Genomic DNA, 57,671 nt, shown 5'->3' on the forward strand with positions numbered 1-57,671 from the left:
ACTTCTTCTAGTGGGCGTCCTTGTTTTTCAATCTTACGTGGTGTGATGCCCGTTAACTCAGCGCAGAACAGAGACACTTCATCGTGTTCTGGTTTCACGTAGTATTGAGCACGCTTGACTATCTCACCTTTAGACAAATCTATTTCAGCTAACCCCACTTCGATAATTTCACCCGTGCTGCCGACGCCATTTTCGTTCCAGCAACACATTTCTAAATCGAAGCATACAATACGGTTATGGTTCATAGTTTGCCTTGGTTCCTAACATAAAAATTTAAAGCGTGCGATTCTATCGTAACACGGCGTAAAACTCGAATTTGTGCGCCCATTTAATCGCCGATCGACACATTATTACGGCCGTTTTTTTTACTCAAATAGAGTTGACTATCCATTTTGTGATACAAGCTCTCAGGATCTTCTTCTTTATGGATAACCGCACCGATACTCAACGTACAGATGATTGACGCATCACCATAATCAAAAGCCGTACTTGCCACAACACTCCGTAATTTTTCTAGGTAAGCTTCTAGCACTGCTCTATCAATGACTTTAGAAATAATACAAAACTCGTCACCACCAGCTCGGTAAAACTTATCTCCCGGTTTTAAATTAGCACTGACCAGCTTAGTGACATGTTGTAACGCTTCATCTCCACCTAAATGGCCGTGTTTGTCATTAATCACTTTGAAGTGGTCGATATCAAAACCAACCAAGGCGAAGTTAACACCTTTGTTTATCTGATTAAGCAAATGATCGTTGAATGCTCGGCGATTCAGTAGTTGAGTTAGAGGGTCTCGCTCTGCCATTCTTTTTAATTCAACGGTTTTGAGCTCCAACATGACCGCTAAGCGCTCTTTTTCTCGAGACTGTAAATTCACAATCCAACTGATCAAAAAGGCGATTACCAATCCGGCTAGCGTCGTGCCCGCTAAAATAGAACGCTCCCAAGCTGAGACTGCGTCAGAAAGCTTAAAGTCAATACGCCATTCACGGTTAGGCAGTTGAATGGTTCGGCTTATAACGGTTCCTCGAATGTTATCCCAGCTAGCACTTTGAAAGAGAACAGGGTCATCTGCTGCGTCGAATCCCAAGTCTTCTACGCGCACCGACATATCGAGCTCCGTCGCGGTTTTCGTAATCAAATCCTCAAAGTAAACCGTACTTCGGATAACGCCGGTCACTACTCCTAATAAATATTTGTTCTCGAAGTCGAACACTGGATGGAACACCAGCAACCCAGTCTTAGGTATGGACTTGTCATAACCATCTTGCAGTAAGCGAACTTTATCCGAGACATTCGCTCGCCCATTTTCGGAAATATCATCCAAGATTAAATCGAAGCGTTTGCGCGAAAAATAGAAACCCAATAGAGAAAGGTTTTCCGGTGTTCTTGGGTAGATATCCGACGCGATAAAAATTGGCTCATTGTGTTCAAAAATGTACCCGTAGGTTTTGGGACCATCTTTAGGAACGGTAAACGGTTGGAAGTTTGGAAATTTTTGACGGGTCTTTAAAATATGTTCATCAAGATCTTCAAATTCGACCTTTTGCATCCATTGAAGTCCAATGAGACTTCGCGAGCTGTTAATCACTTGTTCCGCATACATCGGAAACGATGGCCAATAGCTTCGCTCAATCGAATGGAAAAAGTTTGCGCCCGCACCAATGAACTTTAGATCATTCTCGACGTTTGCTTTAAGTGATTCTGCTTGTCGGTCGGCTAAAGTATCAAACGTCGTCTGTGTATACCGTTGCTGCATTGTATAAGCAGCACCTACTACACCAGCAGTGACACATAAAGTCGCCAAAAAAGCTAAAATAGAGTCTGAATGTCGTTTTATAAAGCTCTTATGAGCGGTGCTTTGTGTCATATCGTAATTTTTGATACTTCCGTAAGTTAAACTTCGGGATCTATTGAAATACTGCGTTAGCAATGCACAAACATCAAGCAACAACCTATATTGGGGAGTCTGATCGTCGATTTTTCACGCTGTTCGTACGGTATAGTCACGAATTATTACAGCCTTAAGCCTTGAATATGCTACCATCCGTCATCATTTTAATGTCTAAACTTGGTGCAAGATCGCAAAGACGATCGTTTTAGTGAACAAATATGAGCCAATACTGAGCACCAATAAATCAATAGAAAGAGAAAAAACGTCATGAACATTGATTTGAACCTAATTCCTCAAACGTTCGATATGCTTCACGCTGGCCTAACCGCATCGAGCGTTTTGCTTCTTCTAGTTGCAGTGTCGCGCAAATCAAAAGTGGTCGAGAAAGTGGTAGAAAAACCAGTCGAGAAAATCGTCGAGGTTGAGAAACCAGTTGAGAAGATCGTTGAAGTAGAAAAAGTAGTGGAAGTAGAGAAAGTCGTCGAAAAAGTGGTGGAAGTTGAATCAAAACTTGCAACCGCATCAACGGACTCTGCAATGCAGCTGCTTTCTATCATGCAACAAGAAGCTCGCCTGATTGACTTCCTAAAAGAAGACCTAACGTCATTCTCTGATGAAGAAGTAGGCGCAGCCGCTCGCGTAATCCACACTGGCGGTCAGAAAGTACTGAACGACTACGTGACGCTAGCGCACGTTCGTAACGAAGACGAAGAAACTCGCATTACGGTTGAAGAAGGCTTCAACCCACAAGAAATCCGCCTAACTGGCAACGTAACAGGCAGCGCGCCATTCAACGGCACGCTAGTTCACAAAGGCTGGAAAGCAACATCAATGACGTTGCCTAAACTGGCTGAGAACTACGATGCTTCTGTGATCGCTCCAGCTGAGGTTGAGCTGTAATGGAACACATGAACCAAGAAAACCATTCTCAAGAAGCGTCTGTTGAAACTCAACAGACGCCTAAATTCAGTGTTGGTATCGACTTAGGTACAACACACTGTGTGATGTCTTTTGTTGATACTCACGACGAAGACGCTCGCGTTGAAGTGATGCCTATCCCGCAGTTGACTGCGCCGGGTACGGTAGAGACTCGCAGCCAATTAGGCTCTTTCCTTTACCAGCCGCACGAACACGAAATGAACCCGCAATCACGCGTTCTTCCGTGGTCGAGCGAGCCAAAAGCTCTGGTTGGTGCAATTGCACGTAACCTAGGTTCAAAAACACCGATTCGTCTTGTTGCAAGTGCGAAATCTTGGCTTTGCCACGCTGGTGTAAACCGTCGTGATGCTTTCCTGCCAGCAGGTAGCCCAGAAGAAGTGGAAAAAGTCTCCCCTCTTCGTGCGACAGAGCTTTACCTAGAGCATCTAAAAGACGCTTGGAATCACGCGAACCCAAATCACAACCTTGCCGATCAAGACGTGACTATTACGGTTCCTGCTTCTTTTGATCCTGCTGCTCGCGATCTAACTGCAGAAGCAGCACGTAACGTTGGCTTTGTGCACCTAACGCTTCTAGAAGAGCCACAAGCTGCGCTTTACAACTGGATCGATAACAGCAACGACAAATGGCGCGACGAAGTTGAAGTTGGCGACATCGTGCTTGTGGTCGATATCGGTGGTGGTACAACCGACCTTTCTTTGGTTGAAGTAACTGAAGACGACGGCAACCTAACTCTGAACCGTATCGCGGTAGGTGAACACATCCTACTTGGCGGTGACAACATGGATCTTGCACTTGCGTACCGCTTGAAGATTAAGCTAGCGCAAGAAGGCAAAGAGCTACAGCCATGGCAAGTTCAGGCAATGACACACGCATGTCGTGATGCGAAAGAAGCGTTATTGAACGACAGCGAACTTCAGTCAGTGCCAATCGTAGTACCAAGCCGTGGTTCTAAACTGCTTGGCGCAACGCTGAAAACAGAACTGACTCAAGAAGAAGTACAACAAACACTGGTTGATGGCTTCTTCCCTCAAGTTGCAATTACTGACCACCCTGTTCAACGTAACCGTGGTGCACTAACGCAAATGGGTCTGCCTTACGCACAAGATGCAGGCATTACTCGTCACATTGCAGCGTTCTTGTCTAAGCAAGCCAATGCTCTTTCTGCTTCAGGAAATGGCGCAGAAGCAGCAGCTCAAGATTTCAACCCATTCGCTAACATGCCTGGTATGCCAGGTTCGGATGCAGCCCAATCAGCTGACTTCATCAAGCCAACCGCAATCCTATTCAACGGTGGTGTTCTGAAATCGAAACTTCTAGCAACTCGTCTAGAAGACACGATCAACGAATGGCTAATTGAAGCAGATGCTGAAATGGCAAAACGCCTGACAGGTGTGGATCTCGACCTTGCGGTTGCTAGCGGTGCGGCTTACTACGGCTCGGTACGTCGTGGTCAAGGCGTTCGTATCCGTGGTGGTATTGCTTCGGCGTACTACGTGGGTATCGAAAGTGCGATGCCAGCGATTCCGGGCATGGCGCCTCCAATGGAAGCACTGTGTGTGGCACCATTTGGTATGGAAGAAGGTTCAAGCGTTGACGTACCAAGCCAAGAGTTTGGTTTGATCATCGGTCAGCCGGTTAACTTCCAATTCTTCGGCTCAACGGTTCGTCGTGATGACCTAGCAGGTACTCACCTAGACTACTGGGCACCAGAAGAGCTTGAAGAGCTTCCAGAAATCCAAGTAACGCTGCCTGTATCTGAAGGTCGTCGTGAAGGTGAAGTGGTTCCAGTAACCCTAGCCTCTCGCGTGACAGAGCTTGGTACGCTTTACTTAGAAGCCATTGCCGCTGATAACGGTCAAAAATGGCATGTTGAGTTCGATGTACGCGAAGACGCGAAAAGCGACTCAAACGAAGAAGAATAAATAGAAATCAAACGGCATCCAATCGGGTGCCGTTTTTAAATACACGAAGGTTTGTATGGCATCTCCTCGTTTTCTTGTTGGTATTGACCTTGGCACCACAAACACTGTTGTGGCGTACTGTGAAATCACCGACAACCTTGAACAATCCGAAGTATCCCTATTCGACATCGACCAATTGATTGGTCCGGGTGAAGTGGTTCGTAAGCCACTGCTGCCCTCTTTCCGCTATCACCCTGCGGTTGGTCAAATCTCCCCTTCTGACCTAACACTCCCTTGGGAAAACGAACCTGTATCTGGCGACATTAGTAATGTGATCGTGGGTGAATGGGCTCGTGAACTAGGCGCTAAGGTGGAAGGACGTCAGGTATCCAGTGCTAAAAGCTGGCTATCACACCAAGCAGTGGATCGTAGTTCAGACATTCTTCCTTGGGCTGGCGCGCAAGACGTAGATAAAGTCTCTCCCGTTATTGCCAGCGCAAGCTACCTCAACCACATTCGCCAAGCGTGGAACTACCGTCATCCTAGCAATAAGCTAGAAGACCAAGATGTGGTTGTGACCGTTCCAGCGTCGTTCGATGAAACCGCTCGTAAGCTCACGCTTGAAGCTGCGCAGCTAGCTGGTTTGAGAAAAATCGTCCTGCTCGAAGAACCACAAGCCGTATGTTACGACTGGTACGCACGCCACCAGCAAACCGCAGCTGATGAACTCAAAGAGTTACCGCTGATTCTGGTGTGCGATGTGGGCGGTGGTACTACCGACTTGAGCTTGATTGAAGCCAGTTTCTCCTCTCAAGATGAACTAGCCCTTGATCGTATTGGCGTTGGCGAGCACTTGATGCTGGGTGGTGACAACCTCGACTTAGCACTCGCGCACCTTGCGGAAAGCCGCTTCAATCAAAGTAAGAAGCTCACTGCTGCAAGCCTGACTAAGCTGATTCAGCAAACTCGTAAGGCGAAAGAAAACCTACTTTCAGCGAGTGCACCTGAAGAAGTGAAGATCACCATGCTGGGCAGCGGCTCTAAACTTCTTGGCGGAACAAAGAGTATTGGGCTGAGTAAACAAGAAGTGCACCAAATCGCTTTGGATGGCTTCTTCCCGCTTTCTGATTTCAGTGAAGTACCAGACAAACGCCGCAGCGCCGTTGTCGAGTTTGGTCTTCCATACGTTGCTGACCCAGCAGTGAGCAAACACGTTGCCGAGTTCTTAACGACGCATCAGCAAGTCTCTCGTGCCGCTCTTGGCATTGAAGACGACAAACAAAATGCCATTCCAGTCGGTTTGCTACTCAATGGTGGTGTGTTCAACAGTGAACTTGTGACTGAGCGTGTCACTACCCTACTGTCCGATTGGCGCGGCGCACCAGTTACGGTATTAGACAACCCACATCCAGATTGGTCGGTGGCACTAGGTGCCGTTGCATTTGGTAAAGCACGTCGTGGTGCGCAGCTTAAAATTGGTGGTGGTGCAGCGCGTTCTTACTTCTTGCATCTTCAAGAAAAGAACAAGATGGGCAAAGCGCTCTGTTTGCTTGCAAAAGGCACAGAAGAAGGGCACGAGATTCGCTTAAGTGGTCGTCGCTTCTCGCTTACCCTAGGTGAACCCGTTCGCTTTAACCTGCTGACCTCTACCCACGACACCTTAACCAATAACACTGCCATTCAAAACGGCGTAATGGTGGACGTTGATCCGGACTTGTTTACCCCTCTGCCGCCTTATATCACCGCTCTTGAGGGGGAAGGTGCCGAACTGCAAGCCAACCAGAAAGAGCGTGTAGAAGTACAACTGGCGTGTCAGTTGACAGAAGTCGGCACGCTTAAGATGGAATGTGTCAGCGCAGAAGACGACAACAAACGTTGGGAGCTGGAATTCGAAGTTCGCAACAAGCAAACCGAGGAAGGCGATCAGGTTGAACTGCACCCTCGCCTCAATGAGTGTAAAGAACTGATCGGTCGCATCTACAGCGGCAATAAAAAAAGCGCTGATGGTAAAGAGATCAAAACCTTAGCCAAAGATCTTGAGAAGAAACTTGGCAAGCGCGATGAATGGGATTTCACAACCTTACGTCAACTATTTGATGCGTTTGCGCAAGGTCGCAAGCGTCGGCGTCGCTCCGAACCACACGAGAAAAACTGGCTGCGTTTGGCTGGCTTCTCTTTAAGACCGGGATTTGGTGATGCCACGGATTCATGGCGTATCGAGCAGGTATGGGGGCTTTATCAGCAAGGTATTCAGTTTAAAAACCACCAAGGCTGGACAGATTGGTGGGTATTCTGGCGTCGTATCGCAGGTGGCTTGAGCCAAGAGCAACAAGAGACCATCTTGGCGGACATCGCAAAATACCTCCACCCTGGTGCGATGAAGAATCCTCAATCGGCCAAAGCGGCGCAAGACATGGGTTACGAATCAATGGTGCGCTTATCTGCCTCTCTAGAGCATCTAGAAGTCGAAGACAAGGTTCTATTGGCAACGTGGTTCTTGAGCAAAGCCATCAACCATAACCAGTTCGAACAAGCGCACTGGTGGGCAATGGGTCGCTTGGCATCGCGTACGCCTTTGTATGGCAGCCAGCATAACGTCATTCCTCGTGAACAAGCGGAACAGTGGTTGCCTAAGCTGTTAGAGCAAAACTGGCAGAAAGAGCCAATGATCGCTTTCGCAGCCGTAATGATTTGTCGTAAGACGGGTGACCGCCTATTCGATATCTCAGACGACTACCGTGAACAGGTACTGGCTAAGTTGAAGCAAAGCAAGGTGCCAGAATCTTGGATATCATTGGTTGAAGAAGTCACAGAGCTATCTGAGAGCGAATCGAAACGTATCTTCGGTGATGCACTGCCAAGTGGTCTGACGCTGGTAAACAACTAAGCTCCCATGCTTATAAACGCAACAAAGCCCTTCGAGTGAAGGGCTTTGTTTTATCTGATTCTGCTTGCTGACGATAGTCGACTCGTTAGTTCATTTCCGTATTGATTACCACATCACGCGTTTCATTATCCATATCACTGATGCCGACAACTGAGATTTCACGGTCAGATAAATTCTCAATCATGCTGTCTTCTAACCCACCATCCGTCATCCACGCATAGAATTTTTCTGCAATACGATCCGAACCTTCTCCGACAAACGTTAATGTGACCTTCTTCATTTGTGACACTCCATCAATTTACGATTCAGCCACTTAAGCGTAGTATGTTTCGCAAATATCGACATAAACTAGGACTAACTTCTTTTATGAGTATCGAAAAATTTGACGCGATTTATCAGCGCGCTGCCGAGCGTAAAGGTGGTGAAGATCAACTTGAAGCGCTTTTATCTCATCCACTAAGCAAAGAAGAGCTGGCAGCGATTCCCGACGACCGTTGGCTGGCTGCTTTTTCAATGAAGGTATTCCAAAGTGGGATTTCGTGGAGCGTGGTTCGCAACAAGTGGCCGAACTTCGAAGAAGTGTTCTTCGGATTTAAGATTGAGCCGCTGTTGATGCTGTCAGACGAGCAATGGGAAACCAAAGCAACCGACAAACGCATCATTCGCCATCTCACTAAAGTCATGTCGATTCCTGCTAATGCTCGTATGATCCACGAAGCAAAAATCGAATACGGATCGTTTGGTAAAATGGTTGCCGATTGGCCGCAAGAGAAAATCACCGACCTATGGGCGTATTTGAAGAAAAGCGGCAATCGCCTAGGCGGAAATACTGGCCCTTACACACTGCGTCAAATGGGCGTTGATACCTTCATCTTGTCTAGCGACGTTGAAGCTTACCTGCGTAATTGCAAGATCATTGAAGGTGGCAAAGATACGAAAAAATCGCTCGATGCAACCAACAAAGCGTTTGTTCAATGGCAGCAAGAAAGTGGCAGAAGCCTGTCTGAAATCAGCCAAATCATTGCGTTCAGCACCGGCGATAATCGCATTTAACAGAGACTGAACCCAAAACAAAACGGCGCACCAAATATTGTATTTAGTGCGTCGTTTTTATGTTCATAGGTTCAAGTACACACTTACTTTGAAGCCAGTGATTCCCACTCAGTCAGTAGCTGCATAATACGATGAGAATCGTCCCATGTTGCACAAGGGTTTTCTAACGAGGTACGCCCTGCTTCAACCGCTTGGCGAATATTGCGCACTTGATAGAAGAAAGCGTCCCCAGCGGCCGAAACAGACACTTCACGCTTCGACGTCTCGTAAATTTCCACGCTAAACTGGTTTTCTTGCGTTGGTAGCCATGGGTTTGAATCTAACGTAATACAGCCTTTGCTACCCAGAATGGTGAATTGGTGTTTCAATCCATGATCTTCGGCGGTGTGTACGCTCGCCGTTTGTTGCTCACCGAATTGCATCATCAAACTCGATTCACAGATATTCCCATCGTTACCTCGTCGACCAATCGCCGTCATAGAGCGGTTTCCAAAGGCTTGTTCACCCAACATGGTTTTCACCACCAAATGCACCAATGACATTGGGTAGCAACCTAAGTTGTACAAAGCACCTTTACTGTCTGGATTAACAAACTGCGCAATCGACGCAATATAAGACGTGTGGATGGAGCGAAGTTCACCAATCTCTCCCGATTTAAGCACAGAAACCAACTCGCTAATCAACGGGTGATGTAAGTACATCAAACCCTCAGCAAAGAATACCTTGTGCGTTTCGACTGCTTTTAGTGCCAACTCGGTTTTTTCCATATCTACCGACAGTGACTTTTCACACAGGATCGCTTTTCCCTGCTCTGCCGCTTTAACGATAAAGTCATGATGAAGGTGATTTGGCAATGGGATGTAAATAATGTCGACTTGCTCATCGGCAATCAACGCATCGTAATCGTTGAACGTATTCTCGATGCCATATTGCTCAGCGAATGTCTTTAAGTTCTGCTCCGAACGCCCAGCAACCGCGTACAGTTCACTCTTGTCATCGCCTTGGATTGCCTCAGCCATGACACCTGAGATAAAGCTTGTGCCTAAAATACCCCATTTCATGTTCGCCTCTCCTATTGAGCTTGGGTTTCGAATGCTTGAACTAACTCTGCCATTTCAGACGTAATAAACGCTTGTGTATGCGGCATAGCAAAATGCGCTTCAATCGCGGTGCGGTTTTCATATCGCTCCCAAAGAATCACACGTTGTGGATCTTTAGAATCGTAGGTCGCATTCGCTTGCAAGCACCCCGCTTCGCTTTGCATATCAAGGCAAAATTGTTCAATGGCTTCAACCACTTGTTGTCTTGGCTTATCGGCATTCATTTTCAGTTCGGCGGTAACAAAAATCGTCTCGCTCATGATGGATCTCTTTCTCCATTCTTAATCATACGCCCACTGTAATTAACCTCATTTGATTGATAAACTCTGCTTTAGTTATTTCTTTATCAACTCTGGGTGTGCAATGGATAAATTAACAAGCATGAAAGTTTTCGCTTACGTGGTCGAACACGGCAGCTTTCGTAATGCAGCACACCACTTTGATATTTCACCGACCATGGTTGGCAAGCACGTGAACTTTCTTGAGCAAAGCTTAGGTACACAGCTGATTCATCGCACCACGCGCAAACAGTCCCTGACCGAAGCTGGCAGACTCTACTACCAAGAGTGCCACCGCATTATTGAAGACATCACCAACGCAGAGAACCTGATCCAGACGCTGATCAACCGTCCAACCGGAACTGTAAAAGTTAACTGCCCTGTCACGTATGGCAAAAAGGTCATTGCTCCTATCGTGGCTGACTTCTTAGCTGAATTTCCCGATTTGAACGTTGAGCTGATGTTGGACAACAATTTGATTGACCCATATCGAAGCGAAGCTGACGTGATTATTCGAATCGGTGAATTGGTCGATTCGTCGTTAGTCGCGAGAAAATTGGGTGAATACCACATGACTTACTGCGCCTCGCCCTCTTACCTTGAGCAACATACCCCTATCCAATCGCTTGATGACCTTGAACATCATCATTGTTTGGGGTTTCAGTATCACCAAGGAGAAAGCCAACAAGTGGTGAACATGCCATCTAATACCTTTGGAAACAGTAACACCCGATTAACGTCTAACAATGGTGATGTGCTTAAGTTTGCTGCGTTAAAAGGCTCTGGTGTTCTTCTGCAACCAAAGATCTTAGTTGAGCAGGAAATCCAATCTGGTGCCTTGGTAGAAATTCTCCAGCAACATGCTCCCAAGCCAAAATCGATCCACCTGCTTTACCGTTCAAAACAGCTTTCCCTTAAAAACCGTACCTTGGTCGATTTTATTCTTTCTCATGTGAATCCATAACGTCACCCCATAAATCGGCGACAATTTAACCATTTAATTAACTTTTATTGTCGATATGACAAATATTATTGCTTGTTAATTGTCTTTATTTTTCATGTTGTTAGTCAGAGACACCCATTAACTAGGCATAATTTATTGATTCACACCAATTGCATTGCTCTGACAAAGTGACTAGGATTGCCGCCTTTCCTGAGTGAACTATCAAAAAATATCGAGAAATTTAATCTAATTTCTCTTCCTGTTCGTGTGCAATCACAACATTTACACTCATCTCAAATTGCATAAGCACATTCCTTTGCTTATGAAAACGACATTGATTTCTCAACGCTTTTAGTCACGTATGTGGCTTTTTGGCTTGAGAGAGATTTTTATTCAAGGTAGGTCACAAGGACGCTACCCCTTGACTGCATTTACTGGAGGATAAGATGCCTAAAGGTCTAATGCTGACTGACTTAGCCATCGCTGGCTTACTATTGATTTTGGCAAAAGTCATTCGCGTTCACGCGCCATTACTACAGCGTATGTACATTCCATCGGCGGTTCTCGCAGGATTATTCGGTCTATTTTTTGGACCAGCCCTGTTAGACGTACTGCCTTGGACCGATACGTTTACCGCTAACGCAAGCCTATTAACTGCTGCACTTTTTTCTGCGTTAGGTCTGGCAACGGATGTTCCATCACCTAAAACCGTCGCACAGCGTGCTGGCTCATTGTGGGCGTTTAACCAAATCGCTTCTGTTTCTCAGTGGTTGTTTGCGGCAATGTTTGGTCTAGTTCTCACAACCTTCTTCTGGCCAGAGATTAATCCCGGCTTTGGTGTGACAATGTCTGCGGGCTTTATGGGTGGTCACGGGTCTGCCTCTGTTGTTGGTGAAATCTTCACGGGGCTTGGCTGGGAAGATGGCTTCACACTTGGCTTAACGTTCGCAACCGTGGGTATTTTCATTTCAATTTCTGTCGGCATGCTCATGCTGCAATTCGCATTGAAGATGGGTTGGATTCGTAGCTTTACGACATTCGACAGCATGGACGAACACGAACGCAAGGGGCTCGTTAAGCCTGATGATCAAGAGCCGGTAATGAAAGACACCATGTCTTCCCTGTCGGTTGATTCTTTTGCGATTCACGCGGCGTTGGTTGTAGTGGTAACAGCTTTCTCGTATGTAGCGGCTAACTACTTATCTTCTTTCCACGATAAGGTACAAATCCCTACGTTCGTAACTGGCTTCCTTGGCGGCATGCTCGTGCGAATCGTCGCGAAACAAACGAAAGCTTCACGCTATCTTTGTGACGGTGCATTCAAACACGCTGCGGGCATCAGTACCGATTATTTGATTATCTTTGGTATCTCAGCCATCAAGATTACCGTCCTAGCCCAGTATTTAATGCCGATGGTAGTGCTTGCAATCGGCGGTATCGCCTTCACACTATGGCTAATCTTCTGGGTTGCCCCACGTATCATGGGAGAAGATTGGTTCGAGAAAGGCATTTTCTCTTGGGGTTGGTTAACCGGTACAGTTGCCATGGGTATTGCGTTGCTTCGTATTGTTGATCCAAAAATGCGTAGCAAGGTGCTTGATGATTACGCCATCGCTTATGTCCCTGGCTCAATCACTGACATCTTCATCATCTCTTTGATGCCAATCGCGATGTATAACGGCATGCACTGGCAAGCGCTTGGTGTAGGATTAGGTTACATCGCAATTGTCTTATTTATTTGGCGATTCATTTTTAAACGTAACAGCAGTGCTCTGACACACGAATCTTAGTCGCTTTACTCGGGAGGATTTTATCCTCTCGAGTTCATTCCTTGGTTTTTATCAAAATCACTCCTCATCTCGAAAATAAGCAACTTGTTTTATATTTGAGATTTGCAATCCCGATCTCTTATTATCATTCTTTTTTAATACTTGACCTGAACGTTTCTATATCAGAATAGCCGCCTATTCGTTTCTAAAACATGGAGAAAGGCTGTGCGTCGCTCTCAAGGATTTACTCTTATTGAACTCATTGTGTGCATCATCATTCTTGGTATTGTAAGCGTCGTTGCATTTCCTAAATTTCTTGGCTTACAAAAAGATGCCAGAGTGGCGGTTCTATATGGAGCCAGAGAAGCACTCATGACCGCCAACAACTTTGTCTACACCAAAGCAGTGATTCAATCTCAAGAGACAGTAGATGGCGGCATACAATATAACATTGATCTAGATAATGACGGCCATAACGACCTAATTGGTTACTTTGGATTTATCAAAAATGTTATTCCAGCAAAAGAGCTAGCAGGCTTTGATCCGCAACTCACTATCAACACTTGGTATGGGGTAGACAGCCCAGACGAGCCCTACTTCCTTATTGGTTTTGCAAACAAGCCTGTTGGTCCAGAACATATGTGTTATGTCGAAGTTTACTACCCAGAAACTCCTGGTGGCCAAGTGAAATACAAAATACAAACTGACGATTGCTAATTCCCATATAGAGTGGCAGTAACACTTTTACTTTTGGTGTCTTCATCGTTATTGCAAGGTAATGGCTCCAAAACAACCATTAACAACTATTTCACATAATGTCGTCGCACAGTTAGCTCATAGAGATAAAACCAGTAATTTGCGCCGACACATGGCTATAATTGAAACAATCTATCGTTTTTAAACCCGCCTATAACTTGTGCTTGTAAACTCATCATTTCGCTCAATAATAGTTCTATAACAAATTCAATAATTTAAAGCGGGAGGCGTAATGAGAATATTCTGGCAGCTACGTTGGTATTTCCAACAAAAGTGGAGGCACTATGTCGGATCCATTCTGCTTTTCGCTGTGATATCAGCACTACAGCTTGTTCCGCCCAAAGCAGTTGGCATCATCGTTGATGGCGTCGTAGACAACACTTTAGATACAAATACGCTGATTCTATGGCTCTCAGGGTTAACTGTACTGATCTTTACTATTTATGGGTGTCGCATCTTATGGCGAATTTGGCTTTTCGGCGCAAGCTGGGAGCTCGGGACCATTCTACGTAACCGTCTATATAGGCATTTATCGACACAGCCACCTCGTTTTTTTGAACGTTACAAGACGGGGGATCTGATGGCTCGTGGCACTAATGATGTGCGTAATATCGTTATGACAGCCGGCGAAGGGGTTTTAACCGCCGCAGACTCTTTGATCACTGGTATTGCGGTTTTAATCATTATGCTAACGCAAGTAAGCTGGAAGCTCACCGTAATGGCGCTTCTTCCAATGCCATTTCTTGCCATCATCATCTTCTTTATTGTGCGTATCCTACATCAACGCTTTCGTGTCGCTCAGGAAGCCTTTTCTACCATGTCAGACATGACACAAGAGTCACTTAATGGCGTGCGAATGCTGCGTGCTTTCGGATTAGAAAACCAAGAACAGCAACGTTTTGAAGAGGTTGTGGATGATACTGGCGAGAAGAACATCGCTGTCGCAAGAGTCGATGCTAGATTTGACCCGGCAATTCAGTTAACCATCGGTCTTTCTTTCCTTCTTAGTGTCGCTGCTGGTGCTTACCTTGTTGATAAAGGTGAGATCACGCTTGGTGATCTGACCGCATTTACGATGTATTTAGGGTTGATGATATGGCCGATGCTGGCATTCGCATTCCTATTTAACATTTTAGAAAGAGGCTCTGCCGCATGGAACCGACTACAAGAGATCTTTGATGAAAAGCCAGAAATTATCAGTGGTAATAAGCCAATAGAAAATAAACCACTTCCGTTAAAAATTGATATCGACGATTTCCACTGGTCTAGTGATTTACCGCCCGCTTTGACGGAAGTAAACATCGAACTTGAACCCGGAAAAATGTTGGGAGTTGCAGGGCCTGTAGGAAGCGGAAAATCGACCCTGTTAACACTACTTTTGCGTCAACATGATTTAGAAAACGGCTCAATTAAATTCGGTGATGTCGAGATCAAGGATGCCCTACTTCCACAGTGGCGAAACCGCTTTGCTGTCGTTAACCAAAGTCCGTTTCTATTCTCCAAATCTATCTTCGACAATATTGCCTTAGGCAACCCTAATGCAGAGAAAGAAGAAGTCTATAGAGCAGCAAAGTTAGCCTGTATACATGACGATATTGAGAAGTTTCCTGAAGGCTACCAAACAGAAGTTGGTGAAAAAGGCATTACACTCTCCGGCGGGCAAAAACAACGTATTGCGATAGCACGCGCTATGCTGCTGAATGCCCAAGTGTTGGTTTTGGACGATGCACTTTCCGCTGTTGATGGACGGACCGAACATCAAATCCTTAAGAATTTGGAAACACACTACCGTGATCAAGCCCTAATCGTTATTGCACACCGCCTCACCGCATTGGAAGCAGCAGACGAGATCATTGTCTTGAATCACGGCCACATTACTGAACGTGGGCAACATAGCGCTTTATTAGCGCATCAGGGATGGTACGCCGAAATGTTCGAATACCAAAAACTAGAACAGGCGATGGAGGAATAATGCATGAACCAGACCAGCACGTTTAAACGGTTAATGTCTTACCCATTATCTCAACCAAAGCCAATGATTAAAGGACTCGCCTTGCTGTTTATTGCAGCGTTAGCTAGCGCCGGCGGCCCTTGGTTGATTCAATATTTCATTGATGAGCACATCGCTAAAGGTGACTATTCACAAAATGTTCTGATTTCGCTAGCAGTAGGTTATATCGCTCTTCAGATCGTATCGGCAACATTCCAGTATTTTCAGTCATTGCAATTTAGCATTGTCGCGGCTAACACGATCAAAGCGATTCGTAAGCAAGTATTTTCTGGCGTGATTAAGCAGCCGTTATCTGCGTTTGATTACACTCCTGCTGGAAAATTGGTGTCGCGAATCACCAACGATACGGAATCTTTACAGCAATTTTATGAGCTTTTGATCGCGACCGTGGTGAAAAACGTGGTCATGATTGTCGTAATGCTTGGCGTTATGTTTTTCATGAGCTGGAAGCTCACACTCGTTGTGCTTGTATTGCTGCCGATCGTCATCGGCTTTATGTACTTGTTTAAGCAGCTAAGTACAGAAAGCTACCGAAAGATGCGTGACCTATTGACCGATATAAATGCGAATCTGAGTGAATCCATTCAAGGGATGAGTGTCATTCAATTAATGCAACAAGAAGAGCGTTTTAATAAACAGTTCAACGAGCTAACCGCAGAGCATCTGGTGGCATCTAAACGAGTGATTCGGCTAAACGGCTATCTGCTAAGACCATTAATGGACTTACTCGCTGGTCTTGCGTTGCTTTGCTTGGTTGCGATCTTTGGTTTTAATGGTATTGAGTTGATTGGTGTGGGGGTACTGTATGCATTTATCAGTTATCTTGCGCGAGTTACTGAACCACTAATTGAGATGACTCAGCAACTTGCTCTACTTCAGCAGGCGTTAGTATCAAGCGAACGTGTTTTTGAATTGATTGATGCGAAAGAACAAACTTACGGGGGCGATCATCAACCATTAAGGTCAGGTGCTATCGAACTTAAAGACCTCACATTTAGCTACGATGGTAAACAGGACGCCCTAAAAGACATTTCGTTGAAGGCCAACCACCAAGACTTTATCGCGCTTGTCGGGCATACAGGAAGCGGTAAAAGCACCTTAGCGTCACTGTTAATGGGCTTTTATCCAACTCAATGTGGTGAACTGCTCATAGATGGTCGTCCACTTAAAACATTAGGGAAAGACGTACTTCGCAAAGATGTGGCAATGGTTCAACAAGATCCACATATTCTCCCTGCTTCAGTCAGAGAAAACATCTCTCTCAGTCGGGCGGTTGATGACAATCAAATATGGGATGCGTTAGACAAGGTAGGTTTGGCAGAACAAATTCATCGTTACCCTAACGGGCTAGACACGCAGTTAGGTCAAGGCGAAACTAATTTATCTGCAGGTCAGAAACAGCTTTTGGCGTTAGCACGTGTGCTTGTGGTAAAACCTAAGGTATTGATATTAGATGAAGCAACCGCAAATATTGACTCAGGAACAGAGGCTTTAATCCAAAAGAGCTTGGCGGTACTCAGACAAGACATGACGCTCGTTGTTATTGCTCATCGGCTGTCAACTATCCTAGATGCAGACCAAATCATTGTTCTTCATCATGGGGAGTTAGTCGAGAAAGGCACACACAAAGCACTCTTAACGCAAAATGGTCGTTATGCTCAAATGTATCAGTTACAGCAAGCAAACCGACACCTACAACAGATTGAAGAAGACACCAAGCAACTCGAAGAAGCGGTGTGATTTTATGCCCGTGCCTTCTTTTATTTAGTCGGCATGGGCATAATTGGTGTAACTTCAAAATTTAGCCTTGTAAGCTTCCAATTTCTTCATAATGTGAACTAATTTTCTATTTCTTACCTATTATTGACATAACCCCTCGCTATATCACGCAAGGTCGTTGTAAAATCGTACGGTACTTAAGTCTACTGCCTGTGGCATTGGGCTGAATTCCGCTTTCTAATTATGCACATTAATCTCATGACACAAGTCCATGGACAAAGATAAGTTTACTAACATCTATCGCTTGCCTGGTTCGATTCAAATTCGTATCGGTAAATGGCAAAAGACGTTCCGCGGCACCTCTGATTTAGTTTTACATCAGGCGCTAATGGAGCGTAATAAGCAATTTAAGAAGCCAGACTTTTTACCTAAAGGCTGGTGTGTCACTCCTATTGATGAAAACGACATTACCATTACGCATCACGGTAAATATATCCAAACCGTTATGCGCACAATGCTGGACAGAAAGGTCTCATACAAGCGACTGTTCCTATCTCGAATGAGTCTCGAAGATGGTGAAAAAGTGCTCCACAATTACAAGCTGGAGTGGGTAAGAAAACATAACCAGATCGCCAAAAAGTACAATCAAATTAAAAAGAAACAATATATGAACTTTGCAAGAGAAGAAGAGGAAACCCTCTACCCTTCGATTCCAAAGGGTGAGTTTGACAAAACATTATGGAACAAACTTGTCGTATCATCGTTTGGCCCGCAGAAAAAGTACAAAAACCCGCACTTTGTCCGTAAAGCCGATTTCTAAATAAACACCCCTAAAGTGAGGGGTGTTTATTTATACGTTAACTCACCAGTCGTAAGTTAAACTTGCAATAACATTTTGTCGGTCGCCATACCAACAAAAGCCATCACATGTCGCTATGTACTTTTTATCCGCGATGTTTTTAGCTGCGACTTGTAGCTTGTAATCGCCGATTCGATAACTGACCGTCGCATCCATTAAGAAATAACTTGGTACTTTTAGTCTCTCTTCATTGTCTCCGTATGACTCACCTGTATAGCGCGCGCCTAAGCCAACAGCAAAGCCATCAAGAGGTCCATCAAAGAAACGATAATGTGCCCAAGCTGATGATACGGTATTCGCCACTTGGGAAGGTGTTTTGCCAACCCATGCCTTATTGATGTCTTCTTTTATCTCTGCATCAACGTACGCAATGTTCCCGATCAATGTTAAGGATGGTGTCACATTAGCTACAGCTTCAAACTCAACGCCGTTATTTTCTATTTTTCCTATTTGCGTTAATTCACTCAAGTAGATACGAGCCAAGTTTTCTTTTGTTGCCCGATACGTTGCAATATTGAAATAACCATCAAATGAATCCGGTTGGTATTTCATACCGATTTCAAATTGATCACCGCTTTCAGGCTTCGCTGGCTTACCATTGCTGTCTTCTTGAATAATTGGATCAAAGTACTGAGAGTAACTAAAGTATGGCGTGAAGCCAGAATCAGAAATATAAGCCGTTCCCACGCTAAACGTCCACTCTCCATTATCGACTTTCGTGCGAGCACCCGTGGTAACATTATGTACTTCATTACTTGTATCGTCGTAACGTGCGCCCAATAACATCGCCCATTTATCGTTGATCAGCATATGATCTTGAAAGTAGACGCCGAGCTGCTGATTATCGATTTTCGTTCTTTGCTTATCGGTTTCGCTCAATGGTTGTAGCGTATTCGGATCGAGTAACATTATGTTATCCGAATAAGTAGGATTAAATACATTAAACCTAGGATCGGGCAAAGCTCCCATTGGTGTGTTTAATAATGCATTACCATTAGCAACTATAGGGTCATTGGCAAAATCTTTACCATCGATACTGATCATTTGAAAATCTATGCCCAACATCAAGTTATGCTCAACACTTCCCCAATTTACTTGGTGCATCAAACGATTATCGATATTAAAAGCATCAGATGACCCATCTTCTGTTGAAGCACCCCGAAGTATGGTTTTGCGTTCATTTGATGGGTCCAAAGCCGGCCCCAACGCAGGCACGTCAGCCGAGTAAACGTACGAATACATTTGTCTTAGCTTAACATCCATTTCGCTGTAACGAGCTGCTTGAACAAATGAAGTGGTATCATTAAATGCATGAGAAAACTCATAGCCTAAAGACACCTGCTCACGCTCAAACGTCTCCCAGTTAGGATTGCCTATCGCTAAACTATCACTGATCTTTCCATTTTTGTTTGGCGTTAACGTTCCTTCAACTGGCAAAAATTGCAGATAAGGATCTGAGTCGTCTTTTTGATAGCTCGTTAGAAAGGTAATTTCAGACGTCTCATTAAATTTGTACGTCATCGATGGAGAGAGAAGAATGCGCTCTGCTTCTACCCCACTAATTCTCGTCCCATTTTTTCTCGCTAACCCTTGAAAGCGGAAAGCTAGCTGCTCACTCACCTCAGAGTTTACGTCAAGAGAAAGTTGTTTACGGTCTTCAGAACCGTACTCCAAAGATACAAGTCCTGACCCCCCATCAAATTGAGGTCGCTTACTGACAACATTGATGACCCCACCAGGAGGGTTTTGCCCATAAAGAACAGACGCTGCACCACGTAAAACTTCAACCCTCTCTAACGCAAACGGATCTATTTGCCAACTATAGAAGCCAGAAGAATATAAACGGGTACCATCTTGATACAACCCACTGTTCGCCTGTTTAAAACCACGAATAATAAACCAATCTTGCTTGTTATCTTCGCCGAAATAATTAGTTTGAATGCTTGGTGTGTACTGTAGTGCGTCAGAAATGCTAATAGAGGCACGATCATCCATTTGCTCTCGCGTAACAACAGACACCGCTCTTGGAGTCTCATTGATGGCAATATCAGTTTTCGTCGCTGCCCGACTCTTCGCTCCGAGATAACTAAAATCTGGACCAACTGCACTGTCTTGCTGCTGTCCAATCACAACTATATTTTCATCTTCCTGAGCCAAGACATTTGGCGTTGATACAGCTAATACAACCGCCATCGACGTTGGTGTCAGCATAAACTGCCGAGTCATATTCTCTCCTTTTTGTCGGCAGCCAAACCAACCCTTCATGACTTCAGCGACCGCTGAAAGAAAAGCGAGTTACGGCATCGCCAGTTGTTTCCGTAAAAGACAAACCAGAGGTTTTGCATAAAGCACTCGCATAGGTTACGAATGCCACTACGAGTGCTTATTTGTATAAGTACTTTCTTGGTTGAGGCTTAGCTCATTTCTATAAGCGGCGTAAACCCCACATTAAATACAAACCGCCAATGAGAGACGCCATAAGCCCTGTTGGTATTTCTTGCGGGTAAAGGACCTGTCGTCCCAACCAATCAGCCAACAACATCACCCCTGCCCCCAGTATCGCGGCGCATAACATGTGTTGTGACGCTTTGTTAAAACCAAATAAGCGAGCTAAATGCGGAGCCAACAACCCAACAAAGCTAATCGGACCAACAACCAATGTCGCACTGACCGTGAGACAAGCAACTAAAAGAAGCAGTGTTGCGCGTGAACGATCAACTCGAATTCCAAGCGCTTTAGAGGAAGCGGCACCGACAGGAAGAATATCTAGCCATCTTACGCAGAGAAAACTCAACCCTATAAAGACAAGCGCAGATAAAGACAACGGGAGTAACGTTTCAACCGAGACATAGTAGGTAGACCCTGACAACCAAGCCAATGCTTGATAACTTCTTGGGTCACCAGTGGCTAGAATAAAGCTCTGTATTGCATTCATCAGTGCGGTTATCGCAATACCAGTCAACAAAATACGCTCCGGCTGAAAGCCTGATTTACGGTTTAGCAGCACAATGACTAATACCGTCGCTAATGCACCTACGAGCCCGCCTAGAGAAAGAGTGAAAATTGACGAACCAAACCCAGTAAACATCGCGATGATCAATCCCATCGCTGTCCCTGAACTGATACCGATCACTTCAGGACTTGCCATTGGGTTTCCACTTAGGCGTTGAATCATGGTTCCAGCAATCGCTAACATTGCCCCCGCAATTGCTGCTGCAAATAATCTAGGTGCGCGCCACTCCAAAAAAATCCAATTTTGGCTAGAAAATAAGTTTGCCCACCCTTCATTTTGCACAGCAACCGTGGCAAAAAGAACAACAGAAATTAACGTGCCGATCAACGCCAATGAGATCGCTTTAGGGTTTAGCTTGTAAACATGTTCACGATGTCGAGTTAACACTGTTTGAGTATGGCCCTGCGTCTTTTGTGATAAGCGAGGTAACAGCCATAACAGTAGCGGAGCGCCCAATGCAGCCGTTGCTGCTCCCGTTGGTATAAAACTCGCCATTAGCCCTGGCAGTTGCTGAATAACCAAATCGGTTAAAGTCAATAACATGGCACCAATCAGCATTGATACCCAAAGCTTATGCTGGATTTTATTGATATCTATCAATCGAGTAATCGCTGGCGCCGCTAACCCGATGAAACCGATGATTCCTACCGCAGAAACCACCCAAGAAGTGATTAACACCGCAAGCCCAAGACAGACAAAACGCAACTTAGCTAACGAGACACCTAAACTCTTGGCACCTTGCTCGGAGAGTTCCAACAGACTTAACGGCTTTGCAATCACAAATGCAATGATCGTAGCAAGTGCGATTCGAGGGGCAAGATACGAGAAATCTCCCCATCCACTCTGAACAAGCGAACCGGCTCCCCATATCATTAACCCATTCAGCTTTTCGGTATTCATCATCAGAATAACCGTACTTAATGATGCAAAGTACAGGTTTATCACTAACCCAGAAACGACGACAACCGTTGGAGATAACGCTCGTCGCCATGACAACAGCATCACCAACCCCATCGATATCACACCGCCGATGAGAGCAACCAAATTAGGCGCGATATCCAACATCCAAGGTGCGAATAGCGTAGCTAACATCAAAGCAAAACTTGAACCGCTCGCCACACCAAGTGTCGTGGGTGAAGCGAGAGGGTTACGCAGCACTTGCTGCATCAATACCCCAGCAACCGCTAATCCAGCACCAGATATAATCGTGGTGAAGACTCGAGGCCACCAGCTAAAGTGAAGTAAAACAGAATCGATAGATTGAAAGTTAGGCTCCCATAAACTGCTTAGAGCTAACGAAAATGAGCTTACTTGGTACAATTGGAAAGCACCAATAGAAAAGGTAAATGCCGAAAGTAACACCACAAAGCTTAAAGGCATCGTTTTCATTGTGTTAACTCCTCGACCTTACTCGCCGTAACTAACTCTGCGAAACGGAGGGCTGAAGGCATAGAACCAAAACTCCAAACGGGCGCGACTTGCATGACCTTTTCACCAGATTGTTGAACAACATATTGCCAAAATGGGTCTTGAGAGAGCTGCTCCGCTCCACCATAAGGTAATGGCTCTACGATAACGATTTGAGCTTTTATGCCAGCTAACTTGTCGATGCCAACTAGGCTGAAGCCCCAGCTATTCGTCTTTTCATTCCATGCATTACTCAGCCCAATCTTTTCGATAGCCTGGGAGTAAAGACTATTTTGACCAAAAACACGTACGTGCTTTGTATCCATAAACTGAATCATTAGAAGTGGCGGCTGGCCTTTATTTATACGCTGTTTTAATAAAGACAAACGTTTTTCATATTGTTGGATAAGCGCCTCTGCTTCCGCCTCTCTTCCCAGCTCTTCACCAAACCTCCGAGTGAAACTGGTAAGTACCGACCAATCCGTAATCCCGCTTTCATATAAGTCAATGGTGGTAACCGGGGCGATATCAACTAAGCGATGCTTCATTGAGGAGAAGTACGGGGCAATAAAAATACGATCAGGTCTGAGCTCGTAAATGCGCTCTATATTGGGTTGAGTTCTTAACCCTACATCCTTCGTTTGAGGTGGTAACGGTGGCGATTTTACCCAAGCATCGTAATCTTGCCCTTGAGCAACGCCTACAGGTACGACCCCTAACGCCAACATCGTTTCAGTTTGTGTCCAATCAACCGACATCACCCGAGGTGATGCGTCAGCTAGTGCTTGAAAAGAACTGACCAAAAGCGCACTAAGTGAGAGAGCGAAAGAGAAGTGTTTAAGTCGAGTGTTTGTACTGCTCATTATTCCAACCTTTAGCTTGGCATCGCCACCGGATAACCCGCAGGGTGGTCAGAGATCATCATCTCTATCCCATATATGTCCCTCAACTTAGGTTCAGTAAACACCTGTTCAACATTGCCTTGTGCAATCAAATCACCTTGATGTAATGCAACGATGTAGTCGCAAAATCGTGCAGCCAAGTTGATATCGTGTAATACGATAATAACGCCCAAACCCAGTTCTTGACTGAGTTTAGAGATAAGCTTCAACATATCTACTTGATGGCTGATATCTAGCGCAGACAAAGGCTCATCAAGAAGCAAATACTCGGTTTTTTGGGCTAACAGCATAGCTAGCCACACACGTTGACGCTCTCCTCCAGATAACGTGTCCACTAAGCGATCTGCGTATTTTAGTGTGCCTGTCATCGCCATTGCTTCTTCAACAATGTCGTGATCTTTCTTACTCAAACGTCCAAGTAAACCATGCCATGGATAACGACCAAAACCGACTAAATCTCGACCTAAAATACTGTCGGTCACCGGAAGATGCTGAGGCAAGTAGGCAATATGTTGGGCGAATTTTTTCGCTGAGAGATCGTTAATGCTCGTTCCATACAGAACCACGTCACCAGCTGTGTATTGCTGTTGCTGTGCCAGCAACTTTAACAATGTGGATTTTCCTGAACCATTGTGTCCAACAAGGGCGTATGTTTTTCCGGGTTCAAATGTCACATCAAACGCTTTTAGCAATGACTTGCCTTCAATCTCAAACTGGAGTGCTTTAGCTTCCAACATCCCTACTTCACCTAATAGCCATTTACGAATAACAGTTATTCAAAGCTCTCATTCGTTGATCACGTTTGCCGTTCTTATTCAACAGAACGATTAATAAGGGAGGTTTTATATAACAACAAAGATACAAATGCAAACCGTTGTCATTATCATTACATCAACAAGATCATTGAGAGAATTGCTAAGTGTTAGTGATAATTTGCTCTGCTGAACTTCATTAGTAAATTATAGGCAGGTCAACGAGAGCAGCGGTCTCCCACTGCTCTCGCATAAATTTGAACGAATACTGCAGCGTATGAAGAAATGAAAAATGCCGCAGTGAATACATTAATGACGAGCGTCAGCGCCAAACTCTACTTCTTTATAGATATCGGCCAGCGACTTTTTACCTTGTTTGTCTTTGGCTGAACGCTTTTTCTTAGTTTGATAATGGTATTCTTGCTCCTGAAGTGCTTGTTCGTGCTCTTTTGCTGACTCAACAAACTCAGGATTTGCAAGTGCTTGTTGGCGTAAGCGGTTTACTCTTTCAAGGGTTTCCCACAACATACTTCACCTCCAAACTTATTACTGTATATAAAAACAGTATTGTTTAAATATTCCTCCTCGTCAACATTTCAACTCCTTTACTGATCTTCACATCAGCCCCAAGCCTGTATAGTGCTCGGGATATTTGTGGATGATTTGCTTTATATAACCTTGATGCTCTCGCAGAGCATTAACACATTCTCGAGATAACCATCCCTGATATACCCATTTTTCAAGCTCTAACAATGCGTATGGGATGGACCACGCTTGTCTATACGGATGGTGCGTCGTCATAAAATCAAAGGCATTTGCAGCAGCCGTAATTTGCGCGGCGATTGGTATATCGTCACTGGTTAAACCATACGGATAACCAGTGCCATTTAAGTTTTCGTACTGATAAGTAACCATCTGCAAAAACAAAGTCACACTCGGGTGAACCGGATTTCCGATACGGGCAACTATGTCATCAGCTGAATCGATACAACGCTCAATATGTTGAATCAATATCGCCTCTTGTTCTTGAGAGTAATTTGTTCGACGGCTAGCAATTTCAACTGGCAGCTGACTATCACTGAGCGAATGGAACTGAGCAAATATACCAATATCTTCGACCATTTCGTCATTCAGGTGATAACGATCCGCTAACTGCGTTGCGATAATTTGACTGTAGTACTTCATGCGTTTGGTATGCGCGTAATACTCAGGTGAATAGCCTGGCATCATACATTGCATTCGGTTCGCTAGCGTTTCTATCGCATTGACTACTTGAGTTTCTGATTCAACCGCAAATCGAATCATTTCGAAATAAGGTTTAAGACCATTCAGCGCTTCTAAACTAAACGCATCACGTTGAGTGGAGTTCAAAAATACAAAACCAGTAAAAGCTTTATTGTCATAACAAGGAATAGCAGCCGACGACTGATATCCGTGTTTGAGTAAAATTTGAACCCGAGGACAGTGCTTAATATCATGAAGGTCTTCGACGATACGAGGAACCGCGTTTTTAGAGGCAATATTGAGGTGGTGGAGTTTACGGAATGCTGATTCGTGATGGGCTAAACACCAAGTGTCGAACTCACTTTCTGCAAATGATTTGAGCACATCTTGGTCTGGGTGATATTTTGCAAATGACACCCTATCAATACATGGCAAGTGCGCCTGCATCCTGCCTTTTAGCGTTTGCAGTTGCTCGTTAAGCGGTTTTGCAAACGGGTAAAAACTCCGGTGCGCCATGCTTCACCTCCACACCAAAGCAGAGAAACAAGAAAAGCTCATTGTGTTGCAAATTCAATGGTCTTTTGAGCGGTTTTCTCCACTTAAATTATCGATATACCACAACTTAAGTGTACGAAATAAAAGCACATTTCTACCAATTTTTTCACCGGATATCTTACGGTAATTTGATCCAGATTAAAAAAGCCAACGAGCGAAACTCGTTGGCCTAACAATACTGATTGATTACGATGGATTCAGTAACTAGAAGTTATTCAAAGAACGTTCTAAACAACTAGCCTAGAGCAGGAAGCACACCCAGCGTAATTAACACCTGAGCGAATACGATGCCAGTGCCAGCGATGCCCGTTATCACTAACGCACCTTGACCACCTGCGACGCGGTACTCCCCAGTAAAATCATCCGATTTACGAACCTTGATCACCATAACCAAAGGCAAAAAGATGGCTAAAATCGCTAAGGCAATCGCTGCATAGCCCAAAGCCATAATAAAGCCTTGAGGATAGAAAAGTGCGAAGCCTAGCGGTGGAGTAAACGTCACTAGTGCCGCAATCAAACGATTAGGCTTATCGTTACTTCCTTTGATGGTATCACCCAAAAATTCGAATAGACCCAAACTCACGCCAAGGAACGATGTCAACAATGCCAAGTCAGCAAACACACCAACAATGCTACCCAAATTTGATTGGTGTACTGTCTGAGATAGTTGACCAATCAGTGCGCTCAACCCTCCGTTCTCAACAAGCGTACTTTGGCTAACCACACCCAACGTCACGATTTGCCAAAAGATATAAATAACGAGTGGAATCGTCGAACCAATAATAACGGCTTTGCGTAAAGAAGAAGTGTCACCGTCTAAGTAATTCACAATTGCAGGTATACTTCCGTGGAAACCAAACGAAGTAAAGATCACCGGAATCGCCGCTACAACAAGGCCTTGTTCGATTGGCATACTTAACAAGTAAGATTCCGTAACGTTTGGAGCAAGAAAAGAAAGCACCGCAACCATCGCAATGAGCTTCATCGCGAACAGAACTCGGTTTACTTTATCGACCGTACCGGTACCCACTGTCACAACTAAAGTCACAATCAAGGTAAAGATTATCGTTGATGTAGGCCCTGAAATATCGAGGTCAAACCATTGTGCAAGGCGGTCTCCGAACTGAGCACCACCGCCAGCGATATACGCTGCACACAACGAGTAGAAAAGAAACAACATCGCAAAACTTGCCACCCACTTGCCTTTTTGACCTAGGATCTGTTTCGCCAAAGTATGAAGTGTAGCACCACTCTCCGCATGTTGATGAAGCTCAAGCATAAGCAAGGCAGTGAAAGCCATCAGAGCCCATAAGCCTAGCATGATGATAATAGAAGTTGAAAAACCAATGCCGGCAGAGGCAAGTGGAAGCGCTAGCATACCAGCGCCTATTGTAGTGCCCGCAATAATTAGCGTACTACCGAATACTTTAGAACGACTCATTGTATATTAATCTTTACACTTTATTAGAAATTATCAGTATTAGATCGGGCAACGGCGGACCGAAACCAACACCATATTTGTATTGCCGTCGATATTGTAGGATCTTTAGCAGAAGATCAAGCAAAGTGTAAGGATAAAAAACCACACATGTAAACTATAATTTACACCTTACTGATATTTAACAATAACTGTGTGCATTCTTCCCTGTTCATGAACTTGGGAACAGGGTAATTCCAGTGCGCCTCTTTCAGAATTAAATCAACAAGCGCATCAGCATCTTCACGTTGAATGAGCGCACTGGTTTGCTCAATATCAATAGTTGAAAACAAGGACTCCAGATTCGCCAAAAAATGCTGAGCACTTGCGTTACCTAACTGCCCCTCGGCCGTCAACTCATCGAGCTTTCTTAGTTGAGGCTCAATCTCTGATAATGAAAAGCGCAGCACAGGCAACAAGGCTAATCCGTTTGCCATACCATGAGGTATTCCATATCTCGCACCGAATGTGTGAGCAAAGGCATGAACATAACCCAAACTCGCTTTGGTAAATGCTAAACCCGCGTAATAGGATGCCATAGCCATTTTATGACGAGCTTCGACATCATCCCCTTGCATCACAGCCCTAGGAAGATATTTAAAAATGAGTTTAATAGCGGCAACCGAATAAGCCATCGTTTCTTGAGTAGCGTTTTTCGATACATAGGCCTCAATAGCATGGGTTAATGCATCAACGCCAGTATCAGCCGTGATCTTAGGAGGTAAACCAATCATTAAATTCGCATCTAAAGCTGCCATTAGTGGCACCAACTTTGGATCCATTAAAGGGGTTTTAATGTGTGAGGAGGGATCTGACACGACCGCAGCGATAGTAACTTCACTTCCGGTTCCAGCCGTTGTTGGAATAGCAAAAAGCGGCGCTGGCATTCGCCATACCTTCAATAGTCCAGCTAATTTTTTGATTGGCCGTTTATTGGTAACTTTCGCAGCGATGACTTTTGCACAATCCATTGCAGAGCCGCCACCCAAAGCTAATATGCCCTCACAATGAAAACGATGATAAGCCTCTAGACCGCTCTCTACCTGATCATAGGTAGGATCGGGCTTAACTTGCGAGAAAACATCTAACTGTAAATCGAGTTTTGCTGCAGCCTCAAGCACCTTATCTACAATACCGACTTGGACTAACCCTTCGTCGGTAACTAACAAAACGCGTTTAAATCCCAGCTCGGTCATCGATTCTAATAGCTCATTCATCGAACCAGGGCCGGAAAACAAGGTTGGTCTCGGCATAGGAAGGATATGGGCTGCAATTTTTAACCCAGCGGTGTAACTCCGGTATAAACGATGCTTCAACATACGAAATCCTTTTCATTTAGAGCTATCATTCTAGCTACTTTTACTACCTATGCTTACTTTGCAATCACACATTTTCAATAAACTTATCTCACTAAAAGGGCTAGCATCACTGGGAAACCGTACCATTTTATTATCTTTCCTCAACGACATGAGCTACAGAGAAAATGTTTTCAACGACGCTCTATTGTCATGTAGTTAACAAGCTGCTTTACCTATTACTCTGTTAGTTACAGAGCGAGCCTCGAAGAAGTCTTCTTATTTTTTGCCTTCAAAAGCAACAATATAAATTCTGTTAATCACACATCAATACCGTGTGTCTCTGGTTGAGCCCGAACACGATTTACAAAAATAAAAATAAGAATGCGTTACATCATGATTTATTGTCGTTTTCAAATAAGTCAACAAGAGCAACAATAATCTTTCAAAACTTATACTTAGTTCAAATATCTGACTCTTAACCATGAGCTTCAGGTGATATTATTATGCAACTAGGATTATTATCCCGCCCATAATCAAAACTATGTCTAAACGCCCACCTTTTTGGGGTCTATTCGCTGTCGTACCCAATTTTTCCTATCACCTTCTGATTTGGGTTTAGCGTGGGCTAATTAGCAATGTCGGTATAAACCATGAATCATTCTTGCCATTCCCATACGGACATGGGCTTTGAAGTCGATCTGAAACAAGCACTTATCTGGGTTGCTCGAGCACTCGACTATGTCGGTGTTGATGATACGCACCATAGCCATCGTGTCGCTTACATCGCTTACCAATGTGCTCGGGTCATGAACTGGGAACCAGAAAAAGCGGAGTTTTGCTACTTCGCAGGGATGATCCACGATTGTGGGGTCTCCGAAACACAAGAACATAAAATGTTACTTGAGGAGTTGGTGCCACAAGATGTAAAAACACATTGCTTAAGAGGATACCGAAGCCTCAAGCAGTGTCGTTTGTTGCGTCAGTTTGCGACACCTGTTCTTTACCACCATACACATTGGAGTGAACTAAAATATCTTGATTTACCGCCTTTTGAAAAAGAGGTCGCTGCCCTACTCTATTTAGCCGATCGTCTCGATTTTATGCGTTCCAAATACGTCATGAACTGCCACTGTGACATTGTCACACTTCATGAAGAACTAATTGCAGAATGCATCATGGCAAACGCTGGAACTTTGTTTAATCCAGACATGGCTAAGGCAATGGTTAAGCTCGTTATGACCGACGCATTTTGGTTCGCGATGGAGTCTGAAAATATAGAAACCATCGGATTAAACTTTAAAAGCATTGATTGGCTTCAAAAACAGCTCACCATCCAAGATATGAATAGTTTGGGCATGTTTATCGCTCGAATTGTTGACGCAAAAAGCCCATTTACTTATCAACATTCGCAAAAAGTGGCGGAGTTATCTCGGTATCTAGCCATCAAGCTTGGGTTCTGTGAGCACGACCAAGAGATGTTATTTATTGCTGGGTTGGTGCATGATATCGGAAAGTTAAAAACACCAGATGAGATTCTTCATAAAGAAGGCTCTCTTAATAAACAAGAGTATACGCGTATTAAACGCCATACAATTGATACTCAGCTCGCATTACACAAAGTGTTTCCCAACGCTAAAATAGCGGAGTGGGCCTCTAATCATCACGAGCGTTTGGACGGTTCTGGCTATCCTTATCATAAAACAGGAGACGAACTCGATGTACCATCACGTATTGTCGCGGTTGCCGATGTTTTTCAAGCTCTGTCTCAGGACCGTCCCTACCGAGGACGAATGGCTCAAGCACAAATCGCCGCGATTATGGGCGAGCAAGTCGCTAAACAAGAACTTTGTTCTGACGTCTATGCAGTGCTAGAGCGAAACATGACCGAGTGTTACGAGCTATCAACTAATGTTTAATCGATAAAGGGCGTATCTACGCCCTATGCTGATTTTGTGCAGGTTGCAAACCAATCATTTTGCAATATCAAGTACATTGTCTCGCACACCATTGATTCTGAACCAACCTGCAATGCTGAACCGCTCAGCATTGGTCGGTAAAACCTCATGCGGGAATTGCTCAGATAAGAATAAAAGTAAGCGTCCCGATTGAGGAGGGATGGTTGCTATCTTATTATCATTTAGATCGTAAACCACCAATTCACCTGCATCCTTTTCCGTCCAAGATTCGTTCATGTAAAAAACGGTTGTCAATCGACGGTTTTCATTGCCCTTAAAACAATCTAGATGCTTTTGGTAGAAATCCCCTTCCTCGTACTTGGCAAAGTGAGCTTCATACTCAAAAAGTCCTAGAAACAAGTGACGGTTCACTTCTTGGCGTATTTCTTCCATCTTATCTAAGTAAGAAGTAACCGCGTGCCCCATATTGGGCGATAACCATTGAATTTTGTCACTTCGAATTGACTCAATACGAGTCACATCGTCATTACGACCAATACGCGCTTTTTTCCAGTTACTTGGAATGCAGTCTCGTAATTGAGCCACTTCTTGTTCAGAAAGAAAATCATCCCAGATGTAGTAGCCATGGGTTGCTAACGCATCGATCATTTTATCCATTATTGTCGTTCACTCATATTAGTTGGGCGGTCTATATAAAAAATCTTCAACCCCACAACAAATGCGATTTTTTGTCGAAACGACAACAAAATAAAAAGAGAGTAAAAATAGGTGATGACGAATATAAAAATGCCGCTCATATGAGCGGCAATATCTTTTATTATTGACGAGCTTCTAATCTGGTTGGATGAACTCGCAACGGACTAAGACGTTTAATAGTCGGGCGTTGTTTGTTTTTTAACTGGATATGACAAAGTTCCAGAATTAAGCCGAATGCCATCGCAAAATACACATAACCTTTGTTGATATGAATTTCGAAGCCTTCTGCCATCAATAAACCACCTAACAAAACGAGGAATAACAAAGCAAGTGTCTTAAAACCAGGGTAACACGACACCAGGTTATTTATTTTTTCGGCTGTCATGACCATCACGATAGCAGAAGAAACAATCGCTGCGACCATAAGTGGGACATCACTTGTCAAACCAACGGCGGTTATCACCGAGTCCATCGAGAATACAGCATCCACGGCAACAATCTGCAACAGAACTACCGCTAAACCAGTACGGGCGTGAGTTGAGTGAGCAGACTCGTTGTGATTTAACCAACTCCACAACTCTTTCAGGCTTTTAGCCAAGAGGAATGCACCACCCGCAATCATGATGACGTCTCTTCCGGTAAACGCATGGTTCGCCAAAGAAAATAGCGGTTGAGTCAGTTGCATGATCCAAGAGATTGAAAACACTAAACCAATACGAGCAATAACAGCAAGACCAATACCAAGGCTTCTTGCCAGCTTACGTTGGTGCAGCGGCAGTCTTTCACATAAGACAGAGATAAAAACGACGTTATCAACGCCTAAGACAACTTCAAGCGCAAACAAAGTGGCGAAAATAGCCCAAGCTTCTGGTTGCATAAAAAGTTCTAGCATGAGCATGTCTCCAATAATAAGAAGACATATGGTGAAGGGTTTTGTCGACTAAAGGGGTCGTCCATTAATTATTTATACCTTTGTTACTGAGGGATCATGAGTAAATCACCAAACAATCAACAAAACAATATCTATTTTAATTAACAAGGAACAAGTTTAATTCGTGTACAAATCAATCAACTCCTCCAAATTGATTAAAATTACATAGAAGCTTTAGAATTGAATAAATGAAAGCATTAAAGTCCAACAAAACTAAGATAAATTTCTAGACTTATAAGCACCATCAATCCTTATGCAACCCATTAAATGCATTGAGCTCAAAGAGAAACAGGCGTGTTTCCGAGATAAACAATAGTAAAAATTTGTTTCATGCTGATATACTGCCAAAAATCATAAGAAACCATGCTATTTATGGACTACATTGCTCTTTCGCGTATAAGCCTTAAACATCTAACTGTTTTACATATGTTGTTAACCACTCACAGCGTCACACTTGCGGCAGAACGCTTGTGTGTAACACCATCGAGCGTCAGTAAAACGCTCGGACAGTTGCGCGAAACGCTAAAGGATGACCTTTTTTACCGTGATGGCACTCGCTTAGTGCCGACAGCATTTGCGCTGCATATAGGCCCATCAATCCATGGCATACTCTCCAGTATGAATGGATTATTACATCAAGGCTCTTTTAATCCGGCTTACTATCAAGGTAGTTTTTCATTAGCAATGCGTGAAAGTTCATTTGAGCTCTTTGCGCCAGTTCTACAGCACTTGTCCCAACAACTGAGCAACCACGCGCACTTGAATGTCCATGCGAAAGAGGAAATGAGCTTCGATGCATTAGCAAGAGGTCAAGTGGATTTTTTGTTGCTTCCTCACGATCTCAGCCAACCACCCACACAAAATAAAGACTTGGTCTGGAAAACCATTTTGAAAGACGAAATGGTTTGCTTAATGAGAGCATCGAACCCACTCGCTGAGCAACCCTTATCTGTTGAAAGTTACCTTTGTGCAAGACACATCGGTATTCATGATAAAGATCTGTCACAACCTTATTTTGAGCAAAATCTCACCCAAAGGCATTCAAAGCGAAACTTGGCCATGCGTGTAGCCGACTTTGGTTCAGCTGCGGTGATGTGTCAGCACTCGGATTACTTGTTCACATGCTCCAAGCTTTGGGCAAGAGCGGCAATGCAAGCAAAAGGTTTGGTTGAACAAGCTCTTCCATTCGATTACGGACAGGTAGCCTACAGCCTCGTTTGGAACAAAGCGAGCTTAAACGATCCCGCTTTAAAATGGTTGCAGCAACAATTACTCGACGCCTGCGCCATGTTAGATGCCTGTGATGCGTAAGCATAGATAAACAACGGTACTACGTGAGTACTGTCGGCACTGTGACAGGGTTACTCACGTAGCATCGAAGCTCTGATTTTAAGCGTTCGATATCATGATGAGAGCACATATCCCAAGTTAACGCCTCCCCCACTACTCCGTGATGCTGAAAGGCATTTAAACGTATAAGCACCGATTCAGGAAGAGTACTCAAGTAACGTCCAATTGCTACGATTTCTATATCTAAATCACTTTTTTGGGGAATATGCAGTAAGCGGACCTCGTACAATTTTTCGTGTTCAACTAGGTATTGAAGGGTTTTAAATACACGATGATTATCACGCCCAGTTAGCCACTGATGCGTCTCCGTCTGCCACGCTTTCAAATCGATCATTGCGCCATCCAGAAAAGGTAGAATACGCTGCCAACCAGCAACCGCTAAAGAACCGTTACTGTCGATGAAACAAGAGAGGTGCCGTAATTCAGGATCTTGTTTTATCCCTTTAAACAGCTCAATAATGAAAGGAAGTTGTAAGGTAGATTCCCCACCGGATACAGTAACACCACTGATGAAAAAGCGATGTTTGCGTATCAAATCGAGCATTGTTACTACAGAGTAGTCAGTAATTTTTGGATTAGATTGGTTCTGACATATCTCTATACAATGATCGCAGTGGGTGCACTCCTCTTTAAGCCAAACAACGTTGTTGTTTTCGTCGAACTTCAATGCGCCTGCTGAACATTCACTCACACACTCACCACAATGATTACAATGGTTTATCGTGTGAGGATTGTGGCAGTTCAAACACTGATAGTTACAACCCTGTAGAAAGATGACTAGACGATTTCCTGGCCCATCAACACAAGAGAAAGGAAGGATACGAGTGACTTTTGCCAAAAGGCTTCCACTTCGTCTAGACATCTTGTTCTTTCCTAAACCGAACTTATGCCTGCGTGTAAGTCGGTGTTACTTCATGACTCACCACACGTGGCGAGCGTTCTAAAATTTTGGTATTTTTTGCTGCTTCTGCACCTAGAAACGTCGTGTTGGTTCTCGAACCTTCTTTATCATATTTCGCGACATCTGAAAGTTTGGTCATGTAGCCTGTCACGCGAATTAAGTCATTTGAAGTGACATTCGCGGTAAACTCACGATAACCAGCATTTAGTGCCCCTTTACATAAATTGAACATCGCTTCTGGGTTAGATTTCACCGTTTCATCAATCGTCAAAATATCGCTGATACCCGCACGATAATACTGATGATGCTTCGCCGTTGCTTGTACATAAGTGACAGGGTCTGGCTCTGCACCATAAGGCAGACGTACACCTGGCGTAACATCATGATCTAAGCTAATGCCGCCTTGTGCATGTAAGAGCGCTTTGCCATCTAAACCATATTTCACCGGGGTTGAGTCCACCAGTTTAGCCAGTGTTTCTGAAACATCATGAGCAAAAGTATTTGCTCGATCATTTTTTCCGTATCGCCCTATTTGCCCTTCTTTTTCAAATAGAAGGTTTACCGCTTCGGCCATGCCGTAAACGCCATACATTGGCGCGAAATAGGACTCTTTTATCAACCCTTCTTGCGTCAAAAAGCCTTGAAAGAAGTTCGATTTTTCATGCAAGTGCGTGCTTCTTGCGTTTATGAGCTCGACCATTAATCGATGGTAAGAAGGCAACGCACTGTTTAAGAAGTCGTTACAGTCTGATGCTCGTTTTGCAACTTCTTTTAAATTCATTCGCACCAATGTGTTCGAGCCACCTGCTAATGGAAGCGAGTTGTAGCAACTTACAATACCAAAGCGTGAGCCGTTGTAGGCTTTCGCGTGCATTGGGTAATTGGCAATATGCGGTTTACTGCATTCACAAATGTTCTGTGTCGCTTGACGAAGTAAATCATCAGGTGTAACTGTCTCGTCGTACATAAAGGTGAGATTCGGTGCGATCTGCTTGAGCTCCGCATCTACTTTTAAAACAGTGCGACAAATAATGTTGTCTGTCGGTCCGACATTCACATGCATAAACGCATCTGGCAATGTGCGATCCAGCATGACCCAAAAATGTTTTAACTTTTTGTAAATCTGGCTCTCTGTTAGGTCGCCTATGTAAGGCAACAAGACATCATCTAACTGACCTAAGTAAACCGGAATGTTCGTTACCGAAGGAACATGATGGTAAATGATGGTAAGCATGTTAAACGCATCATCGAAATCATCAGCCGGAGACAACTCTAAATAGTCTGAGCCTTGCGATAGAAATTTAGCGTAATCAGGCAACACGTAGCGAGGTTTAAACGGTGCATGACCTTCAAACATATCGCAGATGATGCCTTCATCCATTGCTTGTCTCAGTGATGGAGATACGGTCATGTAAGGAATGCACGCTTCCGCCTCTAAAGCTAAAAAACTCGACTTCTGTTTTGGAGAAAGACAGACGTCGGTCGCGATATCTAGAAAACGTTGTTGTAGTTTAGAAAGGCTTGTCATCTAAGATATTCCTACAAAGTAACCACAAGCCCACAAGACAAAATACGAGCTCTACCCCTAAAGAGTAACGTGATTTTACTCCTGCTTGGCTGTTGCCACTAATGAAAATAAACAAAACGTCTATTTCCATTCTGGAAATAAGACAAAGCTAAATTAGCGCATCCCAACTTACTATATGGGAAAAACCTAGCTGCGTACCGAAGTCTGTCTTATTTATCGGTTTGCCGTCGACAACATCACGCCAGCACCAATAAATACTCCACCAGTCAAACGATTGAACAACTTCGCTCTTCCAGCGACAAACAACCAATCGGAGGCTTTTACTCCTAACAAGGCATAAAATGTTAGCCAGCTCAGCTCAAAAACCACAAATGTAGACGCGAAAATCGCGTATTGAGACAGTAGCGGAGCGGAAGGTTCTATGAATTGAGGAAACAAAGCGGTGAAAAAGACTATCGCTTTGGGATTACTAGCGCCAACAATGAAACCACTAGTGAACGCGCTGAACGCTGTCGCGGAACTTTGAGTCGTTGCCATTTTATCAAAATCTGTCTGAGATGAGCGCAACGCTTGAATACCTAACCAGATTAAATAAGCGGCACCACACCATTTGATAATATTAAAAACTAACTCAGATGAAGCAATGACAACTCCCAGCCCGGTAAATGAGAGCGTAAGGATGATCGTAATCGCAGATAAACTGCCAAGCGCAGTCATGAAAGCAATACGAAACCCACTACTCACTCCTTTACTTAAACACAACAGTGAGCTTGGTCCTGGTGAAGCTGTGAGCACGAGAATGGCAAGAGTGTAAAAAATCCATGTATCTATTTGCATTGACATCCCTTCCAGCAAAATGAGGTTTATAGCCCATTGTGTATAGAACTATTTTATCGCCCGGTTTCTATCCATGAAGCCGAGGTCTTAATAACCATCTTGCATCTAAATAACTTAGAAAAAATTAATAGATAGTTATGCAAATAAAATACGATCTACATGCAAGGATGTAAAGCCTGTTGTATAAGCTTATCTATTTCTCTTAATCATAAAAAGGCTTAGGATCGATCTCTAACGATGAAGGCGCGATCGCTCTTTCAATTTTGTACGCACTCGTTTTTAAGTCCACCATCGTGACATCAATGTATCGTTTATACTTGCGGGAGTAGAAACATTTCACTTCTGGCTTTAATGCTTGAGATTCATTTGAAGACCAAACAATACCAACACGCCCATCGTTCAACTCGACAATGGAGCCTACGGGGTACATCCCAATGCAATTAATGAATTTGTAAACTAAGTCTGCGTCTAAATGAAATGGCGTTAGACTCAACAAGATTTTAAACGCTTCCGCAGAACTCATGCCTTTTTTATAACAGCGATCAGCCGTTAGCGCATCGTAGATATCTACAATACAGCTCATACGGCCGTGAATTGGAATCTCCTCCCCCTTCAAGCCTCTAGGATAACCATTGCCATCTAACTTCTCGTGGTGCATCAAACAAACATCACGGCTTACGTCACTAAGCCCTTTTACGTGAAGGATAATCTCACCTGCGAACACTTGATGTAGCTTCATATGTTCAAATTCTTCAGGCGTTAGCTTCGCTGGCTTGTGCAAGATCTTATCATCGACTTTAATTTTACCTACATCATGAATAATGCCACCTACAGCAAGCTGTTTTAGCGTTGGTTTATCTAAGCCCAAGTACTTACCGAATGACACTAAAAGACAAGCGACATTGACGGAGTGTTCCAATAAGTAAGAGTCTTTTTTTCGGAGCGCAGAGACACACTGCAACGCATCTGAGTCAATCAAAACACTTTCAATGACATCGTCAGCCCAAGCTTCTACTTCATCAACTTCAATGATTTTTCCTTCAAAAGTTTGATTCAATAGTTTCTGCGCCAAATCTTTTGCTTCGGCGATCAGCTTTTTGGCTCGCTTGTGTTGGATGTCTCTCGAACGATAAGCTCGTTGACCCCTCTTAAAATCGGAGTGTTTCTGCTCTCGCGTCTCTTTAGTGGCATCAGTTGATTCATCTACAGGCTTGAAGACACACTGCTGCGAAGATAATGTTTGATCTACCCAAACATACTTTACGCCACTTGTAGCAAGCTTCTTAATGCCTTCAGGGCTAGATATCCGCCCTGCATTGGCTAAATTGACGCGCTTGTTGTGCTCTATCGCGGTAACAAACATACCAACGCCGATATCAGCGAGCGCAATTTTGATTGAATTTTTCGGATCGTACTGCATATAAAGAAGGCTTACTCGATATTAACGTCCGCATTATAAGAGATTTGATTACTTGGCGTGATAATAAATTTGAATTGATTACAATTAATGAGCATCCTGTCAATTAACAATCGGTCGCGCTCATTAAGCCCTTTTTGTTATTATGGTTTTATCCAAGATAACATATATACAAATGACGTTAGAAAACCGCACATTGATACCGACACAACTGAAAATAACTTTAGGATAATTATTCATAAATATTTATAGATTGCGGACGGCATCAATAACTGTATTTTATAAATGATTTTTACTGTTGACTATTTTTTATAAATGTCGATGATTAGCCGCCTAATCTTAGTATGTTATTAACCTAGTAGCGCATAAAATGATAGCCAAACAATTTGAACTGACACTTTTGTGATTGTAATGTATGCCAGCAGATCAACTCTATGTTATCAACCCCAACACTCATCTCTGATGCTAAAAGGCTCGAGGAGGAAATATCTTGACCACCATATTTGACCAACAAGTCTCAGATAGTGACCGAGAGTTCCTAAAAATCGTCGAAGAACGATTCATTCATATCTTCGATGTATTTAACGAAGGCCTCTTTTACATGGATGAGTTTGGCACCATGGTATTTTATAACAAGGGCTTTTATGAGCAGCTTGGTATCAACGCTGGTCGAATCAGCTTAGAGCAATGGTTAGACCTTGTTCACCCTCTCGATCGAGAAAGACTCTCCACTCGGGTCGATGCTCACATCATTACCAACAACACGAGGGTCACAACGACCTACCGCGTGCGTAAACCCAATGGACAGTACGTCTGGATTGAAGGTGTAGCCATGACCAAAGAAACAGAACATGGTCATTATATGGTTGGTAGCCACCGTGATATTTCTGAACGCAAGCTGATGGAAAGCTACATTCATCAAGTCGCATTTCATGACAATGCGTCAGGTATGGCTAATCGCGCCCATCTCTTGCTGGATATTGAAGATAGTGTGCGAGCCACTGATTCTTGTGCATCTATCTGTTACATTCAGATAGAAGAGATTAAATCTTACTTAAATCAATATGGCAGCGAGTTGGTCGATGGGTTAGTGGAAAAATTGCTACAAACTCTCAGTCACCTACCTTCTCCAAATAGTTCTGTATATCGCGTACATGATGATGACTTTGCGATTTTGATTCACGATGAATGCTCGGTAGAAACGCTGCAAAGTTACGCCGAAAGTTTAAAGGAAACCTACCACGAGGCAGTGATTGAAGAGGGCCAATACTTAGGAAGTAACATTAGTATTGGTTTGTATCCTTGCATAGATCCAAGTCACTCAGCAGAGGAAATATTACGTAAAGCAGCACGAACTTGTCAGTACGCAAGCGAGCAGAATAAAGACCGTGTTGCGGTTTACAGTGAGAAAACTCAGCATGCCGTAGACCGTTATTTCTTTATTGAACAAGGTCTAAAAAGTGCACTAGAAAAACAGACATTAAGCGTTAAGTTTCAGCCAATTATTGACGCCAAAAGCTCAAAAGTAGTGAGCTTCGAATCTCTGGTTCGCTGGCGTAGCAAAGAGTTTGGCGAAATTTATCCAGACGAATTCATCCCCGTGGCAGAGAACAAAGGTTTGATTGTCGAACTCGGATATCAAGTCTTTGCCAAAGCGTGTGAATTTATCAAAAACTACCGTGAGCGTTACCAAAACCAAGTTCGTGTCAACGTGAATGTTTCTGTACTTCAGTTAATGAACAGTGAATTCCCTGCGCGAATTAAAGCCATGGCGGATGAGGTTGGTGTCGATCCTGAGTCTATTGTGTTGGAACTAACAGAAACGTTTATTTTGGATAATAATCAGACAGCCATTGCCCCTCTGAATACCCTCAGGGAACTAGGATTTGCACTCTCTCTGGATGACTTTGGATCTGGTTACAGTTCATTAAATAGCTTCTTCGACCTCCCGATGACACAAATCAAAATTGATAGGTCGATGGCGTGGAAAACACTAACCAACCGCTCTTCACAAGAATATCTGAAGTTTCTTATCACTATGTGCCAGGAAAATAATATTGAAGTAGTGATTGAGGGAATTGAAGACGCCAAAATGTGTGAATTTTTTACCGAAATGGGCGTCGATTATCTGCAAGGTTATTGGTTCTCTAAGCCACTTTCTGTTGCCAGTGCAAGCCGCTATTCGTTGAGTTAAGCATACTAGAGCAATATTCCCGCACGGCCACGTTAAACATGCTGAACTATTCACTATAGATTTCAGACACTAACTGGCCGTGACGAAAACAAGCTTAATGTCCCCCGATTAACGTAGACGTTCAAACACCACACTCTGATCTAAATGCTCGTGATACTGAGTGTAATCTAAGCCCACATCAAAGATATATTGGGTCACCAAGTTTCTAACACACTCTATTAATTGGCTTGCTTGCCATGGTTTTTCAAAGTAGCGGTCAATGCCTGCGGAGTTGATCGCATTAATCGTATCGGTGTGCGTCGCTTGCCCGGTAAGAAGCACTTTCCTCGTAAAGCCAAAACGACCGTCTTTTGATACATCGGTCAGCAGTTCTACTCCCGTTTTACCTGGCATCACATGATCGGAAATAATCAATGCGATCATCTCGCCTTCTGCATCAAATTCATCCATCAGTTCTAGAGCCTCACCTGCTGATTCGCAGTCTTCGACATTCAACCATTGATTTAACGGCTCTAAATCTTGTAGAACCGCGCTTAGTACCTCTCGTTGGTCATCAACGCAAATTACATTAAGCTTCTCCATGTTCACCCTCTACTGGTAACTTGATTCTAAAAATCGTTTTTTCACTGTCGCTCTTTACCACAATAGAGCCGTTATATCCGGCGATAATGCGCTTTACAATCGACAGACCTAACCCTAAACCAAACGACAAGCCCCCCTTTTTAGTGGTGAAGTTTGGCCGGAAAATTTTTCTACGTGTCGCTTCATCAATTTCTGGTCCGTTGTTAGCAATCGTGACCAAAATTTTACCCTTACTCTCCCGAGTATGTATTTCGATACCGGGTTTCTCCGTTTCACCAAGTGCATCGCACGCATTCTTTAAGATATTTACCCAAACTTGGACGAGTTCGGTTTGAGAACCAATAAAAGCAGGTAAATCCGCAGGGCTAAAACGAACACTCACTCGTCTTAAGTCACTTTGCAATAGAGCCAAGGCGCGATTGATTGAATCATTGATGTTAATCGCTTCATCCAAGTCGATATCCGTGCGCCCCAATTGTTTTACGGATCGCACAATGCCAACGGTATGTTTAGAAGCGATGCGTAAGTCATGGAGATCTCGCCCCATTTGCCAGAAACGTATCGCTTCTTCTGGTCTTTTTAGCCAATGTTCCGAAAGGAAATTATTTGGAACGGCTCGCGCAAGATCACGAGCAACCTCCTTGGTTAAACCGTAGTATTTTTCGAAGTGGCGCCCCCGCTTTCTCGCTTCGCTAGAAGAGACTTTCTGCCCTTGCATTAAACCAAAATCAAAAAATTGACTCGCTTCCGGATGAACTTCTTCAAGCAGTTCCATGATAACTGTCTCTAGCCGTTCTGATTTACTGCTTACAACGCCTATCGCATTGTTCAACTCATGAGCAATACCCGCTGCAAGCTGCCCCAACGTTGTCATTTGCTCTGCGGTATGAAGCTTTTGTAGTGCTTTTTCTTTAGCCAATGCCTCTTGCATTGCGCGCCGTTGACGACGAGATAATTCGTTAACCATCACAGGCATAAATTGTGTCGTCAATGGTCCGTATGTCGCCTCTTCCACGGCAGGCGTATCGCGCTGTATCCAAGCCAATTCAACATCGGTTTGAGCAATCACTGTCGAAGAGGCAGTCCACGTACCAGAAAAGAAACTATGTACGCCAATAAACGCACCTTGAGACGCAGAAAATACCTGAATCGGTTTCTTGTCATCTTCCGCGTAATAGCCCGCCAGTTCTCCCGACAGCACATAGTACAAGCGATCATTGTAGCCAGCTTGCTCAATAAGCACCGACCCGGATAAAACCGTTAATCGGCGTTCAAGGTGATTAAAGTAGCGTTGTACTAACGCGTCTAACTTCGTTTCGTACATGGGTTATCCAATATGCCCAACAGTATGTAAAATCCACACCATCACAAAGCTGAGTAATACGCCAATCACGCCTAGCACGGCACCGATACGAGCCATTTGGCCGCTCTCGACATGCCCTGTTGCATGAGCTAACGCGTTTGGTGGCGTACTAATTGGTAACGACATACCGAGTGAAGCGGCAAATGTCACGACCAAGATCAGAGTAACTTCACCGCCGAGAGGCGTTAGCGAAGCCATAGAAGTACCCAGCGCAGCCATAATCGGCATCAGCAAGTTTGCTGTGGCTGTATGCGACATAAAGTTTGCCATTAACAAGCACAAGAAAGCCGCACCAAACAAGACAACATATGGCGAGAACTGATCAAACGGAATGCTGTGTACCACCAGCTTCGCAAGCCCGGTTTTATCTAGAGCAAGGCCCAGAGCAATACCGCCTGACACCAACCAAAGCACATCCCAAGAGATTTTCTTCAAGTCTTCTTTGTTGATGATGCCCGTCAATGAGAACACTGCGACCGGAATTAATGCTACTGTGTAAGAATTCATTCCATGTGCAGAACCCATCAACCAAAGAATAATCGTGCCGGCAAAGGTGACGTAAACCATTATTGCTTTGGGTGTTTTCAAAAACTTGCTTTTAATGTTCAGATCGATGGTGGTTTGTTCGGCTTTATACAAAAAGCCAATCAGAAACCAGGCTAACGCCATCATCACAATAACGAATGGCACACCAAATACCATCCATTCACCAAACGTAATTAAGTTGTCACCAACCAAATATTTTAGGGCGATGGCATTCGGTGGCGTGCCGATTGGAGTACCAATGCCACCAATGTTGGCTGCAACAGGAATACACAAGGCGAATGCAATTCGACCTGGGTCTTTAGGCCCGAAAACCGCTATCACAGGGGTTAAAATGGATAACATCATCGCTGTTGTTGCGGTGTTTGACATAAACATGGAAAAAACAGCGGTGATCAGCATCAACCCCAGCATAACGAACTTTGGTTTTTGTCCAAATGGTTTGAGTAACACTCGGGCTAAGTTGACATCTAACCTGTACTTTGTCGCCGCCATAGCCAAAAAGAAACCGCCGAGGAAGAGCATGATAATCGGACTAGCGAAGGTCGCCATTATCTCGTTGTATTGTAATAGCTCACCAAAATGTGGCTGCCCTTCTTGCAAACGAAAGAGCACAATACCTTTATTTGATACAAGCAATAGCTCTAGGACAATGATCACAACCGAAGTGGCGTAGATTGGAATTGGCTCGAATACCCAGCAAAGTGCGGCAAGCAAGAAGATTGCAATCACTCTTTGCTGGACGATAGTAATGCCATCAAATGGGAACGCAGAGAGAGGCATTAACCAAACAAGCAATGGTATCAATGTTGGAACAACGTATTTGAGATAAGGGCGCATAGTACTACTTCTCTTCCTGAGATGGTTAGCCAGACACATTTGGCGTTTGGAACGCTATTACCCGCCGTAAAACCAAAACTTTCAGACTGTTTTTAAGCCTTCAGAGACGAAATGCGGTAATGGCGTTCCAGAGAAGATTATGTACACTGTTTTCAAACAAAACGTTGGTGCGAGATCAATGAACTCGTTTTCACATTGGAAAACATTTTATATCTGTGTTCAAGCTCACTATTTAAGTTAAATATACTTTTCCATCATAAAGTTAGTTAAGGTTTCTCCCCTAACCTCAACACGTTGTCGAGACTTAACTGTGAAACCCATTTTCTCGTAAAAAGGTCGGGCGGTAATACTCACTTCAGAATACAGTCGTTTTATCCCCTGTACTTTTGCCTGTGAACAAAGAAAAGACATCAAATCACGACCAACACCTTGTCCTTGGTATTCATGATGGCAAAAGAAATGATCAATCAAACCGTCACCTTGCAAATCACAATAGCCAACGACCTGCCCTTCTATCTCCGCGACGTAGGGTTGAATATCGTCCATTTTGCGTTGCCACACATCGAGGTCAAAATCTGATGGTGCCCAAGCGGAAACTTGTGATTCAGTGTAATCGCGACGATTAATGACTCGCACAGTATGGTAAAAGAGTGCCCACAGTGTTGGGGCATCCTCGGTGCGATAACAGCGTATTGAGAGCATCAATTTCCTCATTCCTATTCAATAAATACTAAGCATTAACGCAAAGTGATACTAGTGAACTCATCATTTTCAATGCCAATCACTAAAGGCTTCCCAATCTGATCACTGTTCATCAATACGGTAGTATTCAGCTCACGGCTTGATCTGCGTATATTGCTTTTTCTTATGATATGAATATTCACAATATAATCGGAATACTCCTTTGTGATTCCGCCGGAAAATTCTACGTGCTCACTTTCATTGTCTCGGACAACATGAAATTTTCGATTGGCTTGAATATCAGTACTGATGGAGGAATCACCATAGTTCAGCACAACGGACGTTGGTTCGCTATCTTGATTGGCAAAACAGCCAAATGCGAACATGCTTAATGCGAGTATACTTTTTGATTTAAACATTAATTATTCTATTTCTAGTTATTTTTCTGCTATTTGCATGACCAAACAGCACTTGTTCTGTGAGCGCCTATTGTGCCATAGCTGAACGCTGACTCTAAACGCGCAAAAAGATGAGCGATGAAAATTCCGCCCAAAACAAGCAAATGTGAGACAATGTGAGGGTCCCAAACTCACTCAATCAGTCAAAATCCACTGTAAACCTCTGTTTTTTTAATGCTTTTAATTCATGTGGTCGTGTAAGGAACACATACAACCTCTTACTTTTTCATACGCAACTAGACGAATCGTTCGAGAAATACGGCATCGTCTATGCCACATGTTACAAATCGGCTTACCTTATTATTACGTATGAACTGGAATTATGGCACTAACTTCCCTCTCTCTTTTAATAAGGAGAGGATTTCAACAATCAGGCTTGCCACGTTTTTATAGCTAAAATCAGTAGAGCGTTACCAACATCGGTTGGTCTAGGAGCAATAAATGAAAGACCTTCTCAACTTTACTCACCTTGTAAAAATTGGGTTCATGTCAATCGCGGTTATGCTGGGTGGATGCACTCAAGGAGATTGGCGTACTGCTAGCAGAGAACCTGCGGGTATCGCACCCGACCCTTCTAATGTTAAGCATGCTGTGATTGAGTTTTACGCCGCAGATGCGTTTGGTTGGCGAGGCTGGTTTGCTGTTCATACATGGTTTGCAATAAAGCCTGAAAATGCGAACGAATATACAGTGTATGAAGTAGTCGGCTGGAGAGTGAATCGCGGACAACCCGCTCTATATCAGTACCAAACTGGGACGCCAGATCGATATTGGTATGGTGCAAAACCAGAAAAGATCCTCTCCATACAAGGTGAAAAGGCCCGCCAGCTTATCCCTAAAATACAAAGTGTTATTAACCAATACCCTTGGGCTGAAGAATATACGCTGTTTCCAGGGCCAAATAGCAATACATTTCCGGCTTGGGTGGGTAAACAAATTCCAGAGTTAGAGCTAAACTTGCCGTTTCGCGCAATTGGTAGCGGTTACGCCAGCGATTAACAGCAAAGGTTAGTCACTGGCTCGTTTTATGTTCAGCATAAAGCGCAATATCTATTGTGCGTCGTCACCCAACTCCGTTCTATTTCTTCCATTATGTTTCGCTTTATACAGTGCATTATCGGCGTCTTTCATTACCGCTTCAATTGGTGTGTCATTGCCTTTCCAGTGAGAAACGCCCAACGAAACCGTGACCTTACCAACCACCTGAAAGTCATGTTGTTCCACGTTGTGTCTAATACGCTCTGCAACATCCATAGCGTGGTTTACGTCTGTTTTTTCCAAAAACATCATAAACTCTTCACCGCCAGAACGACACAGGTGATCATTAGAGCGAGCTTGGTCTTTCATTAACTGCGCAAACTCTCTAAGTAAGTTGTCACCCACGTCATGGCCATAGTTATCGTTTACGCTCTTAAAGTGGTCAATATCTAGCGCCAAAACAGAGAACGCGGTATTTTCCTGCTTAAACAAACCAAGAACTTTATCTAATCCACGTCGATTCAATAATCCAGTCATCGAATCTGTTAATGTATCCAGTTGCAGCTTATCAATGGTTTTTGACACAATACCAAATGCTTTAAGAAAACTAAGCTTCAAATGTGAGACCTCAAAATACCAAGACTTAACCAGTTTGAGATCATCGATAGATGATGAATGTTCTTCGACACCTCGCACAGCACCCGCTAACTGCCAAAGTGGTCTAGAAATAAGAAGGGACAAGAACCAAATTAGCAACAAAGTTAATAAACCAATTGGAATCGACTTAAGGAAAACATTCCACATCTGTTCATCTAGCACAGATAACGTCATCGATTTCGGGCGCTGAGCAACAATTCCCCATCCTGATGACTTTACTGGTGCATAACCAGCAAGCATTTCGACGCCGCGAGAGTTAACAATTTCTTTGTTACCGCTCAGCCCCATCGTCACCGCTTTGATTGCCTCATTATCGTCGATTACTTCACCAACTCTCGATTGATCTGGGTGATAAATCAGAGTGTTACTCTCATCGACAACGTAAAGGAAAGAACCATCTTTGTATGCGTGCTGGCTGAGTAACTCTGCGAGAATATTTTCTTTTTCTAGATAAATAGTGCCGCCGATATAACCTAAATATTCATTAGATTGAGAAAATATAGGGTATGAGATGGTTAACAAGTAATTTCCAGCTGGCGATATAAATGGTTCAGTAACAACCGGTGCTTGAGCGTTTAAAGACTGGCGTTTTCTTTCACCCACTAACCTTACACCTTTAACCTGAAGTGTTTCAGGGGATACAGAAATAATAACCCCTTTTGCATTAACGACAACCACAGAGTTAAATGATTTGGTTTGCGTTCTTAATCTCTCAGCCTCTTTATCAAGAAGTTGAGCGTCATGCATCTTGTCTTTTAGCACGTTCGCACTGTATTTTAGCTGCGACATTGAGCTTTCTATGAAAGAGTCTGTCATTTCAGACATTTTTTGGGCGTAAACACGGTTTGATTCTAACGTGTTATTGATGATGAGATCCCTTTGAACACGATAAATCGAGTAGAATGCGTTGATCAAAGTGACAAGCACACTGAACACACATAGGGTGACAATAAGATTTCTAAGATTGAGTTTTTCTTTTCTTCTAAAAGACATTGCCAATGGCCAACTTTGAAGGCTTTCTATATGAATGAGCGTATAGGTTATATGAAATTGATTTGATTTTCAGGTAGTAAGTTGGGATCAATGTTAATATTTGCTCACATTAAAGAACACTTTATGAGCTAAAAAGAGAATTCAGTAGCACGATAAAGAACCGTGCTACTTTCATATTTGGCGTTTAAGAGGGTTTTGTCTCTGTCATCGTTTTTAATATATCCACAACTAGCTGATGATCATCTAACTGCGGTAAACCCGATACCGTCACAACCCCAACCAAACCAGACCCAGAAAGCCGAATTGGGAACGCGCCACCATGAGCACAGTACTCACGAGCATCGAGATGAGGCTGATTTTCGAAATCACGTTGCTTTTGCTTGTTGTACAGAGAAAGATAATAAGAGCTGTGGCCATACCTTAATACTGAGTTTCGCTTCCTACGGACCCAATCTACATGATCAGCACAGGTTCCTGCCATCGCGTATTGAAATAGCGTTTGTCCAAAGCCGTAAACCTCAATAGCAACAGCCGCGCCGCGAGCTTCAGCCTCTTCTTTTAGAGCAAGGCCGATAGACCACGCAATATGGTGATTAAATTCCGCCAACTGAAGTTCATGCTCTTGCCGGGCCACGAGTTCAAGCGTCAAACTCATGGTTTCACCTGAATCGTTTTACCCGTTTTACTGCTTTCCAATGCCATCTCAATCAAAGCGATATTCTGTACTGCTTGAGCGGCAGGAACCGGGTTATCAGTACCCAAACGAATGGCATCTGCCACACCAACAAAGTAAGCTTGGTACGCGCCTCTCTCCGTTTTGATAGTTTGCGCACCGTCTTCGTCGTAACGGACGCCGTATAACGCCTCATCTTCTTCCGACCAAGCATCGTTTTCCGGCAAACGGCCTTCTTTTAAGTAGCCCTCTTGAGGATCTAATCCGAACTTTTCATATTTAGCTTCCGTACCCAATACTTTGTAACGGAGGTTCGGCTCTGGGCTATACAAGTTTGAATGTAAATGCACAATATGGTCTGGGTAATGAAGCACCAAGTTGTAGTAATCAATCGTCGTCGCGCCCGGACGCATCATTCGACATTGTGCGTCTATCGCATCTGGCAAGCCAAACAACACCAATGCTTGATCGAGAAGATGAGGAGCAAGGTCGAATAAAATACCACCACCATCTTGAGCTAGCTCTCGCCATCGTTGACGAACTTCAGGGCGGTAACGGTCAAAGTGTGAATCAAACAGCTTTATATCACCTAACTTACCTTGTTCGATAAGAGATTTAACCGTGAGAAAATCTCCATCCCAACGTCTATTGTGAAAAACGCTCAGCACTAGACCTTTCTCTTCCGCCAAGGCGATAAGTTCATTACCGTCTTCTATACGAGTAACAAACGGTTTCTCGACGATGACGTGTTTCCCATTGTTCAACGCACGCTTTGCAAGTTCGTAATGTACGTCATTTGGCGCAGTAATGATTACGAGCTCTGCATCACTATCATCGAGTAAAGTATTCGCATCAGAAAACCACTTAGCATCTGGCCAATCATTTTGAACCGCCTCCTGTTGACGAGAGCTTATCGCGCTCAGCGTTAAATTTGGTAGCGCTTTAATGAAGGGTAAATGAAACGTTTTTGCTGAATATCCGTAACCAATCACAGCGGTTTTTACGGGATCGTAAGCCATTCTAAGATTCCTTATTTCGGTGACACAACAATACATTCAATATCATTGTGATCGAGGAGTTGTTGAAAATCTGATTGAGGGGGATGATCGGTAATAATGATGTCGATCTTTGACAAATCACATACGTGGTGGAAATTGTCGCTACCAATTTTTCGGGATTCACAAACGACGATGACCTGCTGAGCTTGAGCAATCATCGCTTGTTTCATTGTTGCTTCTAACAAACTATTTGTTGTCAGCCCTCGGGATGTCAATGCACACACGCCAATGAACGCTTTGTTCACGTGATACTGCTGCATTTGCTGCTCTGCTTGCGCCCCTAAAACTGCTCTGGCATAAGGGTCAAAGTGTCCGCCTAAGAAATAAACGTCCATTGTGTCGTTTGTTTCAGCAGCGGTCAGTACATCAATGCTGTTAGTGACGACGTTGAGCTTGTTTTCTCCACAATGTGCTTTTCCTGCATAGAGTGGGAGCAGAGACAAAATGGTGCTGGTATCAATAACAAGATGGTCGCGCTCATCCAACAACGCTGCGGCAGCTTGAGCTAGTCGATGTTTAACGTCACTCACGGGTCGACTCGCGTATGCCTCGGTATGGGAAGAGATCGGCGCAAGCATGACACCACCTCGTATTCTTTGTAACCCAGGTTGCTGACTCAACTTAACTAAGTCTCGGCGAGCTGAATCTCGCGAGATACCAAAGTACTCACAAACTTCAGACAACGTTACTTTGTTTTGCTGCTCCAGCTTCGCTCTGAGTGCTACGAGTCTTTCTTCTTGTGTCATGACTTAAATTCACTTAAGTGGTTTTAAGTCATGATGCCACATATCAATCAAATAACCAACGTAGGTCAACAAAAATGGTTGGAACAGACACTGAACATAAATTGTTAGAGAAATGGTAAGCGTACTGATGATCATCATCCCCCATCACAAAAATTTCTACGTAGGGTTCATCATGATTAGTGAGCTATTGTTTCATGGCCTCTTTAAACACTTGATTCCAATCTTGTTTCATATCGACAAATAGCCAACCTTGCTCTTCACCTACTTTAAACGATTTATCTAACTTACCAACATGAGAATCTTTATCATACGCCCATTCACGCTTGTCATCCGTGTGATGGATAATCGCAGAAAATCTTGGACCTGAACCTGCTTTCGTCCACTCTAACATCTGTAAATCACCATCAGAATTACCAAACGCCATGACCGGACGTTTGCCAATGAAGTTTTGAATCGTCACAGGCTTTACTGCTTTGTCATTGACAAAGTCTATTTCCGGCATGCGTTGGATGGTAGGTTTTCCATCAACACTTTGATATTCCGCCTTTAACGTCGTCCCCACGATGTTTTGCGTTGGAATGCCGTATACTTCCGGCGCCCAAACGCGCATAAATTCAATTCCGCCTCCAGAAACGATGTAGGTCTGATAGTCGTTCGCTCTTAAATAGTCGAGCAGTTCGAGCATAGGTTGATAGACCATTTCAGTGTATGGTCTACCCGTTGTTGGATGGACAGCCGTTTTCAACCATTCCTTAACTTCTTGATGAAACTGTTCAGTAGACATTCCAGAATGGGTTGCCATAACAAGCTTCATTACACCTTCGAGTCCTTGTTTACCAATCCCCTCCATGTCACCTTTTAATGCGGAAGCAAAGGGTTCGGTTGTCTTCCAATCAGGATGCTCAGAGGCCATTTCTTTTACTCTATCGATCGCAAAAAACAACTGTAGATAAACAGGCTTTTCTGCCCAAAGTGTTCCATCATTATCAAACGTCGCGATTCGTTGGCTTTCAGGCACATAGGAATCCGAACCTTGGGTCGTTGTTTTCGTAACAAACGCCATAATAGCTTGCTTAGCGTCAGTGTTGTTCCATGACGGAAGTGGATCTTGCATATCAGCAGCAACAGCGTAACTAGACAGAGCAAAACCTGTTGCTAAGACAATCGCCTTTAACTTTATAGCCATCTTAATTCCTTATATTGACGTACAAAATATGACCCAGTTGAAAGTATAGTCGAGGATCAAAAACAGAGAGAACGGCTAAAGGTAAACACCAAGAGAAAGTTATGTCATAGTGTCGTGTAGATTAAAGAGACGCATGCTGAATAACCCTCTATTGGCGACTTTTTTCAGCCTCACAATTCGCTTTTTCTTGTCGCTGAAATCTTATTTTTACCTTTCTTTTTGAGCTCTTCAATAACATAGTCGGGAGCGACCTTCTTTAGCTCTGTTAAACAGTCATCCGTTTTAGGGTTACCGTATCGGACATAGATGTCACACACGGCATACAGTTGTTCTGGAGCACCAGATATCAAATACGCTTGCTCAAAAGCGTTGACAGACCTCTTCAAGTCTAACTCTTCTTGCAGAACACCATTTAAGTACCAAAAGTAACTATTCGTCTTTGCCATCGTCGCAGCTTTGTCTATTTCAAACGCCGCTTCTTTCTTTTTGTCTAATCTAACCAAAGCGAGAGATTTAGAATAATGCAGCGAGGCATCTTCTGAATTTAGCTTGATACCCTCGTCAAGCACGTTGATAGCTTTTTGGTCTAGCTGTTGCGCTCGGAAGTTGTCTGCGTAGCTTAACCAAACTTGAGGGTTGCTTGGCTCAAGCTTAGTTAACTCTGGGTATATCAGCGCCGCTTTATCCCAATCACGATGCCAACGGTAAACGTCTGCAAGTAATAACTTGGAAACATTATCGTTCTTACTGGACAAGTGTGCTGTCAGCTCGGAAACAGGCCCTTCAAGTGACTGCTGTTGCTCTGAACTCAAATTGGCGTAATCTCGAACGAGGTTAATCGCTGCTGTAATTCGCACCATGGCGGCGTCATCACTCAATAATGGTGAAATCAAACGCCAACGGTGCTCAATCATATATGGCTGTGCTCCCACGATCGCAGCTTCGCGAATACCTGCATCTTCATCCTGCAACCCACGCGCAACTGCAACCAATGCATTTTGGCTTGGATAGTTGGCTAACTCACGTAAAGCATCAATACGTTTTTCTGAAGACAACTTTTTATTTTGCGCATCATAAGACAGCTTTTCGACTCGTTGCGCCGGTGTCATTTGAGCTTCTTGTGGAGTGACAACCGTTGTCGGCGATACCTGGTCTGGGTCTAGCAATGTTGTTTCTTGTGCCACTGCTGTTTGACTCGCAGCAATGCCGATCGAGATCACGAGTAATGATTTAGAGAGCAGCTTAATTTTTTGCATTCAATAACCTATATTCTTTCATTTCCGGGCCTGTAGCAGGCGTAGTGACTACCTTAAAACTTCGCTTCAAACACAGACTGTGTTTGAGTAGCTTGTTGGCGTAGAATCTGGTCACTGTATTTACCGTGAACCACTGGGTTACCTGTCGCTCGTAAGATGTACGCCATCGACTGATCAACATGGGTAAAAAACTTCTTCCAACCCGCGCAGAGATAATTAAGACCAGGCTCACCTTGCCTAGTACGGATAAAACGGTTTTTGGGACATTCTCCAAAACATGCAAATTGATAATCACATTGAAGGCACTGTTGGGGCAGCGTACGACTTTTAGCAAACCCAAATTTCTGCTGCTCAGAGCTATAAGCGAGCGTATCGAGCTTTTCGTGATGAATGTTTCCAACCTTATATTCTGGGTACACGTAATGATCACACGCAAACACATCACCATTAGGCTCCATTGCTAAGCCCTTCCCGCAGATTTCACCTAACGTACACAGTGGGTTTTTTCTGCCCATCCAGGTTTCGATACTGGCTTCAAAGTACTGCACAAACACGTTGCCGATATCGTGTAAAACCCATTCATTGAAAATCGCGATCAGAAAATTTCCCCATGCTTCATCCGCAACGCAAAAAGGCTCAATAACGGCATCTTTATGACCTGGGATCAACCGTTTATCTCCTTGCTTTAGTTGCTCGTTTGGCTCCCAAGTTTGAGGGGCGGTTGTTCTGAATGTTTTCTGCTCAACTATTGGAATAAACTGCATTTGAGGGGAGCGTACTTCATCTCGCAAGAATCGGTACACTTCAAGTGGGTTACGGCTGGTCAAGTTGTTAACACAAGTGAGCGTAGCAAACTTTACTTCGTGCTTATGTAATAATTCAACCGCATTCATAACTTGCCGGAATGTGCCTCTACCAGCTCGGTTTGTTCGGTAAGCGTTGTGCATCATTTCTGGGCCATCAATGCTTAAACCGACGAGAAAGTTGTTCGCCTTTAAAAACTCACACCATTCATCGTTAAGCAGTGTGCCATTAGTCTGGAGATCATTGGAGATCGTAATGCCATCGGGACGGTATTTATTCTGTAGCTCAACAATTGTCTTGAAATAATCCAAACCTAGCATTGTCGGCTCACCACCCTGCCAAGAGAAAATGATTTCAGGTGTATTCTGTCCCGCTATATATTGACGGATATAGGTCTCTAGCGTCTCCTCATCCATGACTGGTGAGCAGCCTGGCTTGTACTCAAGTAAATCTTGTTTGCTTAGGTAATAACAATAGGTGCAATCGATATTGCACACTGCACCGATAGGTTTCGCCATGACATGTAATCGCTTGGATGCTTTTCCATTGAACTGCGGACCTTGAGTTATGTGCATTCATCACCTTCTTAGTTGCTAGCCTGTGCCCAACGGCGTTAAGACTAATCATTAAGTTAATCGCCTAGTGTGATGATAATGTTCAATTATTCGTGGCGCTTGTTATAGTGTGTATAACTGTTTTTCATAGACTTGCCTGATAAAATTCTTTGATCATAAATGTTGATGGAGCTCCCCTATGAAGCATTCCAAAAGTAATACTCTTTACCTTGGTGCCGCTATTTCGATTTCGCTAATTATGACTGGATGTGCAACAACACAACCTAGCCCTCTTGCTCAAAAAATCGATCAAGATATGGTTCTTATTGAAGGCGGACAATTTACGATGGGCTCGGATAATCCATCAGCAAATAAATCCGAGCGCCCGGCCCGCACCGTTCGCGTGGAAGATTTCTATTTGGCAAAATTTGAGGTAACCCAAGAGTTATTCGAATCGGTTACAGGATCTTCTCTGAGCTATTTTAGAAACCCAAATACGCCCGTAAATAACATTAGCTGGCAACAAGCCAATTATTTTATAAAGAAATTGAATGAAAAAACGGGAGAGCACTATCGTTTACCCACCGAAGCAGAATGGGAGTTTGCTGCGAAAGGGGGGAATCTAAGTCAAGGATTCACTTACGCGGGGTCTGATGATATTAACGACGTTGCCTGGTATGCCAGTAACTCAAACAATAAAGCACACAAGGTAGGTCAGAAAAAACCGAATGAGCTTGGCTTATACGATATGACGGGTAATGTTGGTGAGTTTGTTATTGATGCCTTTGATGAAGGCTATTACAAATCGGCACCAAGTGATAATCCGGTAAACGCAAAAGATGAAAAAGAAAGCCTTGCACACAAGTCTGTACGAGGTGGTAGCTTTGCCTATGATGCTGACGAATCCGAAAACTATCGTCGCGATTTTGCTAGCCAGTCAGTCATCATGTCCGACATGGGGCTGAGATTAGCGAAAGACGCTGATTAAACTAAGTAAGAAAAAAAGTGGAGCGATAAAAGCTCCACTTTTGGTAATTAGCTCCTATTGACCCCAACAATAGAGGCTTTAAGCTGATCAATAGCTTGTTTAGGTGCATAGTGACTAAGCTCTTGTATGCACCTATCGAAAGCAAAAGCGACAGCACCTTTTTTATGATTTCTCGCTAGAACCTCGCATTGAGCAAACAAGTGTTGTGGATTGCCACCGACTTCAAATGCTGTATGCAACGCTTTACTGGCTTCTAGAACATCGCTTTTTTCTAAAGCTAGACCGTACACGTACCAATAATGCGCATTAGTTTCACCAACTTCTGCGGCGCGTCTAAGTAGCTTTTTCGCATCATCGGCTTTGCCTTGACGTAACAAAGAAAGACCTGCGCTGTATGGTAATGTGCTGGATTTAGGTTGAGCTTTCATCCCTTGTTGTAGCACCGTGAGCGCAGCTTCTTCTTTACCTAGGTGACGATACAAATCTGCTAGGTTAACGTAGCTATTTTCGAAATAGGGTTCGATGCTGATCGCTTGTTTATACAGCTCGGCCGCTTTGTCGATTTCACCTAAGCTGCGGTACACATTCGCCAAATTGGTTCTTCCGAAACCACGATCGGCATTAAACTCTTGAATTTCCATGTACTCTTGTAAAGGCGATTTAATGATATCTTTTTGTAAAGGGGTCATTTGTGCGTAGTTCGCTACCAGCACCGAGGCAGCTTCCGCTCTCACTGAAAGCACCGAGTCACCAAGCAATGGCTCTAGAATCCGCCACCGATCATGAAATTCATAACCAGACGAGCCTGAAATTGCCCCTAATCGAACCATTTCATTCTCATTCTTAACGGCCCTAGCCAAAGATACTGTTGTATTTTGGTCAGTATTGCCCCCCATTCTCTCCAGGGCTGAAGCACGAATAATGTCTTTTAACGACGAATCCTGAGCAGAGTATGCCAACGCATTTGCTGCTCCTTGATGACCAATTGAATCCGCATAAAATGCGACAGCAAAATGTTGTTGATTACGATACTTCGAATTCGGGTACCATTCTGCTATCTGTTCATCGGCCCATTGATTGCTTTTATCTTCATGGCATGACATGCAAACATTGGGCGTTCCAATGTGTTTGCTCAAATCCGGTCGTGGAATATGCCAACTGTGGTCTCTACGAGGATCGACTTGCATGTAAGTCGTTTCTGGCATGTGACAAGTCGTACATTGCGATGCTTCAGATCCAGCCTTATGAAAGGTATGCTTTTCAGGTGTATATTCCGATGCAATATGGCATTGCGAACATACTGCCTCTTCTGGGATCGTTAACTCTGCCGTGTGTGGATCATGACAATTAGTGCACGTGACCCCCTTCTCCGCCATTTCAGATTGAAGAAACGAACCATAAACATAATCTTCGTCGTAAATCTGTCCATCATGATAGTAGAGTTCAGGTGTTATAAGACTTAAGCGATATTTATCAAAAAAGGAACCTTTAACATGATCACCTGTTTCATTTAACTGGGTTCGGCGACTATGGCATTGAGCGCATGTTTGCACTTGATTAGTTGCTTCAATTGATTTCGGCTGTAACGTACTATGGCCTTCCTCAAACACCCAATCCGACACTGCCTTAGACAAATTTCGATCAAAGCCATAATGGCTGTCATGCTCAAAAGAAGTGCCAGCATTTTTGTATTTCTTGGCCAGTTCTATGTGTTGACTAGCGGGACCATGGCATGCTTCGCATCCCACATTAATCTCTGACCATGAGCTGTTGTAAGTGTTTTTGTCAGCGTCGTAATTCTTCTTTAGGTTCGTTGAATGGCAATCAGCACACATGAAGTTCCAATTTTGCCCGGTATTGGTCCAATAGAATTCATCCGTTGTTGTCGTTTCTGGATAAAGATGAAACCAACGCTGTCCCCCTTCAACTTTAGCTCTTGTGTCCCAAGCAAAAGGAATAAGCTGCACGCGGCCATCTTCAAACTCGACCATGTACTGCTGTAATGGCTCCCAGCCAAATGTATAGCTGATCTTATAGTCACGCCATTGCCCGTCAGCACCTTGAATATTGACCCAAAATTCGTCGCCTTTTTTAAAAAAACGATTAGGCATTCCTTTGTGCGTTACAACATGGTTATCAAAATCACCACGCACAGAGGTTGTACTTGCATGCTTCATGGCCATATCGTGATGTGACCCTTTCCAGGCCTCCACCTCGTTTTGGTGGCAATCTATACAAGCTTGTGTGCCAGCATATTCTGGATTTAAGCCTGAAGGAATATTTGGTTTCTCTGTTAATAACTCTTGAGAAAAAGCCATAAAACTGACAACAACGTTGACCAGCAATAAAATGCGAAACCGGCCTGCCCACTGACTCATAGATATCCTTATATTTATAATGTACAACCTAAATCAATATAGACACTAAATCACTGGTTATACAAATAATTACAAGCAATACATAACGACTTTAGTATTGCTTTAGGACCGTAAAACAAGCGAGCATCCTATTGTTTTTCATTTCCATCCCCTCTTCTACTACGCAATAAAAATAAGGCTCTTAAGTGATCTAAATCTACTTTACGAATCTCTACAAACTAACAGAACAATCCTATTTCTTTTTAATTAACAAATGGTTACAACCTAGAAATAACTTATGGTTATATCGAGTATAAGAGGATTTTTCTATATACATCATTAACTTATGCAGCAACTAAGCATAAGGCTCACTTGTGCTTATCTTTACTCTCAACAATCTGGAGTTTTTATGGCAAATCAATTGAGCAAAATCGCTGTAGGCGC

The 57,671-nt window shown here is 43.7% G+C and carries 48 protein-coding genes (2 of these 48 cut by a window edge); 16 read left to right on the plus strand and 32 right to left on the minus strand.

Annotation, left to right across the window (positions count from 1 at the left end; genetic code table 11):
* Positions 1-245, minus strand: the 5' end (the start) of a protein-coding gene (locus R7Z47_RS08125; protein WP_005377684.1) for a 3'-5' exonuclease. The gene continues 286 nt to the left of window position 1, outside the view; only the first 245 of its 531 coding nucleotides appear in the window; it begins with the start codon at positions 243-245; its stop codon lies beyond the left edge, outside the window.
* An 83-nt stretch (positions 246-328) separates the two neighbouring features.
* On the minus strand, positions 329-1,870 hold the full coding sequence (locus tag R7Z47_RS08130) for a sensor domain-containing diguanylate cyclase (RefSeq protein ID WP_005377686.1): 1,542 nt from the start codon (positions 1,868-1,870) through the stop codon (positions 329-331).
* A gap of 291 nt (positions 1,871-2,161) precedes the next feature.
* On the opposite strand from R7Z47_RS08130, the gene R7Z47_RS08135 reads away from it, so the two are divergent.
* Genes R7Z47_RS08135 through R7Z47_RS08145 form a run of 3 tightly spaced genes read left to right on the plus strand, consistent with a single transcriptional unit; the run spans position 2,162 to position 7,624 of the window.
* Entirely contained in the window at positions 2,162-2,794 is a 633-nt protein-coding gene (locus R7Z47_RS08135) for a DUF2760 domain-containing protein (RefSeq protein ID WP_005389474.1), read from the plus strand.
* On the plus strand, positions 2,794-4,758 hold the full coding sequence (locus R7Z47_RS08140) for an Hsp70 family protein (RefSeq protein WP_262606552.1): 1,965 nt from the start codon (positions 2,794-2,796) through the stop codon (positions 4,756-4,758). Before R7Z47_RS08135 ends, R7Z47_RS08140 begins: the two co-directional genes overlap by 1 nt.
* A gap of 55 nt (positions 4,759-4,813) precedes the next feature.
* A complete protein-coding gene (locus R7Z47_RS08145) occupies positions 4,814-7,624 on the plus strand; it encodes an Hsp70 family protein (RefSeq protein ID WP_262606553.1) in 2,811 nt (936 codons plus the stop codon).
* 85 nt (positions 7,625-7,709) lie between these two features.
* Here R7Z47_RS08145 and R7Z47_RS08150 read toward each other — a convergent pair whose 3' ends face one another.
* Positions 7,710-7,904 carry a hypothetical protein gene (locus R7Z47_RS08150; protein ID WP_005377692.1) on the minus strand — a complete coding sequence of 65 codons (195 nt, stop codon included), beginning with the start codon at positions 7,902-7,904 and terminating at the stop codon, positions 7,710-7,712.
* An 86-nt stretch (positions 7,905-7,990) separates the two neighbouring features.
* On the opposite strand from R7Z47_RS08150, the gene R7Z47_RS08155 reads away from it, so the two are divergent.
* Positions 7,991-8,677: a DNA-3-methyladenine glycosylase I gene (locus R7Z47_RS08155; protein WP_262606554.1), complete on the plus strand. Its 687-nt coding sequence runs from the start codon at positions 7,991-7,993 to the stop codon at positions 8,675-8,677.
* A gap of 83 nt (positions 8,678-8,760) precedes the next feature.
* Here the strand turns inward: R7Z47_RS08155 and R7Z47_RS08160 are convergent, their stop codons facing one another.
* Positions 8,761-9,738: a Gfo/Idh/MocA family protein gene (locus R7Z47_RS08160; protein WP_262606555.1), complete on the minus strand. Its 978-nt coding sequence runs from the start codon at positions 9,736-9,738 to the stop codon at positions 8,761-8,763.
* A gap of 11 nt (positions 9,739-9,749) precedes the next feature.
* A complete protein-coding gene (locus tag R7Z47_RS08165; protein WP_262606556.1) occupies positions 9,750-10,037 on the minus strand; it encodes a putative quinol monooxygenase in 288 nt (95 codons plus the stop codon).
* 103 nt (positions 10,038-10,140) lie between these two features.
* Between R7Z47_RS08165 and R7Z47_RS08170 the strand changes: the two genes are divergently transcribed.
* From R7Z47_RS08170 to R7Z47_RS08195, 6 genes are all read left to right on the plus strand, one after another.
* Complete coding sequence (locus R7Z47_RS08170; RefSeq protein WP_262606557.1) at positions 10,141-11,019, plus strand: LysR family transcriptional regulator; 879 nt, start codon at positions 10,141-10,143, stop codon at positions 11,017-11,019.
* 425 nt (positions 11,020-11,444) lie between these two features.
* Complete coding sequence (locus tag R7Z47_RS08175) at positions 11,445-12,788, plus strand: sodium/glutamate symporter (RefSeq protein ID WP_005377703.1); 1,344 nt, start codon at positions 11,445-11,447, stop codon at positions 12,786-12,788.
* Between the two features lie 204 nt (positions 12,789-12,992).
* The gene (locus R7Z47_RS08180; RefSeq protein WP_005377704.1) at positions 12,993-13,484 is read left to right on the plus strand and encodes a type II secretion system protein; all 492 of its coding nucleotides are present in this window, start codon (positions 12,993-12,995) and stop codon (positions 13,482-13,484) included.
* Between the two features lie 271 nt (positions 13,485-13,755).
* Positions 13,756-15,495 carry an ABC transporter transmembrane domain-containing protein gene (locus R7Z47_RS08185; RefSeq protein WP_262606558.1) on the plus strand — a complete coding sequence of 580 codons (1,740 nt, stop codon included), beginning with the start codon at positions 13,756-13,758 and terminating at the stop codon, positions 15,493-15,495.
* Between the two features lie 3 nt (positions 15,496-15,498).
* On the plus strand, positions 15,499-17,274 hold the full coding sequence (locus R7Z47_RS08190; RefSeq protein WP_167415186.1) for an ABC transporter transmembrane domain-containing protein: 1,776 nt from the start codon (positions 15,499-15,501) through the stop codon (positions 17,272-17,274).
* 250 nt (positions 17,275-17,524) lie between these two features.
* On the plus strand, positions 17,525-18,073 hold the full coding sequence (locus tag R7Z47_RS08195) for a hypothetical protein (RefSeq protein ID WP_005377712.1): 549 nt from the start codon (positions 17,525-17,527) through the stop codon (positions 18,071-18,073).
* Between the two features lie 42 nt (positions 18,074-18,115).
* On the opposite strand, the gene R7Z47_RS08200 is transcribed toward R7Z47_RS08195, so the two are convergent.
* The 8 genes from R7Z47_RS08200 to R7Z47_RS08235 all read right to left on the minus strand — a co-directional run bounded on the left by R7Z47_RS08200 (position 18,116) and on the right by R7Z47_RS08235 (position 28,761).
* Positions 18,116-20,338, minus strand: a complete 2,223-nt coding sequence (locus R7Z47_RS08200) for a TonB-dependent siderophore receptor (protein WP_158173868.1) — start codon at positions 20,336-20,338, stop codon at positions 18,116-18,118.
* A gap of 199 nt (positions 20,339-20,537) precedes the next feature.
* Positions 20,538-22,514, minus strand: coding sequence for a Fe(3+)-hydroxamate ABC transporter permease FhuB (gene fhuB / locus R7Z47_RS08205; RefSeq protein ID WP_167415185.1), 1,977 nt, complete (start codon positions 22,512-22,514; stop codon positions 20,538-20,540).
* On the minus strand, positions 22,511-23,395 hold the full coding sequence (locus tag R7Z47_RS08210) for an iron-siderophore ABC transporter substrate-binding protein (protein ID WP_005377718.1): 885 nt from the start codon (positions 23,393-23,395) through the stop codon (positions 22,511-22,513). Before R7Z47_RS08210 ends, fhuB begins: the two co-directional genes overlap by 4 nt.
* A gap of 11 nt (positions 23,396-23,406) precedes the next feature.
* Entirely contained in the window at positions 23,407-24,171 is a 765-nt protein-coding gene (locus R7Z47_RS08215; protein ID WP_167415184.1) for an ABC transporter ATP-binding protein, read from the minus strand.
* 324 nt (positions 24,172-24,495) lie between these two features.
* Positions 24,496-24,714: a hypothetical protein gene (locus R7Z47_RS08220; RefSeq protein ID WP_005377723.1), complete on the minus strand. Its 219-nt coding sequence runs from the start codon at positions 24,712-24,714 to the stop codon at positions 24,496-24,498.
* Between the two features lie 87 nt (positions 24,715-24,801).
* Positions 24,802-25,926, minus strand: a complete 1,125-nt coding sequence (locus R7Z47_RS08225; RefSeq protein ID WP_005389082.1) for an HD-GYP domain-containing protein — start codon at positions 25,924-25,926, stop codon at positions 24,802-24,804.
* A 274-nt stretch (positions 25,927-26,200) separates the two neighbouring features.
* Positions 26,201-27,406, minus strand: a complete 1,206-nt coding sequence (locus tag R7Z47_RS08230; protein ID WP_005389084.1) for an aromatic amino acid transport family protein — start codon at positions 27,404-27,406, stop codon at positions 26,201-26,203.
* 161 nt (positions 27,407-27,567) lie between these two features.
* Positions 27,568-28,761 (minus strand): iron-containing alcohol dehydrogenase, encoded by a 1,194-nt coding sequence (locus R7Z47_RS08235; protein WP_154204617.1) that lies wholly within the window; start codon positions 28,759-28,761, stop codon positions 27,568-27,570.
* A 629-nt stretch (positions 28,762-29,390) separates the two neighbouring features.
* On the opposite strand from R7Z47_RS08235, the gene R7Z47_RS08240 reads away from it, so the two are divergent.
* Positions 29,391-30,656 (plus strand): HD domain-containing phosphohydrolase, encoded by a 1,266-nt coding sequence (locus R7Z47_RS08240; RefSeq protein WP_025766702.1) that lies wholly within the window; start codon positions 29,391-29,393, stop codon positions 30,654-30,656.
* Positions 30,657-30,710: 54 nt separating this feature from the next.
* Here the strand turns inward: R7Z47_RS08240 and R7Z47_RS08245 are convergent, their stop codons facing one another.
* On the minus strand, positions 30,711-31,313 hold the full coding sequence (locus R7Z47_RS08245; protein ID WP_005377733.1) for a 2OG-Fe(II) oxygenase: 603 nt from the start codon (positions 31,311-31,313) through the stop codon (positions 30,711-30,713).
* A gap of 160 nt (positions 31,314-31,473) precedes the next feature.
* Positions 31,474-32,244 (minus strand): TerC family protein, encoded by a 771-nt coding sequence (locus R7Z47_RS08250; RefSeq protein ID WP_053350578.1) that lies wholly within the window; start codon positions 32,242-32,244, stop codon positions 31,474-31,476.
* Positions 32,245-32,655: 411 nt separating this feature from the next.
* On the opposite strand from R7Z47_RS08250, the gene R7Z47_RS08255 reads away from it, so the two are divergent.
* Positions 32,656-33,594 carry a LysR family transcriptional regulator gene (locus tag R7Z47_RS08255; protein ID WP_005377737.1) on the plus strand — a complete coding sequence of 313 codons (939 nt, stop codon included), beginning with the start codon at positions 32,656-32,658 and terminating at the stop codon, positions 33,592-33,594.
* A 19-nt stretch (positions 33,595-33,613) separates the two neighbouring features.
* On the opposite strand, the gene R7Z47_RS08260 is transcribed toward R7Z47_RS08255, so the two are convergent.
* The 4 genes from R7Z47_RS08260 to R7Z47_RS08275 form a co-directional block, all read right to left on the minus strand.
* Positions 33,614-34,495, minus strand: coding sequence for a YjjW family glycine radical enzyme activase (locus R7Z47_RS08260; RefSeq protein WP_318129962.1), 882 nt, complete (start codon positions 34,493-34,495; stop codon positions 33,614-33,616).
* 22 nt (positions 34,496-34,517) lie between these two features.
* Positions 34,518-36,062 carry a YjjI family glycine radical enzyme gene (locus R7Z47_RS08265; protein ID WP_318129963.1) on the minus strand — a complete coding sequence of 515 codons (1,545 nt, stop codon included), beginning with the start codon at positions 36,060-36,062 and terminating at the stop codon, positions 34,518-34,520.
* Positions 36,063-36,275: 213 nt separating this feature from the next.
* Complete coding sequence (locus R7Z47_RS08270; RefSeq protein WP_318129964.1) at positions 36,276-36,899, minus strand: LysE family translocator; 624 nt, start codon at positions 36,897-36,899, stop codon at positions 36,276-36,278.
* 202 nt (positions 36,900-37,101) lie between these two features.
* Entirely contained in the window at positions 37,102-38,319 is a 1,218-nt protein-coding gene (locus tag R7Z47_RS08275) for an HD-GYP domain-containing protein (protein WP_065274495.1), read from the minus strand.
* Positions 38,320-38,806: 487 nt separating this feature from the next.
* On the opposite strand from R7Z47_RS08275, the gene R7Z47_RS08280 reads away from it, so the two are divergent.
* The gene (locus tag R7Z47_RS08280) at positions 38,807-40,510 is read left to right on the plus strand and encodes a putative bifunctional diguanylate cyclase/phosphodiesterase (RefSeq protein WP_005377743.1); all 1,704 of its coding nucleotides are present in this window, start codon (positions 38,807-38,809) and stop codon (positions 40,508-40,510) included.
* 108 nt (positions 40,511-40,618) lie between these two features.
* Here R7Z47_RS08280 and R7Z47_RS08285 read toward each other — a convergent pair whose 3' ends face one another.
* The 5 genes from R7Z47_RS08285 to R7Z47_RS08305 all read right to left on the minus strand — a co-directional run bounded on the left by R7Z47_RS08285 (position 40,619) and on the right by R7Z47_RS08305 (position 44,938).
* Positions 40,619-41,092 carry a response regulator gene (locus tag R7Z47_RS08285; RefSeq protein WP_005377744.1) on the minus strand — a complete coding sequence of 158 codons (474 nt, stop codon included), beginning with the start codon at positions 41,090-41,092 and terminating at the stop codon, positions 40,619-40,621.
* Positions 41,079-42,416 carry an ATP-binding protein gene (locus R7Z47_RS08290; protein WP_005389108.1) on the minus strand — a complete coding sequence of 446 codons (1,338 nt, stop codon included), beginning with the start codon at positions 42,414-42,416 and terminating at the stop codon, positions 41,079-41,081. Before R7Z47_RS08290 ends, R7Z47_RS08285 begins: the two co-directional genes overlap by 14 nt.
* A gap of 3 nt (positions 42,417-42,419) precedes the next feature.
* The gene (locus R7Z47_RS08295) at positions 42,420-43,838 is read right to left on the minus strand and encodes an SLC13 family permease (RefSeq protein ID WP_017634015.1); all 1,419 of its coding nucleotides are present in this window, start codon (positions 43,836-43,838) and stop codon (positions 42,420-42,422) included.
* Between the two features lie 237 nt (positions 43,839-44,075).
* A complete protein-coding gene (locus R7Z47_RS08300; protein WP_064353881.1) occupies positions 44,076-44,540 on the minus strand; it encodes a GNAT family N-acetyltransferase in 465 nt (154 codons plus the stop codon).
* A 35-nt stretch (positions 44,541-44,575) separates the two neighbouring features.
* The gene (locus R7Z47_RS08305) at positions 44,576-44,938 is read right to left on the minus strand and encodes a hypothetical protein (protein WP_017634013.1); all 363 of its coding nucleotides are present in this window, start codon (positions 44,936-44,938) and stop codon (positions 44,576-44,578) included.
* A 480-nt stretch (positions 44,939-45,418) separates the two neighbouring features.
* Here R7Z47_RS08305 and R7Z47_RS08310 point away from each other — a divergent pair, with 480 nt between their 5' ends.
* Positions 45,419-45,976: a DUF3750 domain-containing protein gene (locus R7Z47_RS08310; RefSeq protein ID WP_054574115.1), complete on the plus strand. Its 558-nt coding sequence runs from the start codon at positions 45,419-45,421 to the stop codon at positions 45,974-45,976.
* Between the two features lie 51 nt (positions 45,977-46,027).
* On the opposite strand, the gene R7Z47_RS08315 is transcribed toward R7Z47_RS08310, so the two are convergent.
* The 7 genes from R7Z47_RS08315 to R7Z47_RS08345 all read right to left on the minus strand — a co-directional run bounded on the left by R7Z47_RS08315 (position 46,028) and on the right by R7Z47_RS08345 (position 53,903).
* Positions 46,028-47,605: a sensor domain-containing diguanylate cyclase gene (locus tag R7Z47_RS08315; protein WP_256900586.1), complete on the minus strand. Its 1,578-nt coding sequence runs from the start codon at positions 47,603-47,605 to the stop codon at positions 46,028-46,030.
* Positions 47,606-47,789: 184 nt separating this feature from the next.
* On the minus strand, positions 47,790-48,260 hold the full coding sequence (locus R7Z47_RS08320) for a heme-degrading domain-containing protein (RefSeq protein WP_205460937.1): 471 nt from the start codon (positions 48,258-48,260) through the stop codon (positions 47,790-47,792).
* Positions 48,257-49,297 (minus strand): oxidoreductase, encoded by a 1,041-nt coding sequence (locus R7Z47_RS08325; protein WP_025766711.1) that lies wholly within the window; start codon positions 49,295-49,297, stop codon positions 48,257-48,259. Before R7Z47_RS08325 ends, R7Z47_RS08320 begins: the two co-directional genes overlap by 4 nt.
* Positions 49,298-49,308: 11 nt before the next feature.
* Entirely contained in the window at positions 49,309-50,082 is a 774-nt protein-coding gene (locus tag R7Z47_RS08330) for a DeoR/GlpR family DNA-binding transcription regulator (protein WP_025766712.1), read from the minus strand.
* Positions 50,083-50,266: 184 nt separating this feature from the next.
* Positions 50,267-51,268 (minus strand): HAD family hydrolase, encoded by a 1,002-nt coding sequence (locus R7Z47_RS08335; RefSeq protein ID WP_025766713.1) that lies wholly within the window; start codon positions 51,266-51,268, stop codon positions 50,267-50,269.
* Positions 51,269-51,438: 170 nt separating this feature from the next.
* Positions 51,439-52,524 (minus strand): hypothetical protein, encoded by a 1,086-nt coding sequence (locus R7Z47_RS08340; protein WP_318129966.1) that lies wholly within the window; start codon positions 52,522-52,524, stop codon positions 51,439-51,441.
* A 53-nt stretch (positions 52,525-52,577) separates the two neighbouring features.
* Positions 52,578-53,903 (minus strand): anaerobic sulfatase maturase, encoded by a 1,326-nt coding sequence (locus R7Z47_RS08345; RefSeq protein WP_262606561.1) that lies wholly within the window; start codon positions 53,901-53,903, stop codon positions 52,578-52,580.
* A gap of 238 nt (positions 53,904-54,141) precedes the next feature.
* Here R7Z47_RS08345 and R7Z47_RS08350 point away from each other — a divergent pair, with 238 nt between their 5' ends.
* Complete coding sequence (locus tag R7Z47_RS08350) at positions 54,142-54,870, plus strand: formylglycine-generating enzyme family protein (protein WP_372034459.1); 729 nt, start codon at positions 54,142-54,144, stop codon at positions 54,868-54,870.
* A gap of 47 nt (positions 54,871-54,917) precedes the next feature.
* On the opposite strand, the gene R7Z47_RS08355 is transcribed toward R7Z47_RS08350, so the two are convergent.
* Entirely contained in the window at positions 54,918-57,248 is a 2,331-nt protein-coding gene (locus tag R7Z47_RS08355) for a tetratricopeptide repeat protein (protein ID WP_262606562.1), read from the minus strand.
* A 388-nt stretch (positions 57,249-57,636) separates the two neighbouring features.
* Here R7Z47_RS08355 and R7Z47_RS08360 point away from each other — a divergent pair, with 388 nt between their 5' ends.
* A protein-coding gene (locus tag R7Z47_RS08360) for an arylsulfatase (RefSeq protein ID WP_186584300.1) crosses the window boundary here: on the plus strand, positions 57,637-57,671 show its 5' end (the start). The gene runs 1,531 nt beyond the window's last position; 35 of the gene's 1,566 nt are visible here — the first part of the coding sequence; it begins with the start codon at positions 57,637-57,639; its stop codon lies beyond the right edge, outside the window.

The organism is Vibrio sp. 1641 (genome assembly GCF_033339995.1).
Taxonomy (GTDB): domain Bacteria; phylum Pseudomonadota; class Gammaproteobacteria; order Enterobacterales; family Vibrionaceae; genus Vibrio; species Vibrio alginolyticus.

Coding starts and splice junctions, on each gene's coding strand:
- R7Z47_RS08130 (WP_005377686.1), bottom strand. CDS start 1,870: ATGACACAAAGCACCGCTCATAAGAGCTTTATAAAACGACATTCAGAC.
- R7Z47_RS08135 (WP_005389474.1), top strand. CDS start 2,162: ATGAACATTGATTTGAACCTAATTCCTCAAACGTTCGATATGCTTCAC.
- R7Z47_RS08140 (WP_262606552.1), top strand. CDS start 2,794: ATGGAACACATGAACCAAGAAAACCATTCTCAAGAAGCGTCTGTTGAA.
- R7Z47_RS08145 (WP_262606553.1), top strand. CDS start 4,814: ATGGCATCTCCTCGTTTTCTTGTTGGTATTGACCTTGGCACCACAAAC.
- R7Z47_RS08150 (WP_005377692.1), bottom strand. CDS start 7,904: ATGAAGAAGGTCACATTAACGTTTGTCGGAGAAGGTTCGGATCGTATT.
- R7Z47_RS08155 (WP_262606554.1), top strand. CDS start 7,991: ATGAGTATCGAAAAATTTGACGCGATTTATCAGCGCGCTGCCGAGCGT.
- R7Z47_RS08160 (WP_262606555.1), bottom strand. CDS start 9,738: ATGAAATGGGGTATTTTAGGCACAAGCTTTATCTCAGGTGTCATGGCT.
- R7Z47_RS08165 (WP_262606556.1), bottom strand. CDS start 10,037: ATGAGCGAGACGATTTTTGTTACCGCCGAACTGAAAATGAATGCCGAT.
- R7Z47_RS08170 (WP_262606557.1), top strand. CDS start 10,141: ATGGATAAATTAACAAGCATGAAAGTTTTCGCTTACGTGGTCGAACAC.
- R7Z47_RS08175 (WP_005377703.1), top strand. CDS start 11,445: ATGCCTAAAGGTCTAATGCTGACTGACTTAGCCATCGCTGGCTTACTA.
- R7Z47_RS08185 (WP_262606558.1), top strand. CDS start 13,756: ATGAGAATATTCTGGCAGCTACGTTGGTATTTCCAACAAAAGTGGAGG.
- R7Z47_RS08190 (WP_167415186.1), top strand. CDS start 15,499: ATGAACCAGACCAGCACGTTTAAACGGTTAATGTCTTACCCATTATCT.
- R7Z47_RS08195 (WP_005377712.1), top strand. CDS start 17,525: ATGGACAAAGATAAGTTTACTAACATCTATCGCTTGCCTGGTTCGATT.
- R7Z47_RS08200 (WP_158173868.1), bottom strand. CDS start 20,338: ATGACTCGGCAGTTTATGCTGACACCAACGTCGATGGCGGTTGTATTA.
- fhuB (WP_167415185.1), bottom strand. CDS start 22,514: ATGAAAACGATGCCTTTAAGCTTTGTGGTGTTACTTTCGGCATTTACC.
- R7Z47_RS08210 (WP_005377718.1), bottom strand. CDS start 23,395: ATGAGCAGTACAAACACTCGACTTAAACACTTCTCTTTCGCTCTCTCA.
- R7Z47_RS08215 (WP_167415184.1), bottom strand. CDS start 24,171: ATGTTGGAAGCTAAAGCACTCCAGTTTGAGATTGAAGGCAAGTCATTG.
- R7Z47_RS08220 (WP_005377723.1), bottom strand. CDS start 24,714: ATGTTGTGGGAAACCCTTGAAAGAGTAAACCGCTTACGCCAACAAGCA.
- R7Z47_RS08225 (WP_005389082.1), bottom strand. CDS start 25,926: ATGGCGCACCGGAGTTTTTACCCGTTTGCAAAACCGCTTAACGAGCAA.
- R7Z47_RS08230 (WP_005389084.1), bottom strand. CDS start 27,406: ATGAGTCGTTCTAAAGTATTCGGTAGTACGCTAATTATTGCGGGCACT.
- R7Z47_RS08235 (WP_154204617.1), bottom strand. CDS start 28,761: ATGTTGAAGCATCGTTTATACCGGAGTTACACCGCTGGGTTAAAAATT.
- R7Z47_RS08240 (WP_025766702.1), top strand. CDS start 29,391: ATGAATCATTCTTGCCATTCCCATACGGACATGGGCTTTGAAGTCGAT.
- R7Z47_RS08245 (WP_005377733.1), bottom strand. CDS start 31,313: ATGGATAAAATGATCGATGCGTTAGCAACCCATGGCTACTACATCTGG.
- R7Z47_RS08250 (WP_053350578.1), bottom strand. CDS start 32,244: ATGCTAGAACTTTTTATGCAACCAGAAGCTTGGGCTATTTTCGCCACT.
- R7Z47_RS08255 (WP_005377737.1), top strand. CDS start 32,656: ATGGACTACATTGCTCTTTCGCGTATAAGCCTTAAACATCTAACTGTT.
- R7Z47_RS08260 (WP_318129962.1), bottom strand. CDS start 34,495: ATGTCTAGACGAAGTGGAAGCCTTTTGGCAAAAGTCACTCGTATCCTT.
- R7Z47_RS08265 (WP_318129963.1), bottom strand. CDS start 36,062: ATGACAAGCCTTTCTAAACTACAACAACGTTTTCTAGATATCGCGACC.
- R7Z47_RS08270 (WP_318129964.1), bottom strand. CDS start 36,899: ATGCAAATAGATACATGGATTTTTTACACTCTTGCCATTCTCGTGCTC.
- R7Z47_RS08275 (WP_065274495.1), bottom strand. CDS start 38,319: ATGCAGTACGATCCGAAAAATTCAATCAAAATTGCGCTCGCTGATATC.
- R7Z47_RS08285 (WP_005377744.1), bottom strand. CDS start 41,092: ATGGAGAAGCTTAATGTAATTTGCGTTGATGACCAACGAGAGGTACTA.
- R7Z47_RS08290 (WP_005389108.1), bottom strand. CDS start 42,416: ATGTACGAAACGAAGTTAGACGCGTTAGTACAACGCTACTTTAATCAC.
- R7Z47_RS08295 (WP_017634015.1), bottom strand. CDS start 43,838: ATGCGCCCTTATCTCAAATACGTTGTTCCAACATTGATACCATTGCTT.
- R7Z47_RS08300 (WP_064353881.1), bottom strand. CDS start 44,540: ATGCTCTCAATACGCTGTTATCGCACCGAGGATGCCCCAACACTGTGG.
- R7Z47_RS08305 (WP_017634013.1), bottom strand. CDS start 44,938: ATGTTTAAATCAAAAAGTATACTCGCATTAAGCATGTTCGCATTTGGC.
- R7Z47_RS08310 (WP_054574115.1), top strand. CDS start 45,419: ATGAAAGACCTTCTCAACTTTACTCACCTTGTAAAAATTGGGTTCATG.
- R7Z47_RS08315 (WP_256900586.1), bottom strand. CDS start 47,605: ATGTCTTTTAGAAGAAAAGAAAAACTCAATCTTAGAAATCTTATTGTC.
- R7Z47_RS08320 (WP_205460937.1), bottom strand. CDS start 48,260: ATGAGTTTGACGCTTGAACTCGTGGCCCGGCAAGAGCATGAACTTCAG.
- R7Z47_RS08325 (WP_025766711.1), bottom strand. CDS start 49,297: ATGGCTTACGATCCCGTAAAAACCGCTGTGATTGGTTACGGATATTCA.
- R7Z47_RS08330 (WP_025766712.1), bottom strand. CDS start 50,082: ATGACACAAGAAGAAAGACTCGTAGCACTCAGAGCGAAGCTGGAGCAG.
- R7Z47_RS08335 (WP_025766713.1), bottom strand. CDS start 51,268: ATGGCTATAAAGTTAAAGGCGATTGTCTTAGCAACAGGTTTTGCTCTG.
- R7Z47_RS08340 (WP_318129966.1), bottom strand. CDS start 52,524: ATGCAAAAAATTAAGCTGCTCTCTAAATCATTACTCGTGATCTCGATC.
- R7Z47_RS08345 (WP_262606561.1), bottom strand. CDS start 53,903: ATGCACATAACTCAAGGTCCGCAGTTCAATGGAAAAGCATCCAAGCGA.
- R7Z47_RS08350 (WP_372034459.1), top strand. CDS start 54,142: ATGACTGGATGTGCAACAACACAACCTAGCCCTCTTGCTCAAAAAATC.
- R7Z47_RS08355 (WP_262606562.1), bottom strand. CDS start 57,248: ATGAGTCAGTGGGCAGGCCGGTTTCGCATTTTATTGCTGGTCAACGTT.